The following is a 57171-nucleotide window of genomic DNA, read 5'->3' on the forward strand; positions in this document are numbered from 1 at the left end:
GCAACTGACGGGCTACACCGTCTTCGGCAAGGTCATCTCTGGTATGGACGTGGTACAAAAGATCAAGACCGTCCCCACCGGCCCGGGCGGCCCCTTCCCGACCGATGCGCCCACCGCGCAAATCCTCATCCAATCCGCTAATCAGGTGAAATGATATGACCAATCCGAAAGTCGAACTCCACATTGCCAAGCTGGGCGTCATCACGCTGGAACTCGATGCAGAGAAGGCGCCGAAGTCCACCGCCAATTTCTTGGCCTATGTAAGCAAAGGCCACTACGACAACACGGTGTTCCACCGCGTGATCCCAGGCTTCATGGTGCAAGGCGGCGGCTTTGAGCCCGGCATGAAGCAAAAAAGTTCGGACGCGCCCATCGACAACGAGGCGAACAACGGCCTGAAGAACAACAACTACACGGTGGCCATGGCGCGTACGAACGATCCACACTCGGCCACCGCGCAGTTTTTCATCAACGTGGCCGACAACGCGTTCCTCAACCACACGGCGATCTCGGCCCAGGGCTGGGGCTACGCCGTGTTCGGCAAGGTTGTCTCGGGCAGCGAGGTGGTCGACAAGATCAAGGCCGTCAAGACCGGACGCAAGGGCTTCCACGACGACGTGCCGGTAGAAGATGTGGTGATCGAGAAGGCCGTCGCCGTCTGATGGCTGCGGTGCCGGCCCTGCCGAGGTTTGCGGAGTTGGTGGCGCCCGACCACTGGCGCACCCTCGACTTCCTCTCGGATGTACATCTGCGGCCCGAAGATCCTTCGACCTTCGACGCATGGGCGAGTGCCATGGCCTCCAGCACCGCAGATGCGGTGTTCATCCTGGGCGATCTGTTCGAAGTGTGGGTCGGGGACGATGCACTCGACCCGACTGTCGGCGACGATTCGTCGATCGGCCAGTTTGAATTGGCATGCGCCCGGATCGTGCGCGCAACCGCACAGGCACGCCCGGTCTACTTCATGCACGGCAATCGCGATTTCCTTCTTGGCCAAGCCGGCAGGAGTGCAGCCGGTCTGCAGATGCTGGAGGATCCAACGGTGCTGACGTTTGCTGGCGAACGTTGGCTGCTCAGTCACGGGGACGCGCTGTGCCTTGATGATGTGGCCTATCAGCAATTTCGCCAGCAGGTTCAAAACCCCGCCTGGCAGCAGGCCTCGCTGCAGCATCCGCTGGCCCTGCGTCGCCAGATGGCGCGGCAGATTCGCCAGGCCAGTGAACAGCGCAAGGATCAGGGGCTGGGATACGCGGACGTAGACAGCGATGCGGCGCGAATGTGGCTGCAGGCGTCGGGCAGCCACACCCTGATCCATGGACACACCCATATGCCAGCCGACCACGACCTAGGCGATGGCATGCGCCGCGTTGTCATGAGCGACTGGGAAGCGGATGCGCAGCCCCCGCGTCTGCAGATCCTGCGGCTGAGTCTTTCGTCGCCCCCGCAACGGGTGGACGCCGCAGCCGCTAGCTGAACGACGACCGGCCGCTTCTGTTCGGATGGCCATGCCTGATCGGATGAGCAGCACCTGGCCGGATCGTTGGCAGAACGCGAGTCGCTGGCTTCGCGGCCTCGGGCGCCTCAGCTCGAGCACACCGGAGATCCCCGAGGATCTGTGGCAGCAAAGCATTGGCACATTCGCCTTTTTGACTGCCCTTGGAAGCGCGGACCGCGACAAGTTGAAACGGTTGGTCCGCGAGTTCCTCGGGCAGAAGGAGTTTTACGGTGCGGACGGCCTGAAGATCACCGACCAGATGGCAATTGCCATTGGAGCCCAAGCCTGCCTGCCTCTGCTGCACGTGCAGGCGCGTCCGGGCAAGTCGGACCTGTCCTCCGGATCGGTCTTGGCCTGGTACAGCGACTTCGTCGGCATCGTGGTGCACCCAAGTGAGGTCGTCGCACGCCGCGAACACATCGACGACGCCGGTGTCGTCCACTACTACGACGAGGTGCTCGCGGGCGAAGCCATGGAACTCGGCCCAGTCATGCTGAGTTGGACCGACGTGGCCGACGCTGGCCTGACCGCGGACCGGGGCTACAACGTGGTGATCCACGAGTTCGCGCACAAGATCGACATGGCCGACGGCGTAGCCGATGGCTGCCCTTGGCTCTGGCCAGGGTTCATGGGCCACCGATCCGCAGACGAGGCCAGACGTGTCTGGCTGTGCATCTGGCAGGAGGCTTACGATGCGTTCTGCGACCGCGTGCTGATCGCCGAAAGATTCGGAGGAACCCAGCCCTGGCTGGACCCGTACGGCGCACACAGCCTGGAAGAGTTCTTTGCAGTGGCCTGCGAAGCGTATTTCGTCAATCGAGAAAGGTTCGGCGAGGAATGCAACACCTTGCTGGCGCTGCTCGACGCGTTCTACCGCAGCACCCCATCAGGGCCTGCGGGCTGACGCTGATCAGTGCTCCCAAACGGGCACTGGCCCCAGACGCGCCGCCAGAAATTCCAGCAGGGTCCGCAGGCTGGCCGGTTGGTGGCGACGCGACACGTAGACACCGTAGATGCCCACGCTGTCGGACTGCCATTCCGACAACACGGCCACCAGTTCGCCACTGTTGAGCAGGGGAGCGACGACGTAGTTGGGCAGCAGTGCAAGGCCCCCGCCAGCGCGCACTGCGTGGACGAGGCCCATCACGTCGTTGGCGCTGAAACTGCCTGAAACCTGGACCAACCGCTCGTCATCGCCGCGCGCGAAGCTCCACTGGCTTTTCTCGACGCGTGAATGCGCCAGGCAGTTGTGCTGCGTGAGATCCTCCGGGGTGTTCGGCGTGCCGTTCTTCACCAGGTAGCTGGGGGCGCAGCACAGGACTGTGCGGAACGTCGCAAACTTCTTGGCGATCAATGCCGGATCGAGTTCGTTGGTCATCCGAATCGCCAAGTCGATGCGGTCGTCGACCAGATTGAGCGTCTGGTCGCTGAGGACCAGATCGATCTTGGTGCGCGGATACCTCGCAAGGTAGTCCACCATGATCGACGCCAAGTGGGTCTGCCCAAATGCGGGGTTGCAAAGCACACGAATTTGGCCGTGCGGCTCGGTGTCCCGCTGGCCGACCACTTGCTCTACATCGTTGACAAGTTCGAGCAGCTGGCGGCTTCGCACCACACAGGCTTCGCCGGCTTCAGTCAGTGAGAGGCGCCGCGTCGACCGTTGCAAAAGTCTCGCACCCAGCCATCGCTCTAATTCGCCGATATGCCGGGTCACCATTGCCCTCGACATGCCCAATGTGTTGGCAGCCGCCGTGAAGCTGCCTCTGGTCACAACCTCGCTGAACACTCGCATTGCGGAAATTCGATCCATTGCCACACCTATTCATCATTTTGTTCGGCTCCGGTGCCTAGCGTTCATTCGCCAGCAGAGTGGACAAATCTTAAGGTGAGCCCTCCAATTCGGTACACAAAAAAGTCACATTTACAGTTGAATACGATTTTTCTGCGTTTTAACCAACATTATTCACGGCTGAATTGTATGCTATTTTCACTTGTCAGAGTTTTTGTACCAAAAACATCAAGATCTGGTCTATTTCAGTAACCAAATTTTCAAACGCTTAACACCTGACACCAACCGGGCGGGATCATGTGACGCGAAGCACCATCGCAGCCAACCGTCTGCTTCAGGTCCGAATGCACTGCCGGGCGCCACACCCAGCCCGGCATCCCGCACGAGGGCTTTAGCGACAGACAAGGAATCGTCCAGCCCTGCGATCCGGAAGAACGCATACATGCCACCCGCTGGTAAAGCCACCTGAACCGCCGGAAGCTCGGCCAGCAGCGGGATCAGGATGTCGCGGCAGTTACGCAATCGCTCGACCACGCCAGGCGTCACAAGCTCTTCGTTCTCCAGCGCAGCCAGGCCAGCACGCTGGACGAAAACGCTGGCACACGAGGTGTTGAACTCAATCAACTTGCCCATGTGGGGCGTCATGGTCGCCGGCATGACCAGCCAGCCCAGACGCCACCCTGTCATCAGAAAGCTCTTGGAAAAACTGTGCACGACGACCAGTCGATCCGTAGGCTGCGCTGCGTCCAGAAAGCTCGGCGCGCACGCATTGGGCGCAGGCTCGAAATACAGCCGCTCGTAGACCTCGTCTGCCAGGATCCAGGTGCCGGTCAACCTGCAATGGGCCAACAGCGCCGCCTGCTCTGCAGCTGTGAGGGTCCAGCCCGTCGGGTTGTTGGGGGCATTGACGATCAGCAGCTTCGTGGCGGGCGTGATGGCCGCCAGCAGGCCATCGAGATCGAGCTCCCAATGCCCCGCACGCGCGCCCTCCTGCACAGGGCGCAACGGCACACACCGCACGCGCGCGCCCATGATCGCCGGCTGGGCCGTCAGGTTGGGCCACACCGGGGTGACAGCCACCACGTCGTCGCCGGCTTCCACGAGGGCCTGCACGGCGAGCATCAAGGCGTTGACGCCGCCAGATGTGACGGCGATGCGCTCCACATCGACAGGCCCGTGCAGGGCGCTCATGTACCGCGCGATGGCTTCGCGCAGTTCAGGCAGGCCGAGGTTGTGCGCGTAGAAGGTCTCGCCGCGCTCCAGCGATGCGATGGCAGCGCGCCGGATGAAATCGGGCGTCACTTCATCGCTTTCCCCGAACCAGAAGGGGAGAACGTCATGGCGGCCCAGGCCGGCATTGGCGACCTCACGAATTTGGGAGGCGGCCAGCTGTTCGATCACTTGTCGCATGTCGTTGTCCGATGCTCAAAATGTGCGCTATCGCACAGGGGCCCCATCGTAAACAACGCCCTGGTCAACCCGAGCGCAGTGCCGTCGTTGACACGCTCTATTCAAGCGAAGGAACGTCGATGCGCTACTCGAACCTGGCTGTGTTGTGGATGGCATGTGCATTGACTCTTGGCAGTGCGTCAGGCGCGATGGCAGCCCCGGAGAAAAAAGCCAAACTGGCAGCGGGCACTCAAGCTGCCAAGCCAAAGGGCGCCATGCCCAAGTTCATCCCCAGCGCGTCGCAGGAAAGCACCAGGGAGCGCGAACGCCGCCTGCTGCGCGAGTGCAAGGGTCGGCCCAACGCCGGTGCCTGCTCAGGCTTCGCCAGCTGATTCGGCATCGGGCCATCACAGACTTGGCCGGTACATCACGCAGCTGGTCGGCATTTCGGCGCCCGCAGCAGCGACCTGCTTGATGACGCGGAAGCCGTAGCCCGAGCCCTCGACATCGAACGGGACGCCAGGCGCGCCCTGGCGGTCCATCAGACCCACGACCAGCGCCTGCTGAAACTGGTGATCGGACGCCCGCATACGGCCGGCCCGCCCTGACAAGCTGACCGCCGCTTGCTCCAACGCCAGCCCGACCTGCAACGCATCGAGCCGACCGGCTTTCTCGATCGCCTGGGCAAGAGCCTCCACCATGAGTTGCATCCGCATGTGGACATAGTCGTCTGCCGGCTTCGGATAGCGCTGGCGGAAAGAGCGATAGAACGCCTCGCTGGAATCCGTCGCCACATTTGGCAACCAGTCAGCCACCGCGACAACCTTGCCGATACCGGCGTCCCCGATCGCCGCGGGCGCGCCCAGCGCGTTGCCGTAGAAGGTGTAGAACTTGCCGTCGAAGCCCGATTCGCGGGCCGCCTTCACCAGCAGCGTCAGATCGTTGCCCCAATTGCCCGTGATCACCGCTTGGGCGCCGCTGGCCTTGATCTTGGCGGCGTACGGCAGGAAGTCCTTGATGCGGCCCAGCGGATGCAGCTCGTCGCCGACGATCGCCACGTCCGGGCGCTGCGCCGTCAACTGGCGCCTGGCTTCGCGCAGGACCGCTTGGCCGAAGCTGTAGTCCTGCCCCAGCAGATACACACTGCCGACGCTTCGGTCGTCCTTGAGCACCTCCATCAACGCCGCCATCCGCATATCGGCATGCGCATCGAATCGGAAGTGCCAGAAGCTGCAGCGCTCGTTGGTCAGCGCGGGGTCGACGGCGGAATAGTTCAGATACAGCAGCCGCTGCGCCGGCATGCGTTCGTTGTGCTTGTTGATCGCATCGAGCAGCGCAGCAGCCGTCGCCGATGAATTGCCCTGGGTCACGAATTGGACCCCGTCGTCGATGGCCGCGCGCAGTGCGCTCAGTGCTTCTTCGTTCTGGCCCTTGCTGTCGTAGCGCGTGATCTCCAACATCCGCGCGCCGCCCGGCAGCTTCAATCCGCCGCGCGCATTGACACGTTCTGCCGCCCACACCAGGTTGCGGAACACCGCCTCTCCCGTGTTGGCAAACGGGCCGCTCAGCGTCTCGATCATGGCGAGGCGGACCGGACCGCCCTGCCCGCGCACTGGCGCCAGCGCGCCGGCAGATAGCGCCGCGATCACCGTTTTCAAGACCATCCGGCGAACATCATTCATCAAAAAAACCCCTTGAAAATCATAGCGTTGCGCACAGATTGGATGCATGTGGCGCTCGTGTTGAGAGCCGCGGAGTTTAAGAGGATCCACCCATGTTGTTCGCCCCCGTCATCCGCCAGTCCAGCTACAGCCCTGTCGCCCGTTCTGTGGACCGCAGCTTCGAGCGCTTCTTCAACGAGGTGGCCTCCGTGCGCCAGAACGGCACCAAGAGCCACAGCTTCACCCAGGACGCACAGTCCTGGACCTTGAGCGTGGACCTCCCCGGCATCGCCAAGGACCAGCTGACCATCGGCATCGAAGGCGCCGTGGTGCGGATCGAGAGCCTCGAGTCCGCAGCCCGCAAGGTGAAGGCCGCTTATGAACTGCCACTGGACATCGACGCCGCCGCCAGCACCGCCACGTTGGAGCACGGTGTTCTGACGCTCAAGCTGGCGAAGAAGCTGCCCGTCAGCAACGTCGCCAAGCTGGCGATCCAGTGAGAGCAGCGCGACTGGCGCGCTCGGTGCGCTATAGCGCGTCGAGCGGCCAGCGCGGCTTCACATCGAAGGCATAGCGCCTGCTGGCCTGTTCGACGCCGGCCTGTAGGCGCATCGCCGCAGCCATCGCAATCATGGCGCCGTTGTCAGTGCACAGTTCCAACTCCGGGTAGTGCACCCGCACCCCTCGTTGCGCGCATGCCGCGTTCAGCTGCGCGCGCAAGTCCTGATTGGCCCCGACGCCACCAGCCACCACCAGGCGATCCAAGCCGCTGCGCTGCACCGCGGCAAGCGACTTCTTGACCAGGACTTCGACGATCGCAGCCTGCGTGGAGGCCGCCAGATCGGCCTTGCGCGCTTGCAGGTCAGGGCCCAGCTTTTTGGCCTGCGTCAGCACCGCCGTCTTCAGGCCTGCAAACGAGAAATCCAGGTTGCCACTGTGCAGCAGCGGCCGCGGCAGCGCGAAGGCGCGTGGGTCACCCTGCTCAGCCAACCGCGCCAGCGCCGGGCCACCGGGGTAGCCCAGTCCCATCAGCTTGGCCGACTTGTCGAACGCCTCACCGGCCGCATCGTCGATGGTCTCGCCCAACATGGTGTAACGGCCCACCCCATCGACCTGCATCAGTTGGGTGTGGCCGCCGGAGACCAGCAGCACCACGAACGGAAACTCAGGCGGATCGGCGCTCATGAAGGGCGACAGCAGATGCCCTTCCAGGTGGTGCACGCCGAGCGCCGGCCGGTCCAGCGCCGCCGCCAGCGCGCAAGCGATCCCGGCGCCGACCAGCAAAGCACCGGCCAAGCCCGGCCCGCGTGTATACGCGACGACATCGACTTGCGCCAAAGTGCGGCGTGCGTCCATCAGTACCTGGGTCGCCAAGGGCAAAGCGCGACGGATATGGTCGCGACTGGCCAGTTCCGGCACCACACCGCCATAGGCCTCGTGCATCCGGACCTGGCTGTGCAGTGCGTGGGCCAGCAGCCGCGGAGCCATGGAGCCCGCACTGTCCACCAACGCCACGCCGGTTTCGTCGCAAGAAGATTCGAATCCCAGTACCAACATGGCGGGCAGTGTAGTGGGCAGCCGGCACGGTTGTTGCTGACGGCCACACTGACAACCACGATGAAAACAGGCCTCAGTTATCTGGTCGCGGCCCGCGAATGCGAGATCGGCGATCTTGAGCAGCTCGCGCTGACCGGTGAACTCGTCAGCGTGATCGGCAGCCTCGTCCACGCGCTGCAGCGCGAGCGTGGCCTGTCCAATGTCTTCCTGGCCTCCGGCGGCTCGCGCTTTGCAGACCAGCGCAAACGCCAGTGCGTGCAATGCGACGAGCTGACTGTGCGGGTGCGCGCGCAGTTCGACGCGTTGGACACGCACGTCGGCCATGTGCGCAACGGCACACGGTTGTTCAGCCGCATTGCCGTTGTGCTGTATGCGCTCGACGCCCTGCCCGAGTTGCGCCAGCGCGTGGCAGCACTGGCGATCGACCACGACGCTTCGACCACCGCCTTCGTGCGCCTCGTGGCCGGCCTGCTCGCGGTGGTGTTCGAGGCCGCCGACAGCGCGACAGACCCGGAGATCTCGCGCGCGTTGGTCGCCCTGTTCAACTTCATGCAGGGCAAGGAATTCGCCGGCCAGGAGCGGGCGCTGGGCGGTGGGCGATTCGCCTGCGGCCATGCCGAAGCGTCCAGCCAGCAACAGTGGGTGCATCTGATCGAGTCGCAGGAGCGCTGTTTCCAGGTCGCCATGAACTTCTCGGACGCGGGCGTGCGCGAGGCTTGGCACATGGCCGAAAAGGCCAGCCCCCTGGCGGATCTGGAGCGCCTGCGGCGCATCGGCTGCGCGCCCCGCACCGACGCGGGGCTGGACCCGGACCTCAGCCAGGTCTGGTATGACATCAGCACCTTGCGCATCGACCGCATGCGCGATGTCGAGGAACTGCTGGCCACGCGCCTGCGCGGCCTGTGCGAGCGCCGCATTGCGCATGCCCGTGCCGAGCTGCACGACCAGCAGGTCATCGTCGCCGGGCTGTCGCTCACCACGGCGCCAGGCGCTACCGACCACATGGCAGGCTACGGCCCGCAGCTGGACCGGTCCATCCTCAGCATGGTGCAAGAGCAATCGCAGCGCCTGCAGGAAATGAGCGATGAGCTGGAGAACGTGCGCGCATCGCTGAACGAGCGCAAGTTGATCGAGCGCGCCAAGGGCCTGCTGATGGCGGCTCGCAAAGTGGACGAAGCCGAAGCCCACAAGATGCTGCGCCAGACCGCCATGAACCAGAACCGCAGGCTGCTGGACGTCGCGCAATCGGTGCTGGCGATGTCCGACTACCTCTGACCGCTGGCGGCTTGCTGCACTGCACAATAGTTGTGCCGATTCAGCTCCCGCGCACCAGAATCGCCCGCTTTTCCTGTCCGGACACGCGCTGTGCACGCCTAGGGACAACTCCCCGGTTCCGGATGGCAGAACACGGGGTATAGGCGGCAAATCGAGCAGGCACGCAATCTGCTAGATCACAGTCGAAGCAGGCCAACGGCGGTTTGCTCATCGGCTTAGGCCATCCCCTTGGACAACGGCGTCCATTTCCCATCCGCAGCACTGCCGCGGGTCCGAAATGGACGCCGTTTTGCTTTCCGAATCCGTGTTCTCGTCTTCAGGAGTTGACATGCGCCTTCACGAATCCCTGCCGGCCACGCCCGGCCGCCGCGACTTCATCCGCAAGGCCGGCGCCGCCACCGCCGCGACCTGGCTGGGCACCCTGGGCGCGCGCAGCGCCTGGGCTGCCGGCTCCGATGCCCCCGAGAAGAAGGAAGTCAAGATCGGCTTCATCCCGCTGACCGACTGCGCCAGCGTGGTGATGGCCTCGGTGCTGGGCCTGGACCAGAAATACGGCGTGAAGATCGTCCTCAGCAAGGAAGCCAGCTGGGCCGGCGTGCGCGACAAGCTGAGCAATGGCGAACTGGACATGGCGCACGTCCTCTATGGCCTGATCTACGGCGTGCAGGTCGGCGTCGGCGGCCCCAAGAAGGACATGGCCGTGCTGATGGGCCTGAACCGCAATGGCCAGGCGATCACGCTGTCCAAGCAACTGGCCGACAAGGGCGCCGTCGACGGCCCATCGCTCGCCAAGCTGATGGCCAAGGAAAAGCGCACCTACACCTTCGCCGGCACCTTTCCGACCAGCACGCACACCATGTGGCTCAACTACTGGATGGCGGCGTCCGGCATCAGCCCCGTGACGGACGCCAAGGTCATCGTCGTGCCGCCGCCGCAGATGGTGGCCAACATGCGCGTGGGCAACATGGATGGCTTTTGCGTCGGCGAGCCCTGGAACCAGCGCGCCATCATCGACAAGATCGGCGTCACCGCCATCACCACGCAGGACATCTGGAAGGACCACCCCGAGAAGGTGCTCGGCACGCAGGCCGCTTTTGTGAAGGCCAATCCGAACACCTGCCGTGCCGTGATGATGGCCGTGCTGGAAGCCGGCAAGTGGATCGACGCCAACCTGCAGAACAAGGCCAAGATGGCCGACACGGTGGCCGAGAAGTCCTACATCAACACCAGTGCCGACGCCATCAACCAGCGCATCCTGGGCCGCTACGACAACGGCATGGGCAAGACCTGGGACGACCCCAACCACATGAAGTTCTTCGACGACGGGGCGGTGAACTTTCCCTACCTGTCCGACGGCATGTGGTTCCTGACCCAGCACAAGCGCTGGGGCCTGCTGAAGGAACACCCGGATTACCTGGCCGTCGCCAAACAGATCAACCAGATCGACCTCTACAAAGAGGCCGCCACCGCGCTGAAGATCAGCGTGCCCAAAGACCCGATGCGCACCAGCAAGCTGATGGACGGCGTGGTCTGGGATGGCAAGGATCCGACGAAGTACGCCGACGGTTTCAAGGTCCAGGCCTGAAGGAGCACCACCATGGTTTCTGCTGTATTTCACTCCCCGATCGAGACCGCCCTGGCCGAGCCGCAGACGCGCGAGCCCAAGCCTTTAGCGACGACTGCTGCCAACGACGCCGCTGCCCCCGCAGCGGCGCGGCGCAACCCTTTCGACTGGCGCGGCCTGTGGCTGCGTGTGTTGCCGCCCATCGCCGGGCTGGGCTTGCTGGTGGTGCTGTGGGAGATCGTCTCCATGGCCACGGCCGGCAGCATCCCCACGCCGCGCGAAACCTTTTTGCAGGCGGTCGAGGTGTTCAGTGATCCGTTCTACAGCAACGGCCCGAACGATCAGGGCGTGGGCTGGAACGTGTTGTCGTCGTTACAGCGGGTGGCACTGGGCTTTGGCCTGGCGGCGCTGGTCGGTATTCCCGCGGGCTTCGCGATCGGGCGCTTCACCTTCCTGTCGCGCATGTTCAACCCCCTGATCAGCCTGATGCGGCCGGTCTCGCCGCTGGCGTGGCTGCCGATCGGGTTGCTGGTGTTCAAAGGCGCCAACCCCGCCGCCATCTGGACCATCTTCATCTGCTCCATCTGGCCCATGATCATCAACACCGCCGTGGGTGTGCAGCGCGTGCCGCAGGACTACATGAACGTGGCCCGCGTGCTGAATCTCTCCGAATGGAAGATCGTCAGCAAGATCCTGTTTCCGGCCGTGCTGCCCTACATGCTGACCGGCGTGCGCCTGGCCGTCGGCACCGCCTGGCTGGTCATCGTCGCCGCCGAGATGCTGACCGGCGGCGTGGGCATCGGCTTCTGGGTGTGGGACGAGTGGAACAACCTCAACGTCAAGAACATCATCATCGCCATCTTCGTGATCGGCATCGTCGGCCTGGTGCTCGAGTTCGCGCTGATCAAGCTGGCTTCCGCATTCACATTCGAAGAAGTGAAGTCATGAACGCCGCCGACCGCAAATTCATCGACATCCAGAACGTCGAGCAGAAGTTCAAGACCGCGCGCGGCCCCTTCATCGCGCTGCGCGACATCCAGCTGACAGTGGCCAAGGGCGAATTCGTCGCGCTGATCGGCCACTCGGGTTGTGGCAAGTCCACCCTGCTGAACCTGATTGCCGGGCTGACGCGGCCGACCGAGGGCGTGCTGCTGTGCGCCAACCGCGAAATCGCCGGCCCCGGCCCCGAGCGCGCCGTGGTGTTTCAGAACCACTCGCTGCTGCCCTGGCTCACCTGCTTCGAGAACATCTACCTGGGCGTGGAGCGCGTGTTCGGCGAGAAGGAAACCAAGACCCAGTTGAAGGCCCGCACCGATGCGGCGCTGGCCCTGGTCGGCCTCACGCCCGCCACGCACAAGCGCCCGGGCGAAATCTCCGGCGGCATGAAGCAGCGCGTGGGCATTGCGCGCGCCCTCGCCATGGAGCCCAAAGTGCTGCTGATGGACGAGCCGTTCGGCGCGCTGGACGCATTGACCCGTGCCAAGTTGCAGGACGAATTGCTGGCGATCGTGCAGAAGACCCAGAGCACGGTGGTCATGGTCACGCACGATGTGGACGAGGCCGTGCTGCTGTCCGACAAGATCGTGATGATGACCAACGGCCCTGCCGCCACCATCGGCGAGGTGCTGAGCGTGGACCTGCCGCGCCCGCGCAACCGAGTCGAACTGGCCGAAGACCGCCACTACGTCATGTACCGCAAGGCCGTGATCGACTTCCTCTACACGCGCCAGGCGCACGTCGAAAAAGCTGCTTGAGGAGCACACCATGGCACACAACACGTTCATCCGCGTCGTCGAGTACTGGCTGCCCAGCGCAGACGGCAGCCTGCTGGAATTCGGTGGCGGCATCTTCGGCGGCGCCACGCGCTTCGAGGCGGCCACCGAGCGCCTGTGCTTCGGCCGTGGCGAGGGGCTGCCCGGCCAGGTCTGGGAACTGGGCCACCCGGTCGTGCTGAAGGATCTGTCGAACGCCTACTTCCGCCGCAGCGCTGCCGCCAAGGCAGAGGGCCTGTCGTGCGGCATTGCGCTGCCGGTGTTCGATGGCAGCACGCTGCGTGCGGTCGTCGTCATGTTCTGTGGCGACGACAACGACCACGCGGGCGCCATCGAGCTGTGGGCCAACCAGCCGGCTGAATCGGCCGACCTGAAGCTGGTGGACGGCTACTACGGCACCACGGGCGACACCTTCGAGTTCATCTCACGCGCCACCGCCTTTCGCAAGGGCACCGGCCTGCCGGGCATGGCCTGGGAGCAGAACCGCCCGGTGTTCCTGCCCGACCTGGGCAAGGGCTCGGGCTTCCTGCGCGCCGACAGCGCCGTCAAGGTGGGCATCAACCGCGGTTTTGCAATTCCGGGCTCCAGCATCGACGGCGCGCAGTACGTGATCGCCTTCCTGTCCGCGCTGGCCACGCCGATCGCGCGCGGCGTATCGGTGTGGGAGCTGGGCGCCGACAGCGCGCCGCAACGGCGCTTCGGATTCTCCGAGGCCAAGGGCGTGCTCGAAGGCACGGCCAGCGACAGCGACGGCACCATCGCCCGCGCCTTCGCCAGCTGCCAGCCAGTGGTCTCTGGCAACAGCATCGCGATTCCCGTCGCGCCCGGCGGCCGGCTCAGCGCGGTCATGGCGTTGGACTTCTGATCACCCCAGCGAGCGGAGGACCACGATGAAAAAGATGAAACTGGTGCTGGTGGGCAATGGCATGGCCGGCATCCGGGCAGTGGAAGAGCTGATCAAGCTGGCGCCCGAGCTCTACGACATCACCGTGTTCGGCGCCGAGCCGCACCCCAACTACAACCGCATCCTGCTGTCGCCGGTGTTGGCTGGCGAACAGACGGTCGAGCAGATCGTGCTGAACAGCTGGGAGTGGTATGGCGAGAACCACATCACGCTGCACGCGGGCAAGAAGGTGACCGAGGTCGACCGTGTCAAACGCATCGTGCGCGCCGACGATGGCACCGAGGCCGAGTACGACCGGCTGCTGCTGTGCACCGGCTCCAACCCCTTCATCCTGCCGGTGCCGGGCAAGGACCTGCAGGGCGTGATCGCGTACCGCGACATCGCCGACACCAACACCATGATCGAGACCGCCAGGACGCACAAGCATGCAGTGGTCATCGGCGGCGGACTGCTGGGGCTGGAGGCGGCCAACGGGCTGATGATGCGCGGCATGTCGGTCACCGTGGTCCACGTCAACGCGTGGTTGATGGAGCGCCAGCTGGACGACGTGGCCGCCGGCCTGCTGCGCAAGACGCTGGAAGAGCGCGGTCTGAAGTTCAAGCTCAGCGCCAACACGCAAGAGCTGGTGGGCAACGCCGAAGGCCGCGTCACCGCGATCAGGTTCAAGGACGGCACTGAGGAGCCGGCCGACCTGGTGGTGATGGCGGTCGGCATCCGCCCCAACATCGAGCTGGCGCAAAAGATGCGCCTGCACTGCGAGCGCGGCATCGTGGTCAACGACACCATGCAGACCGTGACGGACGCACGCATCTATTCGGTGGGCGAGTGCGCGCAGCACCGTGGCATCGCCTATGGGCTGGTGGCGCCGCTGTTCGAGCAGGGCAAGGTGGCGGCCAACCACCTGGCGCAGTTCGGCATCGGCCGCTACCAGGGCTCGCTGACCTCGACCAAGCTCAAGGTGACCGGCATCGACCTGTTCAGCGCCGGCGACTTCATGGGCGGCGAAGGCACGGAAGAAATCGTCATGAGCGACCCGTTCGGCGGTGTCTACAAAAAGCTCGTAATCAAGGGCGACAAGCTGGTCGGCGCTTGCATGTACGGCGACACGGTGGACGGTAGCTGGTACTTCAAGCTGCTGCGCGATGGTCGCAGCATCAGCGACATCCGCGACAAGCTGATGTTCGGCGAATCGAACATCGGCGACGTGGGCCACGCCGGCCACAGCAGCGCCGCCGGCATGCCCGATGAGGCTGAGGTCTGCGGCTGCAACGGCATCAGCAAGGGCGCCATCTGCAAGGCCATCAAGGACAAGGGCCTGTTCACGCTGGACGAGGTCAAGACGCACACCAAGGCCAGCGCCAGCTGCGGCTCGTGCACCGGGCTGGTCGAGCAGATCCTGATGTTCACCGCCGGTGGCGACTATTCGGCCACGCCGAAAAAGAAGGCGATCTGCGGCTGCACCGACGCCAGCCACCAGGAAACGCGAGACGCCATCCGCAAGCAGAAGTTCCTGAGCCATGCCGAGGTCTACGCCGGCCTGGGTTGGCGCACGCCCAACGGCTGCGCCAGCTGCCGCCCGGCCGTCAACTACTACCTCATCAGCACCTGGCCCAAGCTGGCCAAGGACGATCCACAGAGCCGCTTCGTCAACGAGCGCAGCCACGCCAACATCCAGAAGGACGGCACCTATTCGGTGGTGCCGCGCATGTGGGGCGGCTGCACCACGCCGGACGAGTTGCGCCGCATTGCCGACGCGGCCGACAAGTACAACATCCCGACCGTCAAGGTGACAGGCGGCCAGCGCATCGACCTCTTGGGTGTGAAGAAGGAAGACCTGCAGGACGTGTGGCGCGACATCGGCATGCCCTCGGGCTTTGCCTACGGCAAGTCGCTGCGCACGGTGAAGACCTGCGTCGGCAGCGAGTGGTGCCGCTTCGGCACGCAGGACAGCACGCAGATGGGCAAGGACCTGGAGCGCGCGCTGTGGGCCATGTATTCGCCGCACAAGGTGAAGCTGGCCGTGAGTGGCTGCCCGCGCAACTGCGCCGAGGCCGGCATCAAGGACGTGGGCGTGATCGGTGTCGACTCCGGCTGGGAGATTTACGTCGGCGGCAACGGCGGCATCAAGACCGAGGTGGCGCAGTTCCTGGTCAAGCTCAAGACGCCCGAGGAGGTCATGGAGTACACCGGCGCGTTCCTGGAGCTGTACCGCACCGAAGGCTGGTACCTGGAGCGCACGGTGCACTACATCGGCCGCGTGGGGCTGGACCATGTGAAAAAGCGCATCGTGGACGATGCCGAAGGCCGCCAGGCGCTGTGGGAGCGGCTGCAGTTTGCTCTGGATGGCGAGCCTGACCCGTGGTTCGAATCGGTGCGCGCGTCGGTCGACGTGCGCCAGTTCCATCCGGTGGCCTCCACCGCTGCCGAGCCCGCGGGCGTCGTCTGAACCCGAGGAGATGCACATGAACGAATGGACGGTGATCTGCCGCGTCGACGACATCCCGATGCTCGGCTCGCGCCGCGTGGCGCGTGCCAAGGGTGTGGATGTCGCCGTGTTCCGCAACGCTGAGAACCAGGTGTTCGCACTGCTCGACCGTTGCCCGCACAAGGGCGGCCCGTTGTCGCAAGGCATCGTGTTCGGCACCACGGTGGCCTGCCCGCTGCACAACTTCACCATCGGCCTGGCCGACGGCTGCGCGCTGGCGCCCGACGAAGGCTGCACGCCGCGCTTCGAGGTGCTGGTGCAGGACGGGCTGGTCCAGTTGAACGCCCACGAACTGGCCACGCGTGCGACCGACCTGGCGCGCCCGGTGGCGGGGCCTGGCGCGTCCACAGGTGCGCTGGGCGATGCCAGCTACGCGGTGCAAGCGCCGCATTCCTCCTGAACCGATGACGACGACCGACACACGCTCGACCTGCCCCTACTGCGGCGTGGGTTGCGGCGTGATCATCGAGACCCGGGATGAGCAGATCACCGGCGTGCGCGGGGACCCGGACCATCCGGCCAACTTCGGCCGGCTGTGCACCAAGGGCTCGACGCTGCACTTGACGGCAACCGCCCTGGTGACACGCCAGACCCGCTTGCTGCAGCCCCTGCATCGGCTGCAGCGCGGCACAGCACCACAGCCCATCGCGTGGGATGCGGCGCTGGACCTGGCCGCCGACACATTTGGCCAGGTCATCCGCGACCATGGGCCGGACGCGGTGGGCTTCTACCTGTCTGGCCAGTTGCTGACCGAGGACTACTACGTCTTCAACAAGCTGGCCAAGGGCCTTCTGGGCACCAACAACCTGGACACCAATTCGCGCCTGTGCATGAGCAGCGCCGTGGCCGGCTACAAACAGACGCTGGGCGCCGATGCGCCGCCGGCCTGCTACGACGACGTGAACCACACGGACTGCCTGTTCATCGCCGGCAGCAACACCGCCTGGGCGCACCCCATCCTGTTTCGCCGCATCGAAGACGCCAAGCGCGCCAACCCGGCGATGAAGATCATCGTGGCCGACCCGCGCCGCACCGACACCTGCGAGATCGCCGACCTGCACCTGGCGATTGCGCCGGGCACCGACGTGATGCTGTTCCACGGCATGCTGCACCTGATGCTGTGGGAAGGCTGGACGAAGCCGGAATACATCGCCGCCCACACCAGCGGCTTCGACGCGCTGAAGGCCACGGTGCGCGACTGCACACCCGAGAAGGTGGCGCAGGTGTGCGGCATCACGCAGGCCGCACTGCTGCAGGCGGCACGGTGGTTCGCCACGTCCAAGGCCACGCTCAGCCTGTATTGCATGGGGCTGAACCAGTCGTCCAGCGGCACGGCCAAGAACGCGACGCTGATCAACCTGCACCTGGCCACCGCGCAGATCGGCAGGCCCGGCGCCGGCCCGTTCTCGCTGACGGGCCAGCCGAACGCCATGGGCGGGCGCGAAGTGGGCGGCCTGTCGAACCTGCTGTCTGCGCACCGCGACATGGCCAATCCCGCGCACCGCGCCGAAGTGGCGGCGCTCTGGGGCGTGGACAGCATCCCCGGCACGCCGGGCAAGCACGCGATCGAAATGTTCGAAGCCGCAGCCGACGGCGAAATCCGCGCGCTGTGGATCGCCTGCACCAACCCCGCGCAGTCCATGCCAGACCAGGCCACGGTACGTCGCGCGTTGAACCGTGCCGAGTTCGTGGTGGTGCAGGAAGCGTTCCTCGGCACCGCCACCTGCGCCTTTGCCGACCTGCTGCTGCCGGCCACCAGCTGGGGCGAGAAAGACGGCACCGTCACCAACAGCGAGCGTCGCATCTCCCGCGTGCGCGCGGCCGTGCCGGCGCCGGGCGAGACGCGGCACGACTGGTCGATCGCCGCCGATTTCGCGCGGCGGCTGGAGCAGCGCGGTTTCGCGCGCACGGCGTCCACGCTGTTTCCCTACGACGACGCCGAGGCCGTCTGGAACGAGCACCGCAGCAGCACGCGCGGGCGTGATCTGGACATCACCGGCATGAGCTGGCCGATGCTCGACACCCAAGGGCCGCAGCAATGGCCCCTGCGCGAGGGCGAGGCCACGGGCCGCGCGCGGCTGTACGAAGACGGCGTCTTCCCCACGGACGACGGCCGCGCCCGCTTTGCCGACACGCCCTACAAAAGCGTGGCCGAGCCGCGCGAAGCACGCTTCCCGTTCTCGCTCAACACCGGCCGCCTGCGCGACCAGTGGCATGGCATGAGCCGTACCGGCACGCTGGGCCGACTGTTCGGCCACGCGCCCGAGCCGGTGGTGCAGATGCACCCGCAGGACATGGCGCGGCGTCAGCTGGTGCCAGGTGATCTGGTCCATGTGACCTCACGCCATGGCTCCATCGTGGTGCCGGTGGCGGCCAGTCCGGAGCTGGGCATGAGCCAGGCCTTCATCGCCATGCACTGGGGCCCGGAGTATCTGGGCGGGCGCAGCAGCACCGGTGAGCCGTTGGTCGGCGTGAATGCGCTGACCACGCCCGCCCACTGCCCGATCTCCAAGCAGCCCGAGCTCAAGCACACGCCGGTGAAGATTCTCAAGGCCGAGCTGCCCTGGTCGCTGCTGGCCATGGCCTGGCTGCCGGCTGACACGGCATTGAGCGTGCGCACACAACTGCGCGAGCTGGCCAATGCCCTGCCCTTCGCCAGCTGCGTGCCGTTCGGTGCGACCGATGCGCTGTCGGCCGGCACCACGCAGCGCACCGGCGTGCTGCTGCGCGCGGCCGGCCATGAGAAGCCGGACGACGCGCTTTTGGTGCAGATCGAATCACTGCTCGGCCTGTCAGGCATCGACACGCTGCGCTACGCGGACGCCCGGCGCGGCCAGCGGCGCGCCGTGCGCCTGCTGCGCGGCGGTGTGGACGCCCATGTGGAAGGCGTGCTGCTGGCCGGCGACACCCGCGCCGAGAGCTGGATCAAGGCGCTGCTGCAAGACCAGTTGCCGGCCCAGGCCTTCGGGCGCCAACTGCTGTCGTTCCAGCCACAGGCGCCGGCTGGCATCGCCGCGCGCGGCAAGACGGTGTGCAGCTGCCTGGGCGTCAGCGAAACCGCGATCGACGAACACCTGGCGCGCTGCAGTGGCAGCGATGAGGAGCGCCTGGCCAGCTTGCAGGGCGCGTTGAAATGCGGCACCAACTGCGGCTCGTGCCTGCCCGAGCTCAAACGCATGGTGCGCAGCGCGGAGGCAGTCTCGTGAACGCGGTCGTGGATGGCGGCATAAGCCGACTCACGGATCGGCATAAGAGCTGCGGGACAATCCGCACACCCATGAGCATTGCCCACTACATCAAGGAAATCGGCCGCGGCGCGCGAGGCGCCAAACCGTTGGCGCGCGAGCAGGCGGCCGATCTGTTCGGCCAGGTGCTGGACGGCCAGGTGACCGATCTGGAGATCGGCGCCTTCTGCCTGTCCATGCGCATCAAGGGCGAGACCACGCCGGAGATGGCGGGCTTTCTCGACGCCACGCATGCGCGGTTGCGCTTGCTGCCGGCCAGCGACCGGCCGGTCGTCGTGCTGCCCAGCTACAACGGCGCGCGCAAGCTGCCGGTGTTGACACCGCTGCTGGCGCTGCTGCTGGCGCGCGAGGGGCTGCCGGTGCTGGTGCACGGCAGCGCCACCGAGTCGACCCGCGTGCTGGCCAGCGATGTGCTGGCCGCGCTGGGCCACCCGGCCTGGAGCGGCGTGCGCAAGATCGCCAGTGGCGAGGTCGCGTTCGTGCCCACGGAGGTGCTGCACCCGGGCCTCAAGCGGCTGCTGGACGTGCGCCGCGTGGTCGGCCTGCGCAATGCCGGCCACAGCGTGGTCAAGCTGATGGCGCCTGTCGATGGCCCGAGCGTGGTGGTGGGCAGCTACACGCATCCGGCGTTTGCCACCGTCATGGCCGAACTGTTCGCATTGCTGGGCATGACAGGCATGCTCTCGCGCGGCATGGAGGGCGAGGTCGTCTGCGACCCGCGCCGCACGCTGCAGATCGACGGCTTCGCGCGCGGCACGGCGCTGGCGCTGCAGGCCCAGCAACCCGGCACGCTGTCCCAGGTGGCGGGGTTGCCCGCATCGGTCGACCTTGCCGCCACTGCCGACTACACACGCCGCGTGCTGGCAGGCGAACTGCCGGTGCCCGACGCCATCGTGGCCCAGGTCCGCCACATCCAGCTCTTGAGCACCCACGCATGAACACGTTGAACACAGGCACTTGCACGCTGGTGGGCGCAGGCCCCGGCGACCCCGAACTGCTGACGCTGAAAGCCGTCAAGGCGATCCAGGCCGCCACCGTGCTGCTGGTCGACGATCTGGTCAACGACGAGGTGCTGGCCTGGGCCCAGCCCGGCGCGCGCATCGTGCACGTGGGCAAGCGCGGCGGCTGCAAGAGCACACCGCAGGCGTTCATCGAGAAGCTGATGATCACGGCGGTGCACGAGGGCGAGCACGTGGTGCGGCTCAAGGGTGGTGACCCGTTCATCTTCGGCCGGGGCGGCGAAGAGGTCGAGCACCTGCGCGAGGCCGGCATTGAATGCCGGGTCGTCAACGGCATCACGGCCGGGCTGGCGGCCGTCACCTCGCTGGGCGTCCCGCTGACGCACCGCGAGCATGCCCAGGGCGTGGTGTTCGTGACCGGCCACGCCAAGGCCGAGGACGCCAAGATCGACTGGCGTGCGCTGGCGGCGACCGCGCGCGACGCCCGGTTGACGCTGGTGGTCTACATGGGTGTCAGTGGCGTCGCCCACATCCAGGATGCGCTGTTGAGCGGCCTGCCGGCGTCGACGCCAGTGGCCATCGTGCAGAGCGCCAGCCTGCCGCACCAACGCCACGCTGTGACCACGCTGGGCCTGCTGGCGCAAACGGTCGCGCTCGAGCGCATGGCCAGTCCGTCCATCATCGTGGTGGGTGACGTGGTGCGCGGCATGGCGCAGCTGGCGCTGCCGCTGGCACAGCAGCGCAGCGCCTGAACCGGGCCAGCTCGCGCAACCGCGCCGCACGACCAGCCCGCGCAACCCGCCACCGCTTGGGACACGCGCGACCCGGCTCTCCTCACTGACCGCGCTCACTTGGGCCGTATGCTCCCGCGATGGAAAGTTCTTTCGATGCCGTCATCGTCGGTGCCGGCGCGGCCGGCCTGTTCTGCGCCGGCGTGGCACGCCAGCGCGGCCTGCGTGTTCTGCTGCTGGACCACAGCGCCAAGGTGGCCGAGAAGATCCGCATCTCAGGCGGCGGCCGCGCCAATTTCACGAATGTCGAGGTCGGCCCACGCCACTTCCTGAGCGACAACCCGCACTTCTGCCGCGGGCCGCTGTCGCGCTACACGCCGCAGCAGTTCATCGCGCTGCTGCAGCGTGATGGCATCGGCTACCACGAGAAGCACAAGGGCCAGCTGTTCTGCGACCGCTCGGCCGAGGACCTGATCGACCTGCTGCTGCGCGAATGCGAAGCCGGCGCTGCGGGCGGCAGCGTCACACGCTGGCAGCCCTGCGCCGTGCAGCAGATCCGCAGCGTCGCGGAGGGCGACGCCCGCTACGCGCTGGACACCGACCGTGGCACCGTGCAAACGCGCGCGCTGGTCATCGCCACCGGCGGGCTGTCGATCCCCAAGATCGGCGCCACCGATTTCGGCTACCGCGTGGCGCGTCAGTTCGGCCTGCGCATGGTCGAGACGCGCCCGGCCCTGGTGCCGCTGACCTTCGACGCCGGGCAGTGGCAGCCGTTCGCCGAACTGGCCGGGCTGTCACTGCCGGTGGAGATTGCCACCGGCGCGCGGCGCGACAAAGCCAGCTTTTCCGAAGACCTGCTGTTCACGCACCGGGGCTTGAGCGGGCCGGCCGTGCTGCAGATCTCCAGCTACTGGAAGCCCGGCACACCGGTGGCGCTGGACCTGGCGCCCGGCGCCGATCTGCACACCACACTGGCCCAGGCCAAACTGACTTCGCGCAAGCTGCTGGCCAACGTGCTGGGCGAGCGTCTGCCTGGCCGGCTGGCCGCTACCTGGGCACAGCGCCAGCCGGCCTGGGAGCGTCCCGTGAACGAAGTGCCCGACAAGCAGCTTGCCGCGCTGGCCGACAGCCTGCACGGCTGGAGCCTGGTGCCCACGGGCACCGAGGGCTACCGCAAAGCCGAGGTCACGGCCGGCGGCGTGGACACGCGCGACCTCTCCTCGCAGACCTTGGAGTCCAAGCAGCCCGGCCTGTACTTCATCGGTGAAGTGGTCGATGTGACGGGCTGGCTAGGCGGCTACAACTTCCAGTGGGCCTGGGCCAGCGCCTACAGCTGCGCGCAGGCGCTGGCCGCGCCCTGAAGAAGGCTATAATGCCCGGCTAACTTTGGCCTTCCCTCAGCGGGCCTCAAAAGATTGCAGTTGAGGACACCCGGCCCGGGGCCTGATCTTCCCCAAGCCAACATTCATTCCAACCGACACATGACCACCATCCGCGTTAAAGAGAACGAGCCTTTTGATGTCGCGCTGCGCCGCTTCAAGCGCACCATTGAAAAACTGGGCCTGCTGACCGATCTGCGTGCCCGCGAGTTCTACGAGAAGCCCACAGCCGAGCGCAAGCGCAAGAAGGCTGCTGCGGTCAAGCGCCACTACAAGCGCGTGCGGTCCATGCAACTGCCCAAGAAGTTGTACTGACAGCCGGGCACACCCCCGCTTCCAAGGCCCGCGCTGGTGCACCCAGCGCGGGCTTTTTCCATTCCACCAGGAGATTCGCATGGACACTGCCACCCCTTCGCTGAAAGACCGCATCACCGACGACATGAAGGCTGCCATGCGCGCCAGGGAGGCCGAGCGACTGGGCACCATTCGTTTGCTGCTGTCTGCCATCAAGCAAAAGGAAGTGGATGAGCGCGTGACGCTGGACGACATGGCCGTCATCGCCATCGTCGACAAGCTGATCAAGCAGCGCAAAGACTCGATCGCCGCCTTCGAACAGGCCGGCCGGCAGGAACTGGCCGACAAGGAAGCGGCTGAGATCCAGGTGCTGCAGGTCTACCTGCCCGCGCGCCTGGACGCCGACGCCGTGCTGGCCACCGTGCGCCAGATCGTCGAGCGGCTGCAAGCCAAGGGCCCGGGCGACATGGGCCGCGTAATGGCTGCGGCCAAGGCCGAGCTCGCCGGCAAGGCCGAGATGGCGCAGGTCTCGGCAGCGATTAAGCAGGCATTGGCCGGCTGATCGCGTTACAGCTGCTTGCATCGCCGCTGGCAGCTTCACCGCAACTTTGCTCGGGCAGGCGAACCAAAGCACAGGCTGGCACGTTCTAACCGGCGGGGCCACGTGCATGGCGCATGGGGGCAGACCGCAGGAGACTGGCATGGCAACGAATTCATGGATGCATTGGGCGGGCCGGCTGGCGATGTGGGCGGCCTGCCTGGGTGCGGCACCGCTGGCGCTGGCGCAGCAGGAATTGCCCGCGCGCGTGGCCCGGGTGTCGCAGGCCGACGCGGGGCTGGAGTGGGCGCCGGCCGGCACCGGCGATTGGCAAAGCATGTCGCCGAACTGGCCGCTGACCATGGGTGACCGCCTCCGGCTGCCGGCCGGCAGCCGTACCGAGTTGCACGCCGGCGCGCATGCGCTGCGGCTGCAAGGGCCGGCGCAGCTGGAGATCAGCGCACTGGACGACACCACCACGCGCCTGACCCTGTCCGAAGGCAGCCTGAACCTGACGGTGCGCGATCTGTCGCCGGACGAGCGCGTCGAGATCGGCACCGGCAACCTGGCCATGGTGGTCGATCGGGCCGGTGAATACCGCCTGGACGCCGACCCCGCCGGCGATACCACCCTGGTGAGCGTGCGCACCGGCGCGGCCACCGTCTTCGGCGAGAACGGCGAATCGTCTCCGCTGGTCGCCAACACCGCCGTTCGCTATGTGGGCCGGCGCTTGACCGCCATCGCCACCCAACGCATCGCGCCGCGGGACGGACTGGACCAATGGGCGGCAGAGCGCAACCGCATCGAAGACCAGTCGCTCAGCGCGCAGCACCTCTCGCGCGAAATCATCGGCTACCAGGAACTGGACAGCCATGGCGAATGGAGCACCGACGCTACCTACGGCACCGTCTGGTACCCACGCATCGTCAGCAACGACTGGGCGCCCTACCGCGACGGCCAGTGGCGCTGGGTCGAGCCCTGGGGCTGGACCTGGATCGATGACGCGCGCTGGGGGTTTGCGCCCTTCCACTACGGTCGCTGGGCCCAAATTGGCCCGCGCTGGGCCTGGGTGCCCGGCCCGCGCGCCCGGCGGCCGGCCTATGCGCCTGCGCTGGTCGGCTTCGCCGGCACGCCGCTGCCGCGGCCCCAATCTCCCGGGCGCCGCCATGCACCGGGCACCGACTGGTTCCCGCTGGCCCCTGGTGAGGCCTGGCGCCCGCCGTTCGGTGCGGGGCAGCGCTACCTGGACCAGGTCAACCGCGGCATGCCCCGGCCGCAGCCTGGCCAGAACCCGGGCTATCGCCATGAGCGCCGACCCGACGCGGTCAGCTCAACGCCGCTGCGCGAGCTGCGGCCCGATGAGCCGATCCGCAGCACGCGGCGCGAACGGCCGCCCGGGCCGGATTTCGGCCCGGCCGGCCCGGGGCCCCGCTTCGGTGCCGTAGGACCAGAACCACGTTTCGGCCCCGCCGGACCTGGCCCGCAGTTCGGACCGCCAGACCAGGCCCTGCCGCGCCGTATCGAACAGGAGCGCCGCGAACGCCAGCAGCGCGAGGCCAATGAGCGCCAGCAGTGGCGCGACCCGAATGGCGTGGACCAACTGCACCGGCGCCACGACCAGAACCGCCAAGAGCAGCAGCAACGCGAATGGGCTGCGGGCCAGCAGCAGCGCGAGTTGCACGAACGCCAGATGCAGCAGATGAACCAGCAGCGTCAGATGCAGGAGCGCCAGCAGCGCCAGACACAGGACGCGCACGGTCAACACGAGCGCTTCATGCGCGAACAGCAAGACGCTCGGCAACGTGGGCAGCGCGATCAGCAGGAAGCGCAGCAGCGCGGCCAGCGTGACCAGCAGGAGGCGCAGCAGCGCATGTTGCGCGACCAACAGGCGGCTCAGCAGCAACAGCAGCGGGCCCAGCAGCAGCAGCAACAGCGGGCGCAACAGCAACAGCAACAGCAACAGCAACAACAACCCCTGCCGCCACGCTCTGCCATCCTGGAGCGTCAGCGCCCGCCAGACGGCATCCGCCGCAGCGATCGCGAGCGGAACTGAACTTGCTGCGCGGCCAGCCGATCAGCTGCCAGCCAGCTTCATGCGGTTGACCAGCACCGAGCCCACGGACTTGGCGCCGTAGTTGTACGTGTCGGCGCCGACCGCCGTGATACCCAGGAACATATCCTTGAGGTTGCCGGCGATCGTGATCTCTTCGACCGGGAAGGCGATCTCACCGTTTTCCACCCAGAAGCCGCTGGCCCCGCGCGAGTAGTCACCGGTCACGTAGTTCACGCCGTGGCCCATCAGTTCGATCACGAACAGGCCGGTGCCGAGCTTCTTCAGCATGGCGTTCAGGTCGTCGCCTGCCTTGGTCTGGCGCGAGCGCAGCACCAGGTTGTGCGAACCGCCCGCATTGCCCGTGGTGCGCATGCCCAGCTTGCGGGCCGAGTAGGTGCTGAGGAAGTAGCCCTCCACGCGCCCAGCGTCCACCACCTTGCGTGGCGCCACGCGCACGCCTTCCTCGTCGAACGGCGAGCTGCCCTTGCCGCGCAACACGAACGGGTCTTCCGTCAGGTCGATGTGCTTGGGAAACACCTTTTTGCCCAGCGAGTCGAGCAGGAAGGTGCTGCGCCGGTACAGCGCCCCACCGCTGACGGCTTGCGTGAACGCGCCGAGCAGCCCTGCCGCCAGTGGCGATTCGAACAGCACCGGGCACTCGGTCGTGGCGATCTTGCGCGACTTCAGGCGTGACAGCGCGCGCTCTGCCGCGTAGCGGCCCACGGCCTGCGGCGAGGCCAGTTCATCGGCGTTGCGCATCGAGCTGTACCAGGCATCGCGCTGCATCTTGCTGCCCTTGCCGGCGATCGGCGCGACCGAGATCGAGTGCCGCGAACTCGCGTAGCCGCCGCGAAAGCCTGAGCTGTGGGCCGTGAAGAAGTGCGACTGCTGGGCCGACACGCCGGCGCCTTCGCTGTTGGTGATGCGCTTGTCGGTCGACAGGGCCGCCGCTTCGCATTCCAGTGCCAGCTTGGCTGCGCCCTCGGAATCGATGGCCCAGGGATGGAACAGGTCCAGGTCGCGCTGCTCGGTGGCGATGTCCTGGTCGTCCGGCAGGCCGGCCGAGGGGTCCTCGGCCGTGAAGCGCGCGATGTCGAACGCCGCCTGCACCGTCTGGCGGATGGCCTCGGCAGAGAAATCGGAAGTGCTGGCGTTGCCACGGCGCTTGCCGCTGTAGACGGTCACGCCGAGCGACTTGTCGCGGTTGCGCTCCACGGTTTCCAGCTCGCCTTTGCGGACCGAGACCGACAGACCGCAGCCTTCAGAGGCCTCGGCACCAGCGGCCGTGGCGCCGATCTTGTGCGCGTGGGCCAGGGCCTGGTCGACCAGTTCCTCGAAAAACGCGCGGTTGTAGCTGAAGCCGGCTTCGGCGCTTGGGGTGGGCTTGTTCATGTTGGAGGCTATGATACTTGCCGCGCCAACGCAGCTTGGCCGCCACCCGGGCACTTCCCGCCCCCTCTTTTCCACTCCGGTTCCCGATGTCGCGCAAACTCAAAAAAGGCTATTTCGTGCAAGGCCAATTCGTGGCCGAAGGCAGCGCGCTCGACCTCGAACTCAAGGCCGAACTCAAGGGCACGGACGCCTCCAGCCGCACCGACCTGAAGCGCGAGAGCACAGAGCTGCAAGCGCTCGGCGAAGAGCTGGTGACGCTGCGCGCCGAGCTGCTCGATGGCCTGGCGTTGCCCGAGAAGCTGGCGGACGCCGTCGCCGAGGCCCGCCGCATCACCAACTTCGAAGGCAAGCGCCGTCAGATGCAGTTCATCGGCAAGCTGATGCGCAAGCTGGACGATAAGCAGGTCGAGCAGATCCGCCAGACGCTGGGCGAGCAGCACGGCAGCACCGCGACCGAAGTGGCCGCGCTGCACGAGGCCGAGCAGTGGCGCGATGCGCTGGTGGCCGACGACGACGCCCTGCAGCGTTGGCTGGACCAATTCCCCGACACCGACGCGCAGCAGCTGCGCTCGCTCGTGCGCCAGGCGCGCAAGGACGCCAAGCCCGAGAAGCCCGGCCTGGCCCCGCGCCACGGCCGCGCCTTCCGCGAGATCTTCCAGCTCGTGCGCAGCACGCTGCGACCGGGCGACGCCAAGCAAGACGACGCACCAGACGATGGTCACGACGACGCTTGAACCCTGCCGCATCGGCCTGGTGTCGGTCAGCGACCGCGCCTCCAGCGGCGTGTACGAAGACAAGGGCCTGCCGGCGCTGCGCGACTGGCTGACGCGCGCCGTGCGCAACCCGCTGACGTTCGATGAGCGGCTGATTCCCGACGAGCAGGCCGGCATCAGCGCCGCGCTGATCGCGCTGGTGGATGCCGGCTGCCACCTGGTGCTGACCACCGGCGGCACCGGCCCTGCCCTGCGCGACGTGACACCCGAGGCCACGCTGGCCGTAGCGCACAAGGAACTGCCGGGCTTTGGCGAACAGATGCGCCAGATCAGCCTGCGCTTCGTGCCCACGGCCATCCTGTCGCGCCAGACTGCAGTCGTGCGCGGCCAATGTCTGATCATCAACCTGCCCGGACAGCCCAAGTCGATCCAGGAAACATTGGAAGGCCTGAAGTCGCCGCAAGGCGAAACGCTGGTGCCCGGCATCTTCGCGGCCGTGCCTTACTGCATGGACCTGATCGGCGGGCCGTACCTGGAGTCGGTGGACAGCGTGTGCGCCGCGTTCCGGCCGAAATCGGCGCGGCGCCCGCCGGCCGGCTGACCGGCCGATGCGCTACTTGCCGACCAGCGCGTTGAGCTTCTCGGCCTCGAAGCAGTCGGTACGCGCCGCATCCAACGGCACGCAATCGCCCAGCTTGCGCTGCGCAGACAGGGTCTCGATGGCCTGCCACAGCAGCGTGATCTGGTGGTCCTGCGCAGATGCACCATCGATCAATCCGCGCATCGCCTGGCTCAACGGGTCGTCCTCCGGCGTCACGCCGTAGGCCGAAAAGCGCGGCGTCGACATCGCGGCATCGCCCGCCGGGGCGTCGTCCTTGGGCATGATGATGCGTGCCGGGATGCCCACCGCCGTGGCCCCGGCCGGCACCGGCTTGATCACCACCGCGTTCGAGCCGATCTTGGCGCCATCGCCCACCGTGAAGCCACCCAGCACCTTGGCGCCGGCGCTGACCACCACGTCGCGGCCCAGCGTCGGGTGCCGCTTGGTGCCCTTGTAGAGCGAGGTGCCGCCCAGCGTGACGCCCTGGTAGATCGTGCAGCCATCACCGATCTCGGCCGTCTCGCCGACCACCACACCCATGGCGTGGTCAAAGAACACACGGTCGCCGATCTTGGCGCCGGGGTGAATCTCGATGCCCGTCAGCCAACGCGAAAGCTGCGAGATCGCGCGGCCCAGCCATTTCAAGCCGTGGTGCCAGCACCAGTGTGCGCGGCGGTGCAGGATCAGCGCGTGGATGCCCGGGTAACAGGTCAGCACTTCCCAACCGGTGCGGGCCGCGGGGTCGCGCTCCAGGATGCAGCGGATGTCGGTGCGCAGACGGGAGAACAGCATCGCGCGAGTCTAGCTTTTCGCTTTTGCCGCCGTTTGCAGCATGGCCTTGGCCACGCCGCGCAGGATGTGGATCTCCTCCTCGCTCGGCTGGGCGCGGTTGAACAGCTGGTTCAATCGGGGCATCAGCTTCTTTGGCACCGCCGGGTCCAGGTACTCCAGCGCCACCAGCGCCTCCTGCCAGTGCGCCAGCATGCCGGCCAGCTGCCGCGCATCGGCGGGCTTGGCCTGCGGCGTGGACGGCGTCGCGGCATAACCGCCCAGAGCCATGCGCCACTCGTAGGCCACCACCTGGATGGCAGCCGCCAGGTTCAGCGAGCCGAACGTGGGATTGGTCGGAATGCTCAGCGCCACCTGGCAGCGGTAGACGTCCTCGTTGGCCATGCCGAAGCGCTCAGAGCCGAACAGGAACGCCACGCCGGCCGGCCGCAACACACCTTCCGGCGGCGCCAACAGGCTCTGCAGGTGCTCACGCGGTGCGCGCGTCGGCGGGCCGAAGTCGCGCGGTGTCATGGCCGTGGCGCACAGGTGGTCGACGCCATCGAGCGCCTCGTCCAGCGTCTCGACGATGCGGGCGTTCTCCAGCACATCCAGCGCGCCGCTGGCGCGCTGGATGGTCTCCAGGCGGCGCAGCACATTGGGCCAGCGCGGCGCGACCAGCACCAGGTCGTCGAAGCCCATGACCTTCATGGCGCGGGCGGCAGCGCCCACGTTGCCGGCATGGCTGGTGCGGATCAGGACAAAACGGGTGCGCATCGTGACGAGGGGGACCATCGGTAGAATCCCGCGATTGTCGCCGCCCCATCGCGGGCGGATCCGGGCCCGGCATCGCGCCCTCCACGCTCCTCACCACAATCCATGTCGACCAACCTGCATCCCATGCTCAATGTGGCCACGAAGGCCGCTCGCGCCGCCGGCGCCATCATCAACCGTGCCGCGCTCGACGTGGAAGCCCTGCGGATCTCGCAGAAGCAGGTGAACGACTTTGTGACCGAGGTCGACCAGGCCAGCGAAGCCATCATCATCGAAACCCTGCTCACGGCGTATCCCGGCCACGGCATCCTGGCCGAGGAGTCCGGCACCCAATACGGCGCCAAGGATTCCGAGTTCGTCTGGATCATCGACCCGCTGGACGGCACCACGAACTTCATCCACGGATTTCCGTTCTATTGCGTCAGCATCGCGCTGGCCGTCAAGGGCAAGGTCGAGCAGGCGGTCGTCTACGACCCCACGCGCAATGACCTGTTCACGGCCTCACGTGGCCGCGGTGCTTTCGTCAACGACCGCCGGCTGCGCGTGTCCAAGCGCATCCGCCTGGGCGACTGCCTGATCTCCACCGGTTTCCCGTTCCGCCCCGGCGACAACTTCAAGGAATACATGGCCATGATGGGCGACGTGATGCAGCGCACTGCCGGCCTGCGCCGCCCTGGCGCTGCCGCGCTCGACCTGGCCTACGTGGCGGCCGGGTTCACCGACGGCTTTTTCGAGAAGGGCCTGCAGCCCTGGGACGTGGCGGCCGGCTCGCTGCTGGTGACCGAGGCCGGTGGCCTGGTCGGCAACCTGTCGGGCGACGCCAACTTCCTGGACCAGAAGGAATGCCTGGCGGCCAATCCGAAGATCTACGCGCTGCTCGTGGGCTTGATCGGCAAGTACAGCAAGTTTGCCCCCGCTGGCGAAAAGGCGGGCGTGCGCCAAAAGCTGTCTCTGGGTGACGCCACCGCGCCGGAGCCCACCGTCGATCCAGTCCCCGATGCGCCCGCCCCTGACGCCCTCGATGCGCCTGGCGCGCCTGCGCAGCCCGAAACGACACCACCGGCCGGCCAGCCCGGCTGAACCCGCGCGTCACACGGCGCGCGCTGACCGCTCAATCGTCGTCGCGGTGCGTGGCGGCGATGGCGCGGAAGTCGCCGGAGATGGCCAGAAATGCGTCCACGATGTCCGGGTCGAAATGCAAACCCCGGCCCTGTTCGACGATGCGGCACGATTCCTCATGGCTCAGGGCTGGCTTGTACACGCGCTTGCTGATCAACGCGTCGTACACGTCCGCCAGCGCCATGAGCCGCGCCGCCACGGGAATCGCGTCACCCTTCAGACCTTCGGGGTAGCCCGTGCCATCCCACTTTTCCTGGTGGCCGTAGGCAATCTCCTTGGCCAGCGTCAGAAAGTCCACCTGCATGCCCAGCCGCTGCTCGGCCTCCTCGATCGCGGTGCGGCCCAACGTCGTGTGGGTCTTCATGATCTCGAACTCTTCGGGCGTCAGCTTGCCCGGCTTGAGCAGGATGTTGTCTGGAATGCCGACCTTGCCGATGTCGTGCAGTGGTGCGGACTTGTACAGCAGCTCGATCGTGCGATCGTTCAGGTAGCCGGAAAAGCGCGGGTGCGTCTTCAGCTGCTCCGCCAGGCGGCGCACATACAGCTGCGTGCGCCGGATGTGCGCGCCGGTCTCGTTGTCGCGCGTCTCTGCCAGCGACGCCATCGCCATGATGGTCACGTCCTGGATCGCCTGCACCTCGGCCGTGCGCTTGGCAACCTCGCGCTCCAGGTAGGCGCTCTTGTCGCGCAGAAAGTCTGCGTGCGCCTTCAGCGTCAAGTGCGCATGCACGCGCGCCAGCACGATCGGCGGGCTGATTGGCTTGGTGATGTAGTCGGCAGCGCCCAGCTCCAGCCCGCGGGTCTCGTCTTCCACCTCCGAGCGCGCAGTCAGGAAGATCACCGGGATGTCCGCCGTGCGGGGCTCGGCCTTCAACCGGCGGCAGACCTCGTAGCCGTCGATGTCCGGCATCATGATGTCCAGCAGGATCAGGTCCGGCGGGGTATCCGAATTGGCGATGCGCAGGCCACGCTCGCCGTGGTTGGCAACCTTGACCTTGTAGTGGTCTTTCAGCAGCGCGCTCATCAGCGACAGGTTGTCCGGCGTGTCGTCCACCACCAACACGGTGGCGGGCTTGTCCAGCAAATGGGTCACAGGTTCCATGGTGCTTCCAGAAGGCGCGAATGGCGGTCCAGGCTGGCCGCGCGAGCGTTCTCGGCGCGCAGCATAACCCCCATTGTGCGTGCGCCCAACACGGCCTACAGGACCAGCAAGGCGCGGAAATCGTTGACGTTGGTGTGCGTCGGCCCCGTCACGACCAGATCGCCCAACCGCTCGAAGTAGCCGTACGCGTCGTTCCGATCCAGGTAGCCGCCCACCTTCATGCCCAGGGCCTCGGCGCGCGACAGGCTGTCGGGCGACACATAGGCCCCGGCGTTGTCCTCGATGCCGTCGATGCCATCGGTGTCCGCCGCCAGCGCATGCACGCCGGCCTGGCCCTGAAGCGCCTGCGCCAGGCCCAGGCAAAACTCGCCAGCGCGGCCGCCCCGCCCGCGTGGCGTGCCCTCGGGCTGGCGCCGGATCGTCACCGTGGTCTCACCGCCCGACAGGATCACGCAGGGCCGCGTGAACGGTTGGCCGCGCTGCGCCACGGCACGTGCCAGCGCTGCGTGCACCTTGCCCACCTCGCGCGACTCGCCCTCGATCTCGTCCGACAGGATGTGCGCCTGCACGCCCAGCGCCCGTGCGGCGGCGGCGGCGGCCTCCAGCGACTGCAGCGGCGTGGCGATCATGTGCACCGAATGGCCCGCCAGGCGTGCATCGCCCGGCTTGGGCGTCTCCAGCGCACCCGCACGCAGCCCCTGCTCGATCGCAGGAGGCACGGCAATGCCATAGCGCTGCAGGATCGCCAGCGCCTGCGCGCAGTCCGTGGCGTCGGCCACGGTCGGGCCGCTGCCGATCACCGACGGGTCATCCCCGGGCACGTCGCTGATCGTCAACGTCACCAGCCGCGCCGGCGCGCAGGCTGCGGCCAGCCGCCCGCCCTTGATGCGCGACAGGTGCTTGCGCACGCAGTTCATCTCGTGGATGCCGGCGCCGCAGGCCAGCAGCTCGCGGTTGATGCGCTGCTTGTCCTCGAACGCCAGGCCCTCGGCCGGCAGCGTCAGCAGCGCCGAGGCGCCGCCGGACATGAGGCACAGCACCAGGTCATCGGCCGTGAGCCCCTCGGTCAGCGCCAGCATGCGGCCGGCGGCGTCCAGGCCGGCCGCATCGGGCACCGGGTGCGAGGCCTCGACCAGCTCGATGCGCACCGGCAGACCCTCGGGCCGCGGCGGAATGTGGTGGTAGCGCGTGACGACCAGGCCACTGAGCGGTGCATCGGCCGGCCACAGCGCCTCCAGCGCCTGCGCCATCGCGCCACCCGCCTTGCCGGCGCCCAGCACCAGCGTGCGGCCGCGCGGCGGCGGCGGCAGATGGGCCGCCATGTTGTGCAACGGCAGCGCGCGCTCCACGGCCGCGTCGTACAAGTGCTGCAGGAAGGCCCGCGGCTGCTGCGACGGGTCGATCCGGGAAGGGTCTTGTGGATGGTGCATGTGTCGTGTCTCCGGCGCGCATTGTGCCGTCGTGCGGGTCAGGTCCACGTCCCGCACGCACGCGCGCAACCCAGGGCCCCAACGGTGCCACACCGCATTCAGGGCGTGGTCTTTGCGCCGCCTTCGAACCAGCGCCCGATCAACGCGCGTTCCTCGTCCTTCATGCCGGTGGCGTTGCCCATGGGCATGATCTTGGTGACCACCACCTGCTGGTACAGGGCCTGCGCATGCTTGCCGATCGAATCGGGCGAATCCAGCCGCACATTCTTCATCTGCACCTGGGCGCCATGGCAGGCCAGGCAATGCGTCTGCATCAGCTGCTGGACCTGCACGATGCCTGCAGGCGCTGCGGCCTGGCCGGCAGGCACGGGCGCCGTCGGCTCGGGCTTGAGCCAGACGATGGTGCCCAGGAGGAAAGCCACACCCACCAGCGCATACGGCAGCGGATGCGCCGCTTGCCCCAGCTTCCAGCGGTGGCGCACGACGAAGAACTGTCGGATCAGCGCGCCGCCCAGCATGATGGCCACCAGCACCAGCCAGTTGTGCGGATGGGTGTACGTGAAGCTGTAGTGGTTGCTCAGCATCGCAAACAGCACCGGCAACGTGAAGTAGGTGTTGTGCACGCTGCGCTGTTTTCCGCGTGCGCCGTGCACCGGGTCGATCGGCAACCCTGCCCGCAACGCCGCCACGTTCTTGCGCTGGCCGGGAATGATCCAGAAGAACACGTTGGCGCTCATCGCGGTCGCCAGCATCGCGCCCACCAGCAGAAAGGCCGCGCGCCCGGCGAACCAGTGGCAGGCCAGCCAGGACGCGAAACAGACGAACACGAAGATCAGGAAGCCGACGATCGCGTCGCCGTTCTTGCGCTTGCCGAAGACCTGGCAGATGGCGTCATACACCATCCAGAACACGACGAAGAACGCCAGTGCCACGCCGATCGCCGCACCCGGAGACCAGTCCATCTTGGACTTGTCGATCAGGTAGGTGCTGGCGTTCCACAGGTAGGAGACCGTGAACAGCGCGAAGCCGGTGAGCCAGGTCGAGTAGCTCTCCCAGTACGACCAGTGCAGGTGTTCAGGCAGCTTCTTGGGTGACAGCAGGTACTTCTGCATGTTGTAGAAGCCGCCGCCGTGCACGGCCCACTGTTCGCCGCCAACGCCCTTGTCGCGCGATTCGGAGTCCTGTGGTGGTTCGAGGCTGCTGTCAAGCATCACGAAGTAGAACGATGCGCCGACCCAGGCGATCGCGGTGATGACGTGGACCCAACGCAAAAGCAGGTTGGCCCAGTCGAGGTAGTAGCTGTCCATCTTTTCAGCCCTTCGCGTGCCAGCTGTGGGCACGGAGCGATGCGCTGCTCACCACTGCGGGCGCTCTGAGCAGACAGATGGCCGCGCTCAGGACATGATGGCCATGTCCCGCGCCGCTGCGACCGGCGCGCATTCTAGGGGAATTTTGTCGGGCGTGACGGCCGCAGGACGAGGCTTCCATGCTGCAGCGCAGCAATAACCATGCCGCGGCCGGGCCCCGTCGGTGCACCCGTTGGGTAGACTGCAGCCCCCCTCTTGCGCACCGCCCCAGGACCCCATGAACATCCCGACCCGCCGACTGTGGACGAGCGCATTGATCGGCGGATCGGCCGCACTGCTGATCGGCTGCGCGCCCTCCACGCCAACCGCCCCCGCGACGCCCCCCGCATCTGCCGCTACGCAACCAGCCGCGCCGGACACCGGCAGCCGTCCCGCCCCAGGCGCCGCGCCGGGGCCACCCAGCCTGCCGCAGGCCCCGCGCGTGTCGTCTGCCGGTACGCCGCGCGAATACCGCCGCGACGCTGCCACACATGTGTACGCGCAGAACGCCGAGCGCATCTTCCGCGGCCCATTGCCGCCGCATCTGTACGCCATCGGCGTGCTCGAAGTCGACATCGACCGCCAGGGCCGCGTCGGCCGCCTGCACTGGATGCGCGCGCCCCGACACGCGCCCGAGGTCGTCCGTGAAATCGAGCGCCTGGTGCGCGAGGCCGCGCCCTACCCACTGCCTCAGCGCATGGGCCGCGTCACCTACACCGACACCTGGCTATGGCACAAGAGCGGTCAATTCCAGCTTGACACGCTGACCGAAGGGCAGCTCTGAGCGCCGACGGCCACGCTGGGCCCCAGCCTTGCCCGCACGCATGCAGCTTGCTACATGAAGTAAGCCAGTGTGTGCCTGCATTCGCTCAAATTTATTTCTAGTATCAAATGAAACAAGCCTGTATACGAACTCGAATGCATCTATGATGCAAGCATGGACACATCAGGCACCAACACCACCACGATTGTCGAAGCGCTGACGAAAGCCATCGTCGAGCACCGACTCCACCCCGGCACCAAGCTCGCCGAGCAAAAGCTGGCCGACCACTTTGGCGTTTCGAGGACGCTGGTTCGCCAGGCGTTGTTCCAGCTGTCGCAAAACCGCCTGATCCGGCTGGAGCCCGCGCGCGGCGCGTTTGTTGCGGCACCCTCAGTGACCGAGGCGCGGCAGGTCTTCGCCGTGCGCCGCATGATGGAAGCGGAAATGACGCGCGCCTTCGTGCGCGAGGCCACGCCCTCGCGCATCAAGTCGCTTCGCGAGCACCTGGCGCGCCAGGAAGCCGTGCTCAAGGACAGCCGCGACGCCGCGCAGCGCATCGAGCTGCAGGGCGATTTCCATTTGCAGATGGCGCGCCTGCTGGACAACGACGTGCTGGTTCAGCTGATGGTCGAACTGCTGTCACGCTGCTCGCTGATCACGCTGATGTACCAGAAGGACAACGGCCCCGACTTCATCGAGAACGAGCATGGCCCGCTGCTGGACGCCATTTCCGCGCGCGAAGAAGAACGGGCCGTGCAACTGATGGACGACCATCTTGTGCGCCTGGAAAAGCTGCTGACCTTCGACCGCAAGATCCCGAGTAACGACATCTCGATGGCGCTGGCCTGAACGCTTGAGAGGCAATCGCCTGCCTCTTCAGCGCTGAGCGGCGCTCGCGCAACGCACCGGGCTGCGCGCGCCCCTGCGTGCGACCGATCAGATGCGCGGACGGCGGCCAGATTCGGCCGCGTCATTGGGGTGGATTGCCGGCCAGATGCAGCCCTACACTGGCGCGCTTCCAGCCGCACCCCAGGAGAACCACCGCATGCACATCCGCCACACCCTGCTGGCCAGCAGCCTCGCGCTCGCCCTGGCCAGCCTGACGGCCTGCCAGACGGCACCCGCCACCTCCCAGGCCGCCACCGGGGCGCCGCCGCCGGCACCGGTGGTCGCCCCCGCCGTCGTGGCCCCGGCTGCGACGGCCCCCACCACCACGGCAGCGGCGCAGGCCGCCAGTGCGGCCTACGACTTCGACATGGATGTCTTCCATCCCGTCGTCGCCAAGAACGGCATGGTCGCCACCGAGCAGGAACTGGCCACCCAGATCGGCCTGAACATCCTGAAGGCCGGCGGCAATGCGGTCGATGCCGCCGTGGCCGTGGGCTTCGCGCTGGCCGTGGCACTGCCCAACGCCGGCAACCTGGGCGGCGGCGGTTTCATGGTCGTGCACGATGCCAAGAGTGGCAAGAATGTGGCGCTGGATTTCCGCGAAGTGGCGCCCCTCGCGGCCACGCGCAACATGTACCTGGACGCCCAGGGCAACGTCGTCAGCGGCAAGTCGCTCTACACCCACTACGCCGTCGGCGTGCCCGGCACCGTGGCCGGCATGGAACACGCGCTCAAGACCTGGGGCACCATGCCGCTCTCGCGCGTCATCGCACCGGCCGCAGCCCTGGCTGACAGGGGCTTCCCGGTCAGCGAGACGCTGGCCAAGATCCTGCAGCAAGAGAAGGCGAACATGGGCAAATGGCCCGCCACGCAAGCCATCTTCTGGAAAGGCGGCGCGCCGCTGAAGGTCGGCGACACGCTGGTGCAGAAGGATCTGGCGCGTTCGTTGCGCCTGATCGGCCAGCAGGGTGGCCGCGCCTTCTACCAGGGTGACATCGCCCGCATGATCGCCGCCGAGATGGCGCCCCACGCCGGCGCCATCACGCTGCAGGACCTGCGTGACTACAAGGTGGTCGAGCGCGCGCCCACGCGCGGCAGCTACCGAGGCCACGAGATCGTGACCATGCCGCCACCCTCCTCTGGCGGCCCGCATCTGGTGCAGATCCTGAACATGTTGGAGCCGCAGCCCGTGGCGCAATGGGGCTCCAACAGCGCGCAATACCTGCATTACATGGCCGAGGCCAGCAAGCTGGCCTACGCCGACCGCTCCGAGTACCTGGGTGACCCGGACTTCGTGAAGGTTCCGGAGAAGGGCCTGACCTCCAAGAAGTACGCCGCGCAATTGGCGTCGACCATCGACAACGCCAAAGCGCGTAGCGGCGCGACCATCAAGCCCGGCAAGCCGCAGCCGTTCGAAAGCGACCAGACCACGCACTACTCGGTGGTCGACAAGGCCGGCAACGCGGTCGCCGTCACCTACACGCTGAACACCAACTTCGGCAGCGGCATCGTCGCCAAGGGCACCGGTATCTTGCTGAACAACGAGATGGACGACTTCTCTGCCAAGCCCGGCGTGGCCAATGCCTACGGCCTGGTCGGCGGCGACGCCAACGCCGTGGCGGCCAAGAAGCGCCCGCTGTCGTCGATGACGCCCACCCTGGTGCTGAAAGACGGCAAGCCCGTGCTGGTGACCGGCAGCCCCGGTGGCGCGCGCATCATCACCACCGTGCTGCAGACCGTGGTCAACACCATCGACTTCGGCATGAACCCGGCAGAGGCCGCCGCCACGCCGCGCGTGCACCACCAGTGGACGCCGGACGAGCTGCGCATCGAAAAGGGCTTGTCGCCCGACACGGTCGCCCTGCTCAAGCAGCGCGGCCACAACGTCGCGCTGAAGGCCTCGATGGGCCGCACGCAGACGATCCAGATCCGCGGCGGCAGCCTGTACGGCTACTCGGATCCGCGCAACCCGGACGGGAAGACGCTGGGGTATTGAACCCAGCGCCCGTCACGCACAAGCCGCCCTCGCCGGGCGGCTTTTTTCATCGCCGGGATCTTCTATGGTGCAGCCTGCGCGACGACGGTGCGCTCCACCAGCCGGTCATCCCCCAGCACGATCAGCGCGAACAGCAGCTCTTCCAGCGTGTCGGCAATCGCCGTCTTGCGCGCCAGCAGCGGCGTGGCCTTCGGGTTCAGCACGACGAAATCGGCCTCGGTGCCGGCCTGCAGCGTGCCGACCACCCCCGCCAGCCCCAGCGCCTCTGCCGCCCCACCGGTGTGGCGCCACCACAGCTGCGACGGCTTGAGGCTCAACCCCGGTTTCGTTTGCCCCTCGCGGCCCACGTAGTAGGCCGCCAGCATGGTGTGGAAGGGGCTGAAGCTGGTGCCGCCGCCCACATCGCTGGCCAGGCCGTGGCGCATGCCGATGCGGCCGGCGCCTTCGTAATCGAAGAAGCCGCTGCCCAGGAACAGATTGCTCGTCGGGCTCACGGCCGCCGCCGTTTTCGTGTGGTGCATCAGCTGCCGGTCGGCGTCGTCGAAATGGATGCAGTGCGCGTAGACCGCCCGCTCGCGCATCAGGCCGTAGCCGGCGTACACGTCCAGGTACGAGCGCGCGTGCGGGAACAGCTCGCGCGCCCAGCGCACCTCGTCCTTGTTCTCGGCCACGTGCGAGTGGATCCAGGTGTCCGGGTACTTCGCGGCGAGTTCACCAGCGCCACGCAACTGGGCATCGGTGCTGGTGGGCGCGAAGCGCGGCGTGATGGCATAGCCCAGCCGGTCGGTGCCGTGCCAATGGCGGATCAGCGATTCGGTATCGATGAGGCTCTGCTCGGTCTCATCGCGCACGCCATCGGGCGAATGCCGGTCCTGCAGCACCTTGCCGCCCATCATGCGCAGGCCGCGCCGCTGCGCCTCACCAAAGAACGCGTGCACCGATGCGGGGTGCGAGGTGCAGAAGGTCAGCGCCGTCGTCACGCCGTGGCGCTGCAGCTCGTCGAAGAAGAAGGTGGCCACCTCGCCAGCATGCGCAGGGTCGGCGAACCTCGTCTCGGCCGGGAAGGTGTAGTTCTCCAGCCAGGGCAGCAGGCCCTCTGCCGGCGCGCCGATGATGTCGGTCTGCGGGAAGTGCACATGCATGTCGAGAAAACCCGGCGCCAGGATGCGGCCCGGCCAGTGCGTGACCGGCACCTCCGGATGGCGCGGCGCCACTTCGCGGTACGGCCCGGCGTCCAGCACACGCTGCACGCCGGCAGCATCCGGGCCGACCACCAGCAGGCCGTCTTCATCGAACAGGGCTTCGCCCTCGGGCGAGAAGCGCAGCAAGCGCGCGCGGTAGGCTTGCGAGGGCGTCGTCATGGGCTCAGTGGCCTCCGATGTAGATGAACTTGAACAGAAACACGCCGCCGATGACCCAGACCATCCAGTGCACCTCGCGTGCACGGCCGGTAAACAGCTTCAGTGCAGCATAGGTGATGAAGCCGAAGGCCAGGCCGTTGGCAATCGAGTACGTGAAAGGCATGGCGAGCGCCGTCACCGCCGCCGGAATGACCTCGGTCGTGTCGTCCCAATCCAGCTCCGTCAGCTCGCGCAGCATCAAACATGCCACGAAGAACAGCGCCGGCGCCGTCGCATACGCGGGCACTACACCGGCCAGCGGTGCGATGAACAGGCAGGCCAGGAACAGCACGGCCACCGTCAGCGCCGTGAGGCCGGTGCGGCCCCCGGCCTGCACGCCGGCTGCGCTCTCGACATAGGCCGTGGTGCTGGACGTGCCCAGCAGCGCGCCAGCGAAGATGGCGCCGCTGTCGGCCAGCAGCGACTTGTTGAGCCGGTCCATCTTGCCTGGCACCAGGAGGCCGGCGCGCTTGGCCACGCCCATCAGCGTACCGGTGGCGTCGAACAGCTCGACCAGGAAGAACACCAGCACCACATTCAGGATGCCGCCGGTCAGCGCGGCCTTGATGTCCAGCTGCAGGAAGGTCGGCGCGATGGACGGCGGCGCCGAGAAGATGCCGCGGAACTCGTTGCCGGCGAAGAAGAACGAGCCGACCGTCACGCCCACGATGCCGATCAGGATGGCGCCCGGCACCTTGAGCTTGTCGAGCACCGCGATCGCCACGAAGCCCAGCACCGCCAGCACCACCTGTGGCTTGTGCAGGTCGCCCAGCGTGACGAAGGTGGCCTCGGAGCCGGCGACGATGCCGGCACTCTTGAGCGCAATGAGCGCCAGGAACAGCCCGATGCCCACCGTGATCGCATAGCGCAGCGACAGCGGAATGCCGCGGATGATGAGCCCGCGCAGACCGAACAGCGTCACGAGCAGAAACAGGCAGCCCGAGACGAACACCGCGCCCAGCGCGGCCTGCCAGGTGAAGCCCATCTGCAGTACCACCACGTACGAGAAGTACGCGTTCAGCCCCATGCCGGGCGCCAGCGCGATCGGGTAGTTGGCGTACAGGCCCATGATGGTCGTGCCCAGCGCCGCGATCAAACAGGTGGCCACGAACACCGCGTCCTTCGGCATGCCCGCGTCCCCCAGGATCGAGGGGTTCACGAAGATGATGTAGGCCATCGTGAGGAAGGTGGTGAGCCCTGCCACCAGCTCGGTGCGCACCGTGGTGCCGTGTTCCTGCAGCTTGAACACGCGTTCTGTCCAGTTCATGGGTCTGTCTCCATCGTTGTTGAATTGCTGTCGTTCTGCGGGCTGCGCAGCGAGGCCGCGACATCCTTGGCCAGGGCGCGCAGCCAGCGCGCCGCGCTCGACCCGTGCGTGCGCTCGTGCCAGAGTTGGTAGTACATGAGCCGCGGTAGCGCCACCGGGCACGGCAGGATGGCCAGCGGCAACCGCATTGCCGCGCGCTCGCAGTACTGGCGGCCGGTGGTCAGCACCAGCAGGCTGGCGGCCACGATGTCGGGGATCAGCCCGAAGTGCGCGCAACGCGCCGTGATGTTGCGCTGGTGGCCCAGGCCGTCCAGCATCTGGTCGATGATGCCGCGCGCGCCGGGGTGCGTGGGCATGGGCGCGATGTGCTCGGCGGCCAGCCAGCTGTCCAGGTCCCAGCCGCGGCGCGCAGCCGGGTGTTCCCGGCTGACCAGCGAGACCACGTCGTCGCCGAACAGGCGCGCCATGTGCAGATCGTCCGGCGGCTGCAGCCAGTTGCCGATGACCAGGTCGACCTCGCCCTGCGCCAGGTGCGCGCGGTAATCCGAATCGGGCGACAGCGGATGGATCTCGATGTGCGCGAGCGGCGCCTGGCTTTTCACCTGCGCGACCAGGCGGGGCAGGAAGACCGGGTCCAGATAGTCGCTGGCCGCGATGCGAAAGGTGTGCGTGGCGGTCTGCGGCGCGAAGCTGCGCGCGTCGCTGAACAGCATCTCGGCCGCGCGCAGGATGCTGGCGGCCGGCTCGACCATGCGCAGCCCCGCCTCGGTCGGCACCATCTGCGCGCCCGAGCGCACCAGCAGCGGGTCGCCTGCCAGTTCGCGCAGGCGCTTCAGCGCGGCAGAGACCGCAGGCTGGTACATGCCCAGGCGGATGGCGGCGCGCGAGACGCTGCGATCGGTCAGCACGGTGTGCAGCACGCGGATGAGGTGGAGATCGATCTTGTCGAACAGCGCCTGGTCTCTCATGGTGGGGCCCTTGTGCCGGCGCGAGGTGGCCGGTGCGGGCGTTGATACCACGGAAGACACGGGCACCATCGACTCACACCTGCACGGCCGTGAGCGCGCGCAGGATGGACTCGCTGGTCGCCGGCGCCTGCAGCGGCGGGTCGACGCAGTGGCCGCCTGCGGCCGAGACGGCATCGCGGATCGCGAAGAACACCGAGAACGGCAGCAGCAGCGGCGGCTCGCCCACGGCCTTGCTGCGGTGGATCGAGTCTTCGAAGTTCGGCCCCTCGAACAGCTGCACGTTCAGCACCGGCGGGCAGTCGTTCGCCGTCGGGATCTTGTAGGTGCTGGGCGCGTGCGTGGTCAGCTTGCCGGTCTGTGGATGCCAGACGAGCTCTTCAGTCGTCAGCCAGCCCATTCCCTGGATGAAGGCGCCCTCCACCTGGCCGATGTCCACGGCAGGGTTCAGCGACTTGCCGGCGTCGTGCAGGATGTCGGCGCGCAGCAGCTTGAACTCGCCGGTCAGCGTGTCGACGACGACCTCGCTCACGGCCGCCCCATATGCGTAGTAGAAGAACGGCCGGCCCTGCAGCGTCTCCTTGTCCCAGCTGAGGCCCGGCGTGGCGTAGAAGCCGTCGGACCACAGCTGCACGCGGTCCAGATACGCCTCGGCCACCACCACGCTGAAGGGCAGCGTGCGGCCATTGACCTCGACCTTGTCGTTGGCAAAGCGCACCTCGTCGGCGCTGCCGCCGTGGCGCGCGGCGGCACAGGCGGCCAGCCGCTCGCGTATCTGGCGCGCCGCATCCTGCGCGGCCTTGCCGTTCAAATCCGCGCCGGTAGACGCGGCTGTGGCCGAGGTGTTGGCCACCTTGGTCGTGTCGGTCGCCGTCACGCGCACGCAGTCGAAGCGCACGCCCAGTTCATGCGCCACCACCTGCGCCACCTTGGTGTTCAGCCCCTGGCCCATCTCGGTGCCGCCGTGGTTCACGAGGATGGAGCCGTCGTTGTAGACGTGGACCAGCGCGCCCGCCTGGTTGAAATGCTTCACGTTGAAGCTGATGCCGAACTTCAGCGGCGCCAACGCGATGCCGCGCTTGAGCACCGGGCTCGTCGCGTTGAATGCCGCCACCGCTTCGCGCCGCGCACGGTAGTCGCTGCTGGCCTCCAGCTGCGCGACCAGCTCGTGCACGATGTTGTCCGTCACGGTCTGGCCGTAGGGCGTGGTGTTGCGCTCGGCCTTGCCGTAGAAGTTGATGCGCCGCACGTCCAGCGGGTCGCGGCCCAGCTGGCGCGCCACGCTGTCCAGGATGTTCTCGATGGCGATCGCGCCTTGCGGCCCGCCGAAGCCGCGAAACGCCGTGTTGCTCTGCGTGTTCGTCTTGCCCGAATAGCCGTGCATGGCCACCTCGGGCAGCCAGTAGGCGTTGTCGAAGTGGCACAGCGCGCGCGTCATCACCGGCCCCGACAGGTCGGCCGAATGCCCGGCCCGCGAGACCATGTTGATCTCGGCGCCCAACACGCGGCCTGCGTCGTCGAAGCCCACGGCGTACTCGTACCAAAAGCAGTGGCGCCGGCCGGTCACCATGAAGTCGTCGTCGCGGTCCAGCCGCAGCTTCACCGGGCGGCGCAGCTTGCGCGCGGCCACGGCAGCCACGCAGGCGAACAAGCCCGATTGCGACTCCTTGCCGCCGAAGCCGCCGCCCATGCGCCGGCACTCGACCTGCACCTCGTTGGCGTGCAGCTTCAGCGCGTGCGCCACCAGGTGCTGCATCTCGCTGGGGTGCTGGGTCGAGCAGTGCACATGCATGGCGCCGCCCTCCTTGGGGATGGCGTAGCTGATCTGCCCTTCCAGGTAGAACTGCTCCTGGCCCCCCACGTCGAAGCTGCCCTTGAGGCGGTGCGGCGCGGCTGCAATGGCGGCACGCACACTTGCTTGGGCGGGTTCGCCATGCACACCGGCGCTGGCGCTGCGCGCCAGGTGCATGGGCGGCAGTACGTACTGGCCGCGCGCATGCGCGTCGCGTGGCGTCAGCACCGGGGGCAGCGCCTCGATGGTCGCGGCTTGCCTGGCACAGGCAGCGGCGCGGCGCGCGGCGTCACGCGTGCGGGCGACCACGGCGAACAACGGCTGGCCCAGGTAGCGCACCTCGCCGTCGCACAGGATGGGGTCGTCGTGGACGATCGATCCGCAGTCGTTCGGGCCTGGAATGTCGGCGGCGGTCAGCACGTCCACCACGCCGGGCATGGCGCGGATCGCATCCAGCGACAGCGCCGTCAGCCGGCCGTGCGCCACCGGCGACAGCCCCAGCGCGCAGTGCAGCGTGCCCGCCAACTCCGGCAGGTCATCGATGTAGGGCGCCTCGCCGGCCACATGCAGGTGCGCCGATTCGTGTGGCCGGCTGATGCCCACGCGGGCACCGCCCTCGTGTGCACGCGCCTCCGCCGTTGCGTCGATGCGCGCGGCGCTGTTGTGCCGGTAGTCGGCAAAGGCTGGCGTGGGCTGCAGCAACTCAGGGTCCAGGGGCTTGTTCATGTCTGTGTTCCTCAAGCGGTCGCGTGCGGCATCACGCTCCACACGCTGGTCGCCGCAGCGGGTAAGGCGTCTTCGGCCCGCGTCTCCAGCCAGAAGCGCTGCAGCAGGTTTTGCGCCACCTGCAGGCGGTAAGCGGCAGACGCACGCATGTCCGACAGCGGCTTGAAGTCCTGCGCCAACGCGGCCTGCGCGGCACGCACGCTGGCCTGCGTCCAGGGCTGGCCCAGCAGCGCCGCCTCGGCCTGTCGCGCGCGGCGCACGGTGGCGGCCATGCCGCCGTAGGCCAGGCGCACGCTGTGCACGGTGCCGCCGTCCAGCGCGATGGTCAGGCCGGCGCACAGCGCCGAGATGTCGCAGTCGAAACGCTTGCTGATCTTGTAGGCGCGCACCTGGCGGCGCATGGCGGCCAACGGCACGGCCAGGCCCTGCACGAACTCGCCTTCCTGCAGCGCGCTATGCATGTAGCCGAGGTAGAAATCCTCCAGCGGCATGCGGCGTGTGTGGGCGCCACGGCGCAACTCGATGACCGTGTCCAGCGCCATCAGCACAGGCGGCGCATCGCCGATCGGCGAGCCGTTGGCCACGTTGCCGCCCATGGTGCCGGCATGGCGAATGGGGGGTGACGCAAAGCGCAGCCACACGTCGGTGAGCGTGGGCACCCGCTGCGCCAAGGCGCGCCAGGCGTCTTCGAGCGAGGCGCCGGCACCGATGTAGAGCTCGGCGCCCTCTGCGTGGCCCTCGCTTGGCTCGCGCGCGTCGCCCCGCTGGAACCTGACGCCGGTCGCCTCACTGTCGCTCTGCCCGCGCACTCCGATGCGCTTGAGCTCTGCCACGTCGCCCAGATACAGGATGTCGCCCAGCGCGCGGAACTGCTTGTTGACCCACAGGCCAATGTCGGTGGAGCCGGCCAGCAACCGCGCCTGCGGGTACGCCTCGCGCAGCGCGGCGAGTTCGGGCAGCGTGGTGGGCGCCATGAAGCGCTCGGCTGGCGAACCGTTCGGCGCCGCATAGGTGAACGTCTCATCGCGCTGCAGGCCCTTGAGCGCCTGCACGACCGGCGCCAGGTCCAGCCGCACTGCAGGCAGGTCGAACATGCGCTGCCCGGCGTCCAGGATCGGCCGGTAGCCGGTGCAGCGGCACAGGTTGCCCGACAGATCATCGGCGAGCTGCTGGCGCGTGGGCCGCGTGCCCTGGTCCTGGTGCGCCTCGTAGGTGGACCACAGCGACATCACGAAGCCCGGCGTGCAAAAGCCGCACTGCGAGCCATGGCAGTCCACCAGCGCCTGCTGCACCGGGTGCAGCGCGTCGTCCTTCGTGCCACGGGCGCCGGGGCATTGCGGCTTCAGGTCTTCCACCGTGAACAGCGCCTTGCCGTGCAGCGTGGGCACGAACTGGATGCACGCGTTCACCGTTTGCAGCTTCATGCCGCCAGGGGCCTGTGCGTCCAGCTCGCCCAGCACCACGGTGCAGGCGCCGCAGTCCCCCTCGTTGCAGCCCTCTTTGGTGCCGGTGCAGCGCGCATCCTCGCGCAGCCAGTCCAGCACCGAGCGCGTGGACGCCACGTCGCCCACGTCGACCACGCGGCCCTGGTGGTAGAAGCGGATCGGCTGGGCATCGCCCGTGCGGGTGGTGGTGTTCATGCGCGTGGGCCACGTTCGTGGTCGTTGGGGCCCGCCATCCGGGCCGATGCGCGATGGTCCGGGATGGCGGGCCGCATGGCATATGGGATTGGGCATAAGGGGTATGGGCGGGGCGGTATGTGGGACACGGGGCGGGCAAGGCTCGACCAGATCCCCTGTGACAATCCCGCCATGCAAGCCCTTCTCGACGCCATCGCGCGCATGCCACAGGCCACCGATGTGCAGCGCATCTTCCACGGTCGGGGTGGTCTGCACGCTGGCTGTGAACACCTGGTGCTCGACGCCTTCCCGCCCGTGCTGCTGCTCACCAGCTTCGCGGCGATCAACGACACCAGCATCGCCGCCATCGACGACGCGTTGCGCCAGCGCTGGCTGCAGCTCGCGCCCAACCAGCCGCTGAGTTGGGTGCTGCAGTTGCGCCTGCCCGGCGGCCAGGCCGAGACGCGGGTCATGGCGGGTGAGGTACCGCAGCCGCACATCGTCACCGAGGCCGGTGCGCGCTACCTGGTGCATGTGCTGCGCGGGCAGAACCACGGCTTTTTCCCCGACATGGCGCCGGGGCGCGAATGGGTGCGCCGCACGGTCACGGCACAGGCCACGCAGACCGAGCCGGCGCGCATCCGCGTGCTGAACCTGTTTGCCTACACCTGTGCGTTCTCGGTCGTGGCGCGGTTGGCCGGCGCCGGCCAGGTGCTCAACATGGACATGAGCCGCCCGGCCCTGGCCACGGGCCAGCAGAACCACCAGCTCAACGGCGTGGCGGCCGGGGCCAGCTTTGCGGCACACGATGTGTTCAGCAGCTGGGGCAAGATCAACCGCGGCGGCGCCTACGAGCTGATCGTCGTCGACCCGCCCAGCTACCAGAAGGGCAGCTTCGTCGCCACCAAGGACTACGCGCGCGTGATGCGCCGCCTGCCCGAGCTGCTGATGCCGGGCGGCCATGCGCTGGTGTGCCTGAACGCGCCCGAGCTGGGCGTGGACTTCCTGCAGCAGCACATGGCCGAGCAGGCGCCGCAGCTGCAGTTCGTCGAGCGCGTGGCCAACCCGCCGGTGTTCGCCGACGTCGACGAACAGCGCAGCCTCAAGGTGCTGGCGTACCGCTTGCCGGCGTAGGCGGAGCCACCTGTAGCAGCTGCGCCGCCACGGCCACGGCGATCACCTCGGGCTCCTTGCCCGCGATGCCGGGCACGCCGATCGGGCAGGTGATGCGCGCCAGCTCGTCGTCGCCGAACCCGCGCGCCTGCAGCCGGTGGCGGAAGGTGGCCCACTTCGTCTTGCTGCCGATCAAGCCCACATAGGGCAGGTCGCCCCTGGCACGCAGGCGCTGCAGGCAGGCGATGACGATGTCCAGGTCCTCGGCATGGCTGAAGCTCATGATCAACACGCGCGAGCCCGACGGCAGCGCGGCCACGGCGCCGTGCACCGGCTCGCTGTGTTCGGTCTGCACCTGGGCCGGCACGGCGGGGGGGAACACACCGTCGCGGCTGTCGATCCAGCGCACGGCGTACGGCAGCGCCGCCAACAGCCGCACGATGGCCGCGCCCACATGGCCGCCACCGAACAGCGCCACCGGCGCCAGCTGCGCCGTCAGCTCCGCGCGCAGGGCGGGTGCGTCGGCTGCGCGAATGCGGCGGTAGGTGAGGAACATCACGCCCCCGCAGCACTGCCCCAGGCTGGGGCCCAGCGGGTAGCGCAGCGTGGCGCCGTCGGCCGGCACATCGCTGGCACCAGGCACCGCGCGCGCGCCCCCGCCCGTAACCGCACCTGCACCTGCATCTGCATCTGCAACCGCATCTGCACACTCGTCGCCACGCTGCCCATCGCCCGCCAGCAGCGCGCGGGCTGCGGCGATCGCCTGGTATTCCAACTGCCCGCCGCCGATGGTCCCTGTCAAGGCGGCCCGCCACACCGCCATCCACGTGCCGGCCTCGCGTGGGGCCGAGCCCTGGGTGGCCGCCACGCGCACCAGCACGCCGTCCTGCAGCGCCAGGCGGGCCAGGCATTCGTCGAGCGCGGGCTGCATCGTCATGCGCGGCATTCTGCATGCCAGCATCACCCCGCACATCCCGCGCCGCGTATACGGACAACTGGTAATTCCCTATGCAGACAGGCGCGATCGCGTGCCTGCTTGGAGTAGGCTCTGCACCGCCTTTTTCATTCGAGGAGTCACAATTGAGCAAAGAACTCTCCCCTGCCGAGCAGGCCCTGCGCGAAGCCGCGCGTGAGTACCACTGCACGCCCACCAAGGGCAAGATTTCCGTCACGCCCACCAAGCCGCTGATGAACCAGCGCGACCTGTCGCTGGCCTACTCGCCGGGCGTCGCCTACCCTTGCCTGGACATCGAGCGCGACCCCTCGCTGGCAGCGGAATACACCTCGCGCGGCAACCTCGTCGGCGTGATCACCAACGGCACGGCGGTGCTGGGCCTGGGCAACATCGGCCCGCTGGCCTCCAAGCCCGTCATGGAAGGCAAAGGCTGCCTGTTCAAGAAGTTCGCCGGCATCGACGTGTTCGACATCGAACTGGCCGAGAACGACCCGGACAAGCTGGTCGACATCATTGCCGCGATGGAGCCCACGCTGGGCGGCGTCAACCTTGAAGACATCAAGGCGCCCGAGTGCTTCTACATCGAACAGAAGCTGCGCGAGCGCATGAACATTCCGGTGTTCCACGACGACCAGCACGGCACGGCCATCATCTCGTCGGCCGCGCTGCTGAACGGGCTGGAACTGGTGGGCAAGAAGATCGAGGACGTGAAGGTGGCGGTCTCCGGTGCCGGCGCCGCCGCCATTGCCTGCCTGGACGTGATGGTCGGCCTGGGTGTGCAGCGCAAGAACATCTACGCCTGCGACTCCAAGGGCGTGATCTACCAAGGCCGCCCCGGCGGCTATGACGTGTCGAAGGAAAAGTACGCGCAGGACACCTCGGCCCGCACGTTGGCCGACGCGGTGAACAACGCGGACGTGTTCCTGGGCTGCTCGGCGGCCGGCGTGCTGACGCAGGACATGGTCAAGACCATGGCCGACAAGCCCATCATCCTGGCGCTGGCCAACCCCGAGCCCGAGATCCGCCCCGAGCTGGCCAAGGAAGTGCGGCCCGATTGCATCATCGCCACCGGCCGCTCGGACTATCCGAACCAGGTCAACAACGTCCTGTGCTTCCCCTACATCTTCCGCGGCGCGCTCGACTGCGGCGCGACCAAGATCACCGAAGAGATGAAGCTGGCCTGCGTGCGCGAGATCGCCGACCTCGCCAAGGCCGACATCAGCGAAGAAGTGGCCACCGCCTACGCCGGCAAAGAGCTGTCGTTCGGCCCGGACTACATCATCCCCACGCCGTTCGATTCGCGGCTGATCCTGCGCATCGCCCCGGCCGTGGCCAGGGCGGCGGCGGCCTCGGGCGTGGCCACCCGGCCGATCGAAGACATGGAGACCTACACCCAGCACCTGGGCCGCTTCGTCTACCACACCGGCATGTTCATGCGCCCGGTGTTCACGGCCGCCAAGCTGGCCACCAAGAAGCGCGTGGCCTACGCCGAAGGTGAAGACGACCGCGCGCTGCGTGCTGCCCAGCTGGCGGTGGACGAAGGCATGGCCGAGCCCATCCTGATCGGCCGCCCCGATGTCATTGCGGCGCGCGTCAAGAAGGCCGGCCTGCACCTGAACCTGGCGCGCGACGTGGAGATCGTCGACCCTGAGAACGACCCCCGCTTCCGCCAGTATTGGGAGGCCTACCACACGCTGATGGGCCGGCGCGGCATCACGCCCGAGGCCTCCAAGGCCATGGTGCGCCGCTCCAACACCACCATCGCCTCGCTGATGCTGCACCTGGGCGACGCAGACGCCATGCTGTGCGGCCTGGTCGGCCGGTTCGACAGCCACCTGAAGATCCTGGGCCAGCTGCTCGGCACGCAAAAAAGCGGCCCCGGCTTTGCCACGCTGAACGCGCTCACGCTGGACAAGTACACCCTGTTCGTGGCGGACACCAATGTGCATGAAGACCCCACGGCCGAGCAGTTGGCGCAGATCGCCGTGATGGCTGCCGAAGAAGTGCGCCGCTTCGGCCTTCCGCCCAAGGTGGCCTTCCTGTCGCACTCGAACTTCGGCACGTCCGAGCGCGGCTCGGCCCGCAAGATGCGCCAGGCGCGCGAGCTGTTTTCCCAGCTGGCGCCCGATGTCGAATGCGACGGCGAGATGAACGGCGACGCCGCGCTCTCCGATGAAGTGCGCCGCAGCGTGCTGCCCGACAGCACGCTCACCGGTGAGGCCAACCTCTTGATCTGCCCGAATCTGGACGCCGCCAACATCCTGTTCAACGTGCTCAAGATGACCGGCGCCAACGGCGTCACCGTCGGCCCCATCCTGCTGGGCGCCGCCAAGCCCGCCCACGTCCTGACCCCCTCGGCCACCGTGCGCCGCGTGGTCAACATGACGGCTCTGGCCGTGGCCGACGCCAACATCACCAAATAAGGGCGCGCGCCCCGCTCTCGGCAAAAATGGCCCCGTCGCAGTGCATGCGGCGGGGCTTTTGCACTTTCAAGGTGCTTGCAAGCACCATTGCCGTGCCGGCACGGTGATTGCTTGAAACATTTATCTACCTTTTCACCGAGCAGACTCCGATGAACAAGCGCCAACTGATCCAAACGTTTCTTGCTGCGTCCGCCCTGGGCCTGGGGTTGCAGGCCCATGCGCAGACCACGCCCATCAAGTTCCAGCTCGACTGGCGCTTCGAAGGCCCGGCCGCGCTGTTCCTCACGCCGGCCGCCAAGGGCTACTTCAAGGACGCCAAACTGGACGTGAGCATCGACGCCGGCAACGGCTCGGGTGGCACGGTCACGCGCGTGGCCTCTGGCGCCTACGACATGGGCTTTGCCGACCTGGCCGCGCTGATGGAATTCCACGCCAACAACCCCGATGCGCCGAACAAGCCCATCGCCGTGATGATGGTCTACAACGACACGCCGGCCTCGGTCATGGCGCTCAAGAAGAGCGGCATCAAGACCCCCGCCGACCTGTCGGGCAAGAAGCTCGGCGCCCCGGTGTTCGATGCCGGCCGCCGCGCCTTCCCCATCTTCGCCAAGGCCAACAACGTCAGCAACGTGCAGTGGACGGCCATGGACCCGCCGCTGCGCGAGACCATGCTGGTGCGCGGCGACATCGACGCCATCACCGGCTTCACCTTCACATCCCTTCTGAACCTGGAAGCACGCGGCGCCAAGATCGAAGACATCGTCGTGCTGCCCTACCCGCAGTTTGGCGTGAAGCTGTACGGCAACGTCGTCATCGCCTCGCCCAAGATGGTCAAAGAGAACCCGGCCGCGATCAAAGCCTTCCTGCAGGCCTTCGCCAAGGGCGCCAAAGACGTGATCGCCAACCCCACAGCCGCCATCGCCGACGTGAAGGCGCGTGACGGCATCATCAACGTGGCCATGGAAACGCGCCGCCTGCAGATGGCCATCGACACCGTCATCAACAGCCCCAACGCCCGCGCCGAAGGCTTCGGCCAGATCAACGGCCCGCGCCTGACGCTGATGGCCTCGCAAGTCTCCGACGCGTTCAACACCAAGACGCGCGTCAACCCCGACGTGATCTGGAACGGCTCGTTCCTGCCGACGGCGGCCGAGCTGAACATCCTGCCGAAGAAGTAAGCGGTTGATGAGCACGCCCGAGACCCCCGACTTCGTCGACTTCCGCGACGTCTGGCTGGCCTACAACGAAGAGCTGCTGCGCGAGAACCACTTCGCCGTTGAGGCCATCGACCTGAAGGTCAAGCAGGGCGAGTTCATCGCCATCGTCGGCCCCTCGGGCTGCGGCAAGTCGACGTTCATGAAGCTCACCACCGGGCTGAAGATGCCGTCGATGGGCAAGATCCTGATCGACGGCGCGCCTGTGACTGGCCCTTTGAAAATCTCGGGCATGGCGTTCCAGGCGCCGTCGCTGCTGCCCTGGCGCACCACGGTCGACAACGTGCTGCTGCCGCTGGAGATCGTGGAGCCCTACCGTTCCACCTTCAAAGCGAAGCGTAAGGAGTATGTGGAGCGCGCCCGCCGCCTGCTGCAGAAGGTGGGCCTGGGCGGCTACGAAGACAAATTTCCCTGGCAGCTTTCGGGCGGCATGCAGCAGCGCGCCAGCATCTGCCGCGCGCTGATCCACGAGCCCAAGATGCTGCTGCTGGACGAGCCCTTCGGCGCACTGGACGCGTTCACGCGTGAAGAGCTGTGGTGCATCCTGCGCGACTTGTGGACCGAGCAGCGCTTCAACGTGATCCTCGTGACGCACGACCTGCGGGAATCGGTGTTCCTGGCCGACACGGTCTACGTGATGAGCAAGAGCCCCGGCCGCTTCGTCGTCAAGCGCGACATCGAACTGCCCCGCCCGCGCGAGCTGGAGCTCACCTACACCAAGGAGTTCACCGACATCGTGCTCGAGCTGCGCAGCCACATTGGCGCCATCCGCAGCGGTGCCGCCAAGCCCGCCGACACCACCATGCCTGTCTGATCCCATGAACAAGAAAGTCGTCGAAGCCTGGTCCCCCTGGTTGCTGCTGACCGTGGTGATCGTGCTGTGGCAGATCATCTGCTCGGCATTTCAGGTGTCCGAGTTCATCTTCCCCAGCCCGCTGCGCATCTGGGAGCAGTTCTGGGAGTTCAAAGGCATCATCGCCGGCCACGCCTGGCGCACCTACTGGGTGACGATGGCCGGCTTCGGTCTGGCCATCGTGGTGGGCGTGCTGCTGGGCTTCGTCATCGGCTCGTCGCGCCTGGCGTATGCGGCGGTCTACCCGCTGATGACGGCCTTCAACGCTCTGCCCAAGGCGGCCTTCGTGCCCATCCTCGTCGTGTGGTTCGGCATCGGCGTGGGGCCGGCGATTCTCACGGCGTTCTTGATCTCGTTCTTTCCCATCATGGTCAACATCGCCACCGGCCTGGCCACGCTGGAGCCCGAGCTGGAAGACGTGCTGCGCGTGCTCGGCGCCAAGCGCTGGGATGTGCTGGTCAAAGTCGGCCTGCCGCGCTCCATGCCGTACTTCTACGGCTCGCTGAAGGTCGCCATCACGCTGGCCTTCGTCGGCACCACGGTGTCCGAGATGACGGCCGCGAACGAAGGCATCGGCTACCTGCTGATCTCCGCCGGCTCGGCCATGCAGATGGGTCTGGCGTTCGCCGGGCTGCTGGTGGTGGGCGCGATGGCGATGGTGATGTATGAGCTGTTCAGCTTCATCGAGAAGCACACCACCGGTTGGGCGCACCGGGGGTCGCAGGGGGCGTGAGGGGCAGGCCTCTAGAGGTCTTCTGGCGGGGACGTGGCCTTGTGCGCCCGTTGTGTCGTATGTGCTGCTGTCATGGTCCCATTTCGATGGACACCTCGATACGGACTTTCCCAAACGAGGACAAACAAGCATGACTGTCGTGGTCAAGCAATTTCGGACACGCCGATAGCGCAGCAGCGCAAGGAGAAGGCCAAGCGCGCACAGGCGGAGGACCCGTGGCGATGCCTAACGTTGTCGTGTCGATCATCGACCTCGTTGGCGCGCCGAATGGCTGTGGTGAGATCAGCGATAGGTGCGCATACGTATGTCCCTGGCGCCTCACAGACCCTACGGTAAGGGGTCGGGCTGCCCGGTCGGCACTCGTGCAACTTCTCATGAATACTGGTCCCAGAACTGCGGCGCCCTACTTCGAAAGGCCGTCAGCGGCATCGCCGGCGTCGATGAGTTCGCCTGCGGCGAGCTTGCGCGTGGGCGTGCGTATCGATCTGAACGCCGAGGAGGATGCCCGCCTGCAGGACACCGAGGATGGGTACCGCAGTGAGAAGAGGGCACGTGCCTGCTGATGCGGTGTCTGACCCCCGCAACCGCACCGCCGCCGCCGCCGCAGGCTGAAGCAAGCGCCCTCCCCGGTATGGCGGCCGGTCGCGATTCGGCGGCCGCAGCGCCGCCCGCCGACCCGGGTGTGCTCAGGGCATTGATCGGCGATGACGCGCAGGCCATCGCAGACCAGCCGAAGAAGCTGCACCTACTGTGATGCAGACAGCGCTGTGAATGCGCAACGCGATGGCATAGCCGCTGCCCGCCGGTCTCAGGAAATACTTCTACTAACCCGAATGTGCATGGGAGTTTAATATGGTCGAAGATTTTCCACGAGCACACATGACGAGCTCAGGAAGCGATCGTGCAGTCGAATATGTTCTGGCCCATACGCTGGAACATTTTCACGCGATCGTGCAGAGCTCGGATGATGCGATCATCAGCAAGACGTTGGACGGACTTGTCACCAGCTGGAACGTCGGAGCGGAATCAATCTTTGGGTACACAGAAGATGAGATGGTGGGCAAGCCCATACTGGCCATATTCCCTCCAGACCGCCTAAATGAGGAATCCTACATCCTTCAGCAGATCTTGCTGGGGATCAAGGTTGATCATTTCCAAACAGAGCGGGTGCACAAAAACGGCAAGCGTATAGTCGTCTCGGTGACGATTTCACCTATTCGCGATCGCAACGGAGCCATCATTGGCGCCTCCAAAATTGCGCGTGACATCACAGCACAAAAGGCGACAGAGGCTCACCTTCGGCTCACCGCCAGTGTATTCATGGCGACAGGAGAAGGCATTCTGATTCTGGATCAGAGAGGTCTCATAGCGGACGTGAATCCAGCATTCACTCAAATCACCGGTTACTCAAGAAACGAATCCCTGGGCATGGACCCGCAACGTCTTCGCTCCGGCAGACAAGGTCCCAGCTATTTCAAATGCATACGTCGGACGGTCCTGCGGAGCGGCGAGTGGAGGGGCGAGCTGTGGAGCCGGCGAAAGGACGGGACTGCTTATGCTGTGTTGATGAGGCTCAGCAAAATTTTCGACGAACGGGGAGTCGTGTGCAATTACGTAGCGCTTTTCTCTGACGTCACGGCTTTTAAGCTTCAGCAGGAACGGCTGGACTATGTGGCTCACTTTGACGCCCTGACGCACTTGCCCAACCGTCTATTGCTCTCTGACCGGCTGCAACAGGCCATGGCGAACTGCAAGCGCCATCAGCAGATGATCGCGGTGTTGTACATGGACATCGACGGATTCAAGGTCGTCAACGACAATTTTGGGCACGCCATCGGTGACCAATTACTCGTCACATTATCGCGACAGATGCGTACGGCCCTTCGCGAGGGAGACACGGTGGCCCGGATGGGGGGCGATGAATTCGTTGTGGTGCTGACCGACCTGAATTGTGCCGAAGACGGTATCCAGCTGGTACACCGGCTATTGAAAGCTTGTTCGCAGCCTCTCGACGCAGGCGGTCACGTGCTGAACGTTTCCGCCAGCATCGGTGTCACCTTGTTCCCAGGCGACTTGGTCGATGCCGAGCAGTTGATACGCCATGCCGATCACGCGATGTATGAGGCGAAGCGAACGGGCAAAGGCACGTATCACTTGTTCGACGCCGCACAGGATGCGGAAGTCAAGCATCAGAGCGTTCAACAGTCTCGCATCGCGCTGGCGCTGGAACGCAACGAGTTCGTCTTGCACTATCAGCCCAAGGTCAACATGCGAACCAAGCAAGTTGTGGGTTTGGAGGCCCTAGTCCGCTGGCAGGATCCTCAGCGCGGGCTCGTGTATCCGGGCGCATTTCTGCCGGTCATCGAAAAGCATCCATTGAATGAATTGCTGGGCGCGTGGGTCATTGACACTGCGTTGCAGCAAGCGAACATTTGGCACACTCGCGGGTTTGCGCTACCCGTGAGCATCAACGTTTCAGCTCGGCAGTTCAAGGACAAAGGATTCTCGGCTCATCTCGCTGCGGCGCTACTGCGATGTCCGGCTGTTCCACCAGTCCACGTGGAGCTCGAAATCCTCGAAACAAGTGCTTTTGACGACGTTGCTTCGGTGCAGCACATCATGCATGAATGCCAGAACCTTGGAGTGGAATTCTCTTTAGATGATTTCGGTACAGGCTACTCTTCCCTGACTTACCTTAAACGATTTCCCGTATCCACCCTGAAGATTGACCAGAGCTTTATTCGGGACATGCTGGTCGACCCAGACAATCTGTCCATCGTCAAGGGGATCATTGGCCTTGCCAAAGCATTCAACCGACGCGTTATTGCCTAAGGAGTTGAAACCGACAGTCTCGGTCAGGAACTTCTCGTACTCGGTTGTGAACTTGCCCAAGGCTACGCAATCGCAAAACCAATGCCGGCCGAAAACGTAGCGGCATGGGTCGAGGGCTGGCGGGCTCCATCCGCATGGATCTCCACATGATGCAGTTTCGTCCGCGCCAGCGAGGTCTGCCCATGCGGCCATGCGTTGTCTTGTTCAGTCGTCGATAACCGCTTGGCCGGACTGGCGGTCAGTCCCCACACCCGCAAGCCTCCGGCCTAGGGGGCTCAGGTGCGAGAGTGCCCGAGCGGCCGATGAAGCGTGCGGAACGTGCCAAGACGGTGTCCCGGCGGGCGCTCGCATCAGCGCTGGGCAATGGTGATGTGAACATCGCCAGCAGCGCGTAGCGTTGTCTGGCTGTGTAAGGCAATTCGACTTCGAAGTAGGCGCAGACCGATTCGGAAGAAGGAACTTGGCTGTCAGTGACCAGCGCCGGTTAAGTCATTCAGTGAGCAGTTCCCACAGTAGAGTGCATTAGCCAATTTCGGCATGCCCGGAGGAGATGGAAATGAACCTGATTATTTGGTTGGTGGTGGGTGGGCTGATTGGCTGGATCGCCAGCATGATCATGAAAACCGACGGGCAACAAGGGATCTTCCTGAATGTTGTCGTTGGCATCGTGGGAGCCATCCTCGCAGGTTGGTTCATTTCGCCGCTGGTAGGCGTCAGCACGATCAACCAGGACAATTTCAGCCTGCCCTCACTGCTGGTCTCATTTGTTGGCGCTGCGATCCTGCTGGCCATTGTGAATCTGGTTCGCCGCGGCAGAGCACGGTAAAACAACCACGACGGTGCGGACAGGGCATCGATGCGCCTGGTGCTCGATGCGACTACACCGGTGCGTCAACGGTGTTCCCAATCCAATGCAGGGTGGCGCTTTATCCGGAGATCTACATGACCCCATCATTTGACAACTCGACGCCCTCAACCCACGGTGGCTCCCGCGGCTTGCGTCAGCAGGTGCGCGAGCTCATCGATTACGACGACGCGCGAGACAGCGCTCCACGGGAGCACACTGTCACGCTGCTGGGTGCTGGAGCTTTCGCGTTTTGCGCGCTGCGGTCCCCCAACCGGCTCAGTGCAGTGCTTCATGCCATGGTGGCAGGGGCCCTGCTGCTACGGGCGGCATCGGGCCGCGACGGGCTGCGCCGCTGGGCGGGCGCATCTGCAGCACGTCCGGGCAACGCGCCCAGACAGACGGCTGCTCCAGAGGAATCGGTCTCTACCAGGCTCATCGTGCCCGGCCTGT

At 66.5% G+C, this 57171-nt stretch carries 50 protein-coding genes (2 of these 50 cut by a window edge); 34 read left to right on the plus strand and 16 right to left on the minus strand.

Features of this window, described 5'->3' with window-relative positions:
* The 4 genes in view from AC099J_RS27170 to AC099J_RS27185 are tightly spaced (at most 43 nt apart) and all read left to right on the plus strand, a layout consistent with a single transcriptional unit that may run on beyond the window.
* Positions 1-154, plus strand: the end of a protein-coding gene (locus AC099J_RS27170) for a peptidylprolyl isomerase (RefSeq protein ID WP_479618426.1). It extends 530 nt beyond the left edge of the window; 154 of the gene's 684 nt are visible here — the last part of the coding sequence; the start codon falls outside the window, past its left edge; the stop codon is at positions 152-154.
* Between the two features lies 1 nt (position 155).
* Positions 156-662, plus strand: a complete 507-nt coding sequence (locus tag AC099J_RS27175; protein ID WP_479618427.1) for a peptidylprolyl isomerase — start codon at positions 156-158, stop codon at positions 660-662.
* Positions 662-1474, plus strand: coding sequence for a UDP-2,3-diacylglucosamine diphosphatase (locus tag AC099J_RS27180; RefSeq protein WP_479618428.1), 813 nt, complete (start codon positions 662-664; stop codon positions 1472-1474). The genes AC099J_RS27175 and AC099J_RS27180 overlap by 1 nt, the downstream gene beginning before the upstream one ends.
* A 43-nt stretch (positions 1475-1517) precedes the next feature.
* The gene (locus AC099J_RS27185) at positions 1518-2399 is read left to right on the plus strand and encodes a M90 family metallopeptidase (RefSeq protein ID WP_479618429.1); all 882 of its coding nucleotides are present in this window, start codon (positions 1518-1520) and stop codon (positions 2397-2399) included.
* Positions 2400-2405: 6 nt separating this feature from the next.
* On the opposite strand, the gene AC099J_RS27190 is transcribed toward AC099J_RS27185, so the two are convergent.
* Both AC099J_RS27190 and AC099J_RS27195 read right to left on the minus strand, forming a co-directional pair.
* Positions 2406-3305, minus strand: a complete 900-nt coding sequence (locus AC099J_RS27190) for a LysR family transcriptional regulator (RefSeq protein WP_479618430.1) — start codon at positions 3303-3305, stop codon at positions 2406-2408.
* 219 nt (positions 3306-3524) lie between these two features.
* Complete coding sequence (locus AC099J_RS27195; protein WP_479618431.1) at positions 3525-4694, minus strand: pyridoxal phosphate-dependent aminotransferase; 1170 nt, start codon at positions 4692-4694, stop codon at positions 3525-3527.
* 119 nt (positions 4695-4813) lie between these two features.
* Between AC099J_RS27195 and AC099J_RS27200 the strand changes: the two genes are divergently transcribed.
* Positions 4814-5065, plus strand: a complete 252-nt coding sequence (locus AC099J_RS27200) for a hypothetical protein (RefSeq protein ID WP_479618432.1) — start codon at positions 4814-4816, stop codon at positions 5063-5065.
* A 15-nt stretch (positions 5066-5080) separates the two neighbouring features.
* On the opposite strand, the gene AC099J_RS27205 is transcribed toward AC099J_RS27200, so the two are convergent.
* The gene (locus AC099J_RS27205; RefSeq protein ID WP_479618433.1) at positions 5081-6355 is read right to left on the minus strand and encodes a branched-chain amino acid ABC transporter substrate-binding protein; all 1275 of its coding nucleotides are present in this window, start codon (positions 6353-6355) and stop codon (positions 5081-5083) included.
* 92 nt (positions 6356-6447) lie between these two features.
* Here AC099J_RS27205 and AC099J_RS27210 point away from each other — a divergent pair, with 92 nt between their 5' ends.
* Positions 6448-6834: an Hsp20/alpha crystallin family protein gene (locus AC099J_RS27210; RefSeq protein ID WP_479618434.1), complete on the plus strand. Its 387-nt coding sequence runs from the start codon at positions 6448-6450 to the stop codon at positions 6832-6834.
* Positions 6835-6862: 28 nt separating this feature from the next.
* Here AC099J_RS27210 and tsaD read toward each other — a convergent pair whose 3' ends face one another.
* A complete protein-coding gene (tsaD, locus tag AC099J_RS27215) occupies positions 6863-7891 on the minus strand; it encodes a tRNA (adenosine(37)-N6)-threonylcarbamoyltransferase complex transferase subunit TsaD (RefSeq protein ID WP_479618531.1) in 1029 nt (342 codons plus the stop codon).
* A 60-nt stretch (positions 7892-7951) separates the two neighbouring features.
* On the opposite strand from tsaD, the gene AC099J_RS27220 reads away from it, so the two are divergent.
* From AC099J_RS27220 to AC099J_RS27285, 14 genes are all read left to right on the plus strand, one after another.
* Entirely contained in the window at positions 7952-9166 is a 1215-nt protein-coding gene (locus tag AC099J_RS27220; RefSeq protein ID WP_479618435.1) for a nitrate- and nitrite sensing domain-containing protein, read from the plus strand.
* Positions 9167-9494: 328 nt separating this feature from the next.
* The gene (locus tag AC099J_RS27225) at positions 9495-10751 is read left to right on the plus strand and encodes a CmpA/NrtA family ABC transporter substrate-binding protein (RefSeq protein ID WP_479618436.1); all 1257 of its coding nucleotides are present in this window, start codon (positions 9495-9497) and stop codon (positions 10749-10751) included.
* A 12-nt stretch (positions 10752-10763) separates the two neighbouring features.
* The gene (gene ntrB / locus AC099J_RS27230) at positions 10764-11678 is read left to right on the plus strand and encodes a nitrate ABC transporter permease (protein WP_479618437.1); all 915 of its coding nucleotides are present in this window, start codon (positions 10764-10766) and stop codon (positions 11676-11678) included.
* Positions 11675-12484 (plus strand): ABC transporter ATP-binding protein, encoded by an 810-nt coding sequence (locus tag AC099J_RS27235; protein WP_479618438.1) that lies wholly within the window; start codon positions 11675-11677, stop codon positions 12482-12484. The genes ntrB and AC099J_RS27235 overlap by 4 nt, the downstream gene beginning before the upstream one ends.
* Positions 12485-12494: 10 nt before the next feature.
* Positions 12495-13367 (plus strand): GAF domain-containing protein, encoded by an 873-nt coding sequence (locus AC099J_RS27240; protein WP_479618439.1) that lies wholly within the window; start codon positions 12495-12497, stop codon positions 13365-13367.
* Positions 13368-13392: 25 nt separating this feature from the next.
* On the plus strand, positions 13393-15852 hold the full coding sequence (gene nirB / locus AC099J_RS27245) for a nitrite reductase large subunit NirB (protein ID WP_479618440.1): 2460 nt from the start codon (positions 13393-13395) through the stop codon (positions 15850-15852).
* A gap of 16 nt (positions 15853-15868) precedes the next feature.
* Entirely contained in the window at positions 15869-16291 is a 423-nt protein-coding gene (gene nirD, locus AC099J_RS27250) for a nitrite reductase small subunit NirD (RefSeq protein WP_479618441.1), read from the plus strand.
* A gap of 4 nt (positions 16292-16295) precedes the next feature.
* The gene (locus AC099J_RS27255) at positions 16296-19097 is read left to right on the plus strand and encodes a nitrate reductase (RefSeq protein ID WP_479618442.1); all 2802 of its coding nucleotides are present in this window, start codon (positions 16296-16298) and stop codon (positions 19095-19097) included.
* A 71-nt stretch (positions 19098-19168) separates the two neighbouring features.
* A complete protein-coding gene (gene ybiB / locus AC099J_RS27260) occupies positions 19169-20074 on the plus strand; it encodes a DNA-binding protein YbiB (RefSeq protein WP_479618443.1) in 906 nt (301 codons plus the stop codon).
* Positions 20071-20847, plus strand: coding sequence for a uroporphyrinogen-III C-methyltransferase (gene cobA / locus AC099J_RS27265; RefSeq protein WP_479618444.1), 777 nt, complete (start codon positions 20071-20073; stop codon positions 20845-20847). The genes ybiB and cobA overlap by 4 nt, the downstream gene beginning before the upstream one ends.
* A 119-nt stretch (positions 20848-20966) precedes the next feature.
* On the plus strand, positions 20967-22187 hold the full coding sequence (locus AC099J_RS27270) for a BaiN/RdsA family NAD(P)/FAD-dependent oxidoreductase (RefSeq protein WP_479618445.1): 1221 nt from the start codon (positions 20967-20969) through the stop codon (positions 22185-22187).
* Positions 22188-22307: 120 nt separating this feature from the next.
* A complete protein-coding gene (gene rpsU, locus AC099J_RS27275; protein WP_007833691.1) occupies positions 22308-22520 on the plus strand; it encodes a 30S ribosomal protein S21 in 213 nt (70 codons plus the stop codon).
* Positions 22521-22599: 79 nt separating this feature from the next.
* Positions 22600-23061, plus strand: a complete 462-nt coding sequence (locus tag AC099J_RS27280) for a GatB/YqeY domain-containing protein (RefSeq protein ID WP_479618446.1) — start codon at positions 22600-22602, stop codon at positions 23059-23061.
* A 139-nt stretch (positions 23062-23200) separates the two neighbouring features.
* On the plus strand, positions 23201-25090 hold the full coding sequence (locus AC099J_RS27285; protein ID WP_479618447.1) for a DUF6600 domain-containing protein: 1890 nt from the start codon (positions 23201-23203) through the stop codon (positions 25088-25090).
* A 21-nt stretch (positions 25091-25111) separates the two neighbouring features.
* Here the strand turns inward: AC099J_RS27285 and pmbA are convergent, their stop codons facing one another.
* Positions 25112-26482 carry a metalloprotease PmbA gene (gene pmbA / locus AC099J_RS27290; RefSeq protein WP_479618448.1) on the minus strand — a complete coding sequence of 457 codons (1371 nt, stop codon included), beginning with the start codon at positions 26480-26482 and terminating at the stop codon, positions 25112-25114.
* 86 nt (positions 26483-26568) lie between these two features.
* Here pmbA and yjgA point away from each other — a divergent pair, with 86 nt between their 5' ends.
* Together yjgA and mog are read left to right on the plus strand one after the other, a co-directional pair.
* Positions 26569-27216 (plus strand): ribosome biogenesis factor YjgA, encoded by a 648-nt coding sequence (yjgA, locus tag AC099J_RS27295; RefSeq protein ID WP_479618449.1) that lies wholly within the window; start codon positions 26569-26571, stop codon positions 27214-27216.
* A complete protein-coding gene (gene mog, locus AC099J_RS27300) occupies positions 27197-27796 on the plus strand; it encodes a molybdopterin adenylyltransferase (RefSeq protein ID WP_479618450.1) in 600 nt (199 codons plus the stop codon). The genes yjgA and mog overlap by 20 nt, the downstream gene beginning before the upstream one ends.
* Before the next feature lie 12 nt (positions 27797-27808).
* On the opposite strand, the gene cysE is transcribed toward mog, so the two are convergent.
* Together cysE and AC099J_RS27310 are read right to left on the minus strand one after the other, a co-directional pair.
* Positions 27809-28585 carry a serine O-acetyltransferase gene (cysE, locus tag AC099J_RS27305; protein ID WP_479618532.1) on the minus strand — a complete coding sequence of 259 codons (777 nt, stop codon included), beginning with the start codon at positions 28583-28585 and terminating at the stop codon, positions 27809-27811.
* A gap of 12 nt (positions 28586-28597) precedes the next feature.
* Positions 28598-29341, minus strand: a complete 744-nt coding sequence (locus AC099J_RS27310) for an RNA methyltransferase (protein ID WP_479618533.1) — start codon at positions 29339-29341, stop codon at positions 28598-28600.
* A gap of 102 nt (positions 29342-29443) precedes the next feature.
* Here AC099J_RS27310 and AC099J_RS27315 point away from each other — a divergent pair, with 102 nt between their 5' ends.
* Positions 29444-30418 carry an inositol monophosphatase family protein gene (locus AC099J_RS27315; RefSeq protein WP_479618451.1) on the plus strand — a complete coding sequence of 325 codons (975 nt, stop codon included), beginning with the start codon at positions 29444-29446 and terminating at the stop codon, positions 30416-30418.
* Positions 30419-30449: 31 nt separating this feature from the next.
* On the opposite strand, the gene AC099J_RS27320 is transcribed toward AC099J_RS27315, so the two are convergent.
* From AC099J_RS27320 to AC099J_RS27330, 3 genes are all read right to left on the minus strand, one after another.
* The gene (locus tag AC099J_RS27320; RefSeq protein WP_479618452.1) at positions 30450-31559 is read right to left on the minus strand and encodes a response regulator; all 1110 of its coding nucleotides are present in this window, start codon (positions 31557-31559) and stop codon (positions 30450-30452) included.
* Between the two features lie 95 nt (positions 31560-31654).
* Positions 31655-32989, minus strand: coding sequence for a glycerate kinase type-2 family protein (locus AC099J_RS27325; protein WP_479618453.1), 1335 nt, complete (start codon positions 32987-32989; stop codon positions 31655-31657).
* Positions 32990-33087: 98 nt separating this feature from the next.
* Positions 33088-34296: a urate hydroxylase PuuD gene (locus tag AC099J_RS27330; RefSeq protein WP_479618454.1), complete on the minus strand. Its 1209-nt coding sequence runs from the start codon at positions 34294-34296 to the stop codon at positions 33088-33090.
* A 277-nt stretch (positions 34297-34573) separates the two neighbouring features.
* Here AC099J_RS27330 and AC099J_RS27335 point away from each other — a divergent pair, with 277 nt between their 5' ends.
* From AC099J_RS27335 to ggt, 3 genes are all read left to right on the plus strand, one after another.
* Positions 34574-35119, plus strand: coding sequence for a hypothetical protein (locus tag AC099J_RS27335; protein ID WP_479618455.1), 546 nt, complete (start codon positions 34574-34576; stop codon positions 35117-35119).
* A gap of 153 nt (positions 35120-35272) precedes the next feature.
* Complete coding sequence (locus AC099J_RS27340) at positions 35273-35947, plus strand: GntR family transcriptional regulator (protein WP_479618456.1); 675 nt, start codon at positions 35273-35275, stop codon at positions 35945-35947.
* A 196-nt stretch (positions 35948-36143) separates the two neighbouring features.
* Positions 36144-37982 carry a gamma-glutamyltransferase gene (ggt, locus tag AC099J_RS27345; protein WP_479618457.1) on the plus strand — a complete coding sequence of 613 codons (1839 nt, stop codon included), beginning with the start codon at positions 36144-36146 and terminating at the stop codon, positions 37980-37982.
* 62 nt (positions 37983-38044) lie between these two features.
* Here the strand turns inward: ggt and guaD are convergent, their stop codons facing one another.
* The 5 genes from guaD to xdhA all read right to left on the minus strand — a co-directional run bounded on the left by guaD (position 38045) and on the right by xdhA (position 45772).
* Positions 38045-39343, minus strand: a complete 1299-nt coding sequence (gene guaD / locus AC099J_RS27350) for a guanine deaminase (protein ID WP_479618458.1) — start codon at positions 39341-39343, stop codon at positions 38045-38047.
* Between the two features lie 4 nt (positions 39344-39347).
* On the minus strand, positions 39348-40649 hold the full coding sequence (locus AC099J_RS27355) for an NCS2 family permease (RefSeq protein WP_479618459.1): 1302 nt from the start codon (positions 40647-40649) through the stop codon (positions 39348-39350).
* Positions 40646-41617, minus strand: coding sequence for a LysR family transcriptional regulator (locus AC099J_RS27360; RefSeq protein ID WP_479618460.1), 972 nt, complete (start codon positions 41615-41617; stop codon positions 40646-40648). The genes AC099J_RS27355 and AC099J_RS27360 overlap by 4 nt, the downstream gene beginning before the upstream one ends.
* Before the next feature lie 73 nt (positions 41618-41690).
* Complete coding sequence (gene xdhB / locus AC099J_RS27365; protein WP_479618461.1) at positions 41691-44132, minus strand: xanthine dehydrogenase molybdopterin binding subunit; 2442 nt, start codon at positions 44130-44132, stop codon at positions 41691-41693.
* An 11-nt stretch (positions 44133-44143) separates the two neighbouring features.
* Positions 44144-45772 carry a xanthine dehydrogenase small subunit gene (xdhA, locus tag AC099J_RS27370; protein WP_479618462.1) on the minus strand — a complete coding sequence of 543 codons (1629 nt, stop codon included), beginning with the start codon at positions 45770-45772 and terminating at the stop codon, positions 44144-44146.
* A 171-nt stretch (positions 45773-45943) separates the two neighbouring features.
* Between xdhA and AC099J_RS27375 the strand changes: the two genes are divergently transcribed.
* Positions 45944-46885 carry a class I SAM-dependent methyltransferase gene (locus tag AC099J_RS27375; protein ID WP_479618463.1) on the plus strand — a complete coding sequence of 314 codons (942 nt, stop codon included), beginning with the start codon at positions 45944-45946 and terminating at the stop codon, positions 46883-46885.
* Here the strand turns inward: AC099J_RS27375 and xdhC are convergent.
* A complete protein-coding gene (xdhC, locus tag AC099J_RS27380; protein ID WP_479618534.1) occupies positions 46854-47795 on the minus strand; it encodes a xanthine dehydrogenase accessory protein XdhC in 942 nt (313 codons plus the stop codon). The genes AC099J_RS27375 and xdhC overlap by 32 nt on opposite strands.
* A 149-nt stretch (positions 47796-47944) precedes the next feature.
* Between xdhC and AC099J_RS27385 the strand changes: the two genes are divergently transcribed.
* The 7 genes from AC099J_RS27385 to AC099J_RS27415 all read left to right on the plus strand — a co-directional run.
* Entirely contained in the window at positions 47945-50242 is a 2298-nt protein-coding gene (locus AC099J_RS27385) for an NADP-dependent malic enzyme (protein ID WP_479618464.1), read from the plus strand.
* A 149-nt stretch (positions 50243-50391) separates the two neighbouring features.
* The gene (locus AC099J_RS27390; protein WP_479618465.1) at positions 50392-51420 is read left to right on the plus strand and encodes an ABC transporter substrate-binding protein; all 1029 of its coding nucleotides are present in this window, start codon (positions 50392-50394) and stop codon (positions 51418-51420) included.
* Positions 51421-51427: 7 nt separating this feature from the next.
* Positions 51428-52270, plus strand: coding sequence for an ABC transporter ATP-binding protein (locus AC099J_RS27395; protein ID WP_479618466.1), 843 nt, complete (start codon positions 51428-51430; stop codon positions 52268-52270).
* Positions 52271-52274: 4 nt separating this feature from the next.
* A complete protein-coding gene (locus tag AC099J_RS27400) occupies positions 52275-53042 on the plus strand; it encodes an ABC transporter permease (protein WP_479618467.1) in 768 nt (255 codons plus the stop codon).
* A gap of 852 nt (positions 53043-53894) precedes the next feature.
* On the plus strand, positions 53895-55874 hold the full coding sequence (locus tag AC099J_RS27405) for a sensor domain-containing protein (RefSeq protein ID WP_479618468.1): 1980 nt from the start codon (positions 53895-53897) through the stop codon (positions 55872-55874).
* Positions 55875-56430: 556 nt separating this feature from the next.
* The gene (locus AC099J_RS27410; RefSeq protein ID WP_479618469.1) at positions 56431-56700 is read left to right on the plus strand and encodes a GlsB/YeaQ/YmgE family stress response membrane protein; all 270 of its coding nucleotides are present in this window, start codon (positions 56431-56433) and stop codon (positions 56698-56700) included.
* A gap of 116 nt (positions 56701-56816) precedes the next feature.
* Positions 56817-57171 carry the 5' portion of a hypothetical protein gene (locus tag AC099J_RS27415; RefSeq protein WP_479618470.1) on the plus strand. It continues 2 nt past the right edge of the window, so the window shows 355 of its 357 coding nt (coding positions 1-355); it begins with the start codon at positions 56817-56819; its stop codon straddles the right edge of the window (only 1 of its three bases is visible, at position 57171).

The sequence above is a fragment of the Rhodoferax sp. RT4P68 genome, from assembly GCF_056521305.1.

Coding starts and splice junctions, on each gene's coding strand:
- AC099J_RS27175 (WP_479618427.1), top strand. CDS start 156: ATGACCAATCCGAAAGTCGAACTCCACATTGCCAAGCTGGGCGTCATC.
- AC099J_RS27180 (WP_479618428.1), top strand. CDS start 662: ATGGCTGCGGTGCCGGCCCTGCCGAGGTTTGCGGAGTTGGTGGCGCCC.
- AC099J_RS27185 (WP_479618429.1), top strand. CDS start 1,518: ATGAGCAGCACCTGGCCGGATCGTTGGCAGAACGCGAGTCGCTGGCTT.
- AC099J_RS27190 (WP_479618430.1), bottom strand. CDS start 3,305: ATGGATCGAATTTCCGCAATGCGAGTGTTCAGCGAGGTTGTGACCAGA.
- AC099J_RS27195 (WP_479618431.1), bottom strand. CDS start 4,694: ATGCGACAAGTGATCGAACAGCTGGCCGCCTCCCAAATTCGTGAGGTC.
- AC099J_RS27200 (WP_479618432.1), top strand. CDS start 4,814: ATGCGCTACTCGAACCTGGCTGTGTTGTGGATGGCATGTGCATTGACT.
- AC099J_RS27205 (WP_479618433.1), bottom strand. CDS start 6,355: ATGAATGATGTTCGCCGGATGGTCTTGAAAACGGTGATCGCGGCGCTA.
- AC099J_RS27210 (WP_479618434.1), top strand. CDS start 6,448: ATGTTGTTCGCCCCCGTCATCCGCCAGTCCAGCTACAGCCCTGTCGCC.
- tsaD (WP_479618531.1), bottom strand. CDS start 7,891: ATGTTGGTACTGGGATTCGAATCTTCTTGCGACGAAACCGGCGTGGCG.
- AC099J_RS27220 (WP_479618435.1), top strand. CDS start 7,952: ATGAAAACAGGCCTCAGTTATCTGGTCGCGGCCCGCGAATGCGAGATC.
- AC099J_RS27225 (WP_479618436.1), top strand. CDS start 9,495: ATGCGCCTTCACGAATCCCTGCCGGCCACGCCCGGCCGCCGCGACTTC.
- ntrB (WP_479618437.1), top strand. CDS start 10,764: ATGGTTTCTGCTGTATTTCACTCCCCGATCGAGACCGCCCTGGCCGAG.
- AC099J_RS27235 (WP_479618438.1), top strand. CDS start 11,675: ATGAACGCCGCCGACCGCAAATTCATCGACATCCAGAACGTCGAGCAG.
- AC099J_RS27240 (WP_479618439.1), top strand. CDS start 12,495: ATGGCACACAACACGTTCATCCGCGTCGTCGAGTACTGGCTGCCCAGC.
- nirB (WP_479618440.1), top strand. CDS start 13,393: ATGAAAAAGATGAAACTGGTGCTGGTGGGCAATGGCATGGCCGGCATC.
- nirD (WP_479618441.1), top strand. CDS start 15,869: ATGAACGAATGGACGGTGATCTGCCGCGTCGACGACATCCCGATGCTC.
- AC099J_RS27255 (WP_479618442.1), top strand. CDS start 16,296: ATGACGACGACCGACACACGCTCGACCTGCCCCTACTGCGGCGTGGGT.
- ybiB (WP_479618443.1), top strand. CDS start 19,169: ATGAGCATTGCCCACTACATCAAGGAAATCGGCCGCGGCGCGCGAGGC.
- cobA (WP_479618444.1), top strand. CDS start 20,071: ATGAACACGTTGAACACAGGCACTTGCACGCTGGTGGGCGCAGGCCCC.
- AC099J_RS27270 (WP_479618445.1), top strand. CDS start 20,967: ATGGAAAGTTCTTTCGATGCCGTCATCGTCGGTGCCGGCGCGGCCGGC.
- rpsU (WP_007833691.1), top strand. CDS start 22,308: ATGACCACCATCCGCGTTAAAGAGAACGAGCCTTTTGATGTCGCGCTG.
- AC099J_RS27280 (WP_479618446.1), top strand. CDS start 22,600: ATGGACACTGCCACCCCTTCGCTGAAAGACCGCATCACCGACGACATG.
- AC099J_RS27285 (WP_479618447.1), top strand. CDS start 23,201: ATGGCAACGAATTCATGGATGCATTGGGCGGGCCGGCTGGCGATGTGG.
- pmbA (WP_479618448.1), bottom strand. CDS start 26,482: ATGAACAAGCCCACCCCAAGCGCCGAAGCCGGCTTCAGCTACAACCGC.
- yjgA (WP_479618449.1), top strand. CDS start 26,569: ATGTCGCGCAAACTCAAAAAAGGCTATTTCGTGCAAGGCCAATTCGTG.
- mog (WP_479618450.1), top strand. CDS start 27,197: ATGGTCACGACGACGCTTGAACCCTGCCGCATCGGCCTGGTGTCGGTC.
- AC099J_RS27310 (WP_479618533.1), bottom strand. CDS start 29,341: ATGCGCACCCGTTTTGTCCTGATCCGCACCAGCCATGCCGGCAACGTG.
- AC099J_RS27315 (WP_479618451.1), top strand. CDS start 29,444: ATGTCGACCAACCTGCATCCCATGCTCAATGTGGCCACGAAGGCCGCT.
- AC099J_RS27320 (WP_479618452.1), bottom strand. CDS start 31,559: ATGGAACCTGTGACCCATTTGCTGGACAAGCCCGCCACCGTGTTGGTG.
- AC099J_RS27325 (WP_479618453.1), bottom strand. CDS start 32,989: ATGCACCATCCACAAGACCCTTCCCGGATCGACCCGTCGCAGCAGCCG.
- AC099J_RS27330 (WP_479618454.1), bottom strand. CDS start 34,296: ATGGACAGCTACTACCTCGACTGGGCCAACCTGCTTTTGCGTTGGGTC.
- AC099J_RS27335 (WP_479618455.1), top strand. CDS start 34,574: ATGAACATCCCGACCCGCCGACTGTGGACGAGCGCATTGATCGGCGGA.
- AC099J_RS27340 (WP_479618456.1), top strand. CDS start 35,273: ATGGACACATCAGGCACCAACACCACCACGATTGTCGAAGCGCTGACG.
- ggt (WP_479618457.1), top strand. CDS start 36,144: ATGCACATCCGCCACACCCTGCTGGCCAGCAGCCTCGCGCTCGCCCTG.
- guaD (WP_479618458.1), bottom strand. CDS start 39,343: ATGACGACGCCCTCGCAAGCCTACCGCGCGCGCTTGCTGCGCTTCTCG.
- AC099J_RS27355 (WP_479618459.1), bottom strand. CDS start 40,649: ATGAACTGGACAGAACGCGTGTTCAAGCTGCAGGAACACGGCACCACG.
- AC099J_RS27360 (WP_479618460.1), bottom strand. CDS start 41,617: ATGAGAGACCAGGCGCTGTTCGACAAGATCGATCTCCACCTCATCCGC.
- xdhB (WP_479618461.1), bottom strand. CDS start 44,132: ATGAACAAGCCCCTGGACCCTGAGTTGCTGCAGCCCACGCCAGCCTTT.
- xdhA (WP_479618462.1), bottom strand. CDS start 45,772: ATGAACACCACCACCCGCACGGGCGATGCCCAGCCGATCCGCTTCTAC.
- AC099J_RS27375 (WP_479618463.1), top strand. CDS start 45,944: ATGCAAGCCCTTCTCGACGCCATCGCGCGCATGCCACAGGCCACCGAT.
- xdhC (WP_479618534.1), bottom strand. CDS start 47,795: ATGCAGCCCGCGCTCGACGAATGCCTGGCCCGCCTGGCGCTGCAGGAC.
- AC099J_RS27390 (WP_479618465.1), top strand. CDS start 50,392: ATGAACAAGCGCCAACTGATCCAAACGTTTCTTGCTGCGTCCGCCCTG.
- AC099J_RS27395 (WP_479618466.1), top strand. CDS start 51,428: ATGAGCACGCCCGAGACCCCCGACTTCGTCGACTTCCGCGACGTCTGG.
- AC099J_RS27400 (WP_479618467.1), top strand. CDS start 52,275: ATGAACAAGAAAGTCGTCGAAGCCTGGTCCCCCTGGTTGCTGCTGACC.
- AC099J_RS27405 (WP_479618468.1), top strand. CDS start 53,895: ATGGTCGAAGATTTTCCACGAGCACACATGACGAGCTCAGGAAGCGAT.
- AC099J_RS27410 (WP_479618469.1), top strand. CDS start 56,431: ATGAACCTGATTATTTGGTTGGTGGTGGGTGGGCTGATTGGCTGGATC.